At 34.3% G+C, this 57671-nt stretch carries 48 protein-coding genes (1 of these 48 running past the window's edge); 24 read left to right on the top strand and 24 right to left on the bottom strand.

Annotated features, from left to right (window positions below; all coding sequences use genetic code 11):
• The 5 genes in view from RM520_RS00240 to surE are tightly spaced (at most 32 nt apart) and all read right to left on the bottom strand, a layout consistent with a single transcriptional unit that may run on beyond the window.
• Positions 1 to 377, bottom strand: the 5' end (the start) of a protein-coding gene (locus RM520_RS00240; RefSeq protein ID WP_311386571.1) for a ComEC/Rec2 family competence protein. It extends 1645 nt beyond the left edge of the window; the window shows 377 of its 2022 coding nt (coding positions 1-377); its start codon is at positions 375 to 377; its stop codon lies off the left edge, out of view.
• Complete coding sequence (locus RM520_RS00235; RefSeq protein ID WP_311386570.1) at positions 377 to 907, bottom strand: C40 family peptidase; 531 nt, start codon at positions 905 to 907, stop codon at positions 377 to 379. The genes RM520_RS00240 and RM520_RS00235 overlap by 1 nt, the downstream gene beginning before the upstream one ends.
• A 32-nt stretch (positions 908 to 939) precedes the next feature.
• Positions 940 to 2049 carry a lipid-A-disaccharide synthase gene (gene lpxB / locus RM520_RS00230; protein WP_311386569.1) on the bottom strand — a complete coding sequence of 370 codons (1110 nt, stop codon included), beginning with the start codon at positions 2047 to 2049 and terminating at the stop codon, positions 940 to 942.
• A gap of 1 nt (position 2050) precedes the next feature.
• Positions 2051 to 2338, bottom strand: coding sequence for a hypothetical protein (locus RM520_RS00225; protein ID WP_311383686.1), 288 nt, complete (start codon positions 2336 to 2338; stop codon positions 2051 to 2053).
• Complete coding sequence (gene surE, locus RM520_RS00220; RefSeq protein ID WP_311386568.1) at positions 2331 to 3110, bottom strand: 5'/3'-nucleotidase SurE; 780 nt, start codon at positions 3108 to 3110, stop codon at positions 2331 to 2333. Before surE ends, RM520_RS00225 begins: the two co-directional genes overlap by 8 nt.
• A gap of 200 nt (positions 3111 to 3310) precedes the next feature.
• Here surE and RM520_RS00215 point away from each other — a divergent pair, with 200 nt between their 5' ends.
• Positions 3311 to 5506, top strand: a complete 2196-nt coding sequence (locus tag RM520_RS00215; protein ID WP_311386567.1) for a carboxy terminal-processing peptidase — start codon at positions 3311 to 3313, stop codon at positions 5504 to 5506.
• Between the two features lie 52 nt (positions 5507 to 5558).
• Here the strand turns inward: RM520_RS00215 and RM520_RS00210 are convergent, their stop codons facing one another.
• Positions 5559 to 6527 (bottom strand): L-threonylcarbamoyladenylate synthase, encoded by a 969-nt coding sequence (locus RM520_RS00210; protein WP_311383683.1) that lies wholly within the window; start codon positions 6525 to 6527, stop codon positions 5559 to 5561.
• 114 nt (positions 6528 to 6641) lie between these two features.
• Between RM520_RS00210 and RM520_RS00205 the strand changes: the two genes are divergently transcribed.
• Positions 6642 to 7445 (top strand): DNA/RNA non-specific endonuclease, encoded by an 804-nt coding sequence (locus RM520_RS00205; protein ID WP_311383682.1) that lies wholly within the window; start codon positions 6642 to 6644, stop codon positions 7443 to 7445.
• Here RM520_RS00205 and rodA read toward each other — a convergent pair.
• The 8 genes from rodA to RM520_RS00165 all read right to left on the bottom strand — a co-directional run bounded on the left by rodA (position 7442) and on the right by RM520_RS00165 (position 17690).
• Positions 7442 to 8722, bottom strand: coding sequence for a rod shape-determining protein RodA (gene rodA, locus RM520_RS00200; RefSeq protein ID WP_311383681.1), 1281 nt, complete (start codon positions 8720 to 8722; stop codon positions 7442 to 7444). The two genes, RM520_RS00205 and rodA, sit on opposite strands and share 4 nt — an antisense overlap.
• A complete protein-coding gene (locus RM520_RS00195; protein WP_311383680.1) occupies positions 8712 to 10580 on the bottom strand; it encodes a peptidoglycan D,D-transpeptidase FtsI family protein in 1869 nt (622 codons plus the stop codon). The genes rodA and RM520_RS00195 overlap by 11 nt, the downstream gene beginning before the upstream one ends.
• A gap of 29 nt (positions 10581 to 10609) precedes the next feature.
• The gene (locus RM520_RS00190; protein ID WP_311386566.1) at positions 10610 to 11119 is read right to left on the bottom strand and encodes a rod shape-determining protein MreD; all 510 of its coding nucleotides are present in this window, start codon (positions 11117 to 11119) and stop codon (positions 10610 to 10612) included.
• Positions 11109 to 11921 carry a rod shape-determining protein MreC gene (mreC, locus tag RM520_RS00185; RefSeq protein ID WP_311386565.1) on the bottom strand — a complete coding sequence of 271 codons (813 nt, stop codon included), beginning with the start codon at positions 11919 to 11921 and terminating at the stop codon, positions 11109 to 11111. Before mreC ends, RM520_RS00190 begins: the two co-directional genes overlap by 11 nt.
• Before the next feature lie 49 nt (positions 11922 to 11970).
• Positions 11971 to 12999 carry a rod shape-determining protein gene (locus tag RM520_RS00180; RefSeq protein WP_311383678.1) on the bottom strand — a complete coding sequence of 343 codons (1029 nt, stop codon included), beginning with the start codon at positions 12997 to 12999 and terminating at the stop codon, positions 11971 to 11973.
• Positions 13000 to 13138: 139 nt separating this feature from the next.
• Entirely contained in the window at positions 13139 to 14671 is a 1533-nt protein-coding gene (gene purH / locus RM520_RS00175; RefSeq protein ID WP_311386564.1) for a bifunctional phosphoribosylaminoimidazolecarboxamide formyltransferase/IMP cyclohydrolase, read from the bottom strand.
• A 91-nt stretch (positions 14672 to 14762) separates the two neighbouring features.
• Positions 14763 to 15215, bottom strand: a complete 453-nt coding sequence (locus RM520_RS00170) for a GAF domain-containing protein (protein ID WP_311386563.1) — start codon at positions 15213 to 15215, stop codon at positions 14763 to 14765.
• A 60-nt stretch (positions 15216 to 15275) separates the two neighbouring features.
• Complete coding sequence (locus tag RM520_RS00165; RefSeq protein ID WP_311386562.1) at positions 15276 to 17690, bottom strand: hypothetical protein; 2415 nt, start codon at positions 17688 to 17690, stop codon at positions 15276 to 15278.
• A 26-nt stretch (positions 17691 to 17716) separates the two neighbouring features.
• Here RM520_RS00165 and RM520_RS00160 point away from each other — a divergent pair, with 26 nt between their 5' ends.
• From RM520_RS00160 to RM520_RS00130, 7 genes are all read left to right on the top strand, one after another.
• Positions 17717 to 18127: an HYC_CC_PP family protein gene (locus RM520_RS00160; protein WP_311386561.1), complete on the top strand. Its 411-nt coding sequence runs from the start codon at positions 17717 to 17719 to the stop codon at positions 18125 to 18127.
• Between the two features lie 98 nt (positions 18128 to 18225).
• A complete protein-coding gene (locus tag RM520_RS00155; RefSeq protein WP_311386560.1) occupies positions 18226 to 18996 on the top strand; it encodes a hypothetical protein in 771 nt (256 codons plus the stop codon).
• Positions 18997 to 19014: 18 nt separating this feature from the next.
• Positions 19015 to 19641, top strand: a complete 627-nt coding sequence (locus RM520_RS00150) for a heavy-metal-associated domain-containing protein (RefSeq protein WP_311386559.1) — start codon at positions 19015 to 19017, stop codon at positions 19639 to 19641.
• A 4-nt stretch (positions 19642 to 19645) separates the two neighbouring features.
• The gene (locus RM520_RS00145) at positions 19646 to 20479 is read left to right on the top strand and encodes an NHL repeat-containing protein (protein WP_311386558.1); all 834 of its coding nucleotides are present in this window, start codon (positions 19646 to 19648) and stop codon (positions 20477 to 20479) included.
• Complete coding sequence (locus RM520_RS00140) at positions 20476 to 21234, top strand: heavy-metal-associated domain-containing protein (protein WP_311386557.1); 759 nt, start codon at positions 20476 to 20478, stop codon at positions 21232 to 21234. Before RM520_RS00145 ends, RM520_RS00140 begins: the two co-directional genes overlap by 4 nt.
• Before the next feature lie 9 nt (positions 21235 to 21243).
• Positions 21244 to 21972, top strand: coding sequence for a PepSY domain-containing protein (locus tag RM520_RS00135; RefSeq protein ID WP_311386556.1), 729 nt, complete (start codon positions 21244 to 21246; stop codon positions 21970 to 21972).
• Between the two features lie 129 nt (positions 21973 to 22101).
• Positions 22102 to 24825, top strand: coding sequence for a M16 family metallopeptidase (locus RM520_RS00130; RefSeq protein ID WP_311386555.1), 2724 nt, complete (start codon positions 22102 to 22104; stop codon positions 24823 to 24825).
• A gap of 93 nt (positions 24826 to 24918) precedes the next feature.
• On the opposite strand, the gene groL is transcribed toward RM520_RS00130, so the two are convergent.
• From groL to miaB, 7 genes are all read right to left on the bottom strand, one after another.
• Positions 24919 to 26553 carry a chaperonin GroEL gene (gene groL, locus RM520_RS00125; protein ID WP_311383667.1) on the bottom strand — a complete coding sequence of 545 codons (1635 nt, stop codon included), beginning with the start codon at positions 26551 to 26553 and terminating at the stop codon, positions 24919 to 24921.
• 21 nt (positions 26554 to 26574) lie between these two features.
• A complete protein-coding gene (locus tag RM520_RS00120; RefSeq protein WP_311383666.1) occupies positions 26575 to 26853 on the bottom strand; it encodes a co-chaperone GroES in 279 nt (92 codons plus the stop codon).
• Between the two features lie 143 nt (positions 26854 to 26996).
• Positions 26997 to 27368 carry a preprotein translocase subunit SecG gene (secG, locus tag RM520_RS00115; protein ID WP_311383665.1) on the bottom strand — a complete coding sequence of 124 codons (372 nt, stop codon included), beginning with the start codon at positions 27366 to 27368 and terminating at the stop codon, positions 26997 to 26999.
• 4 nt (positions 27369 to 27372) lie between these two features.
• The gene (locus RM520_RS00110; protein WP_311383664.1) at positions 27373 to 28233 is read right to left on the bottom strand and encodes a DUF8458 domain-containing protein; all 861 of its coding nucleotides are present in this window, start codon (positions 28231 to 28233) and stop codon (positions 27373 to 27375) included.
• A gap of 1 nt (position 28234) precedes the next feature.
• Positions 28235 to 28753 (bottom strand): LptE family protein, encoded by a 519-nt coding sequence (locus RM520_RS00105; protein WP_311383663.1) that lies wholly within the window; start codon positions 28751 to 28753, stop codon positions 28235 to 28237.
• Between the two features lie 14 nt (positions 28754 to 28767).
• On the bottom strand, positions 28768 to 30045 hold the full coding sequence (locus RM520_RS00100; protein WP_311386554.1) for a sigma-54 interaction domain-containing protein: 1278 nt from the start codon (positions 30043 to 30045) through the stop codon (positions 28768 to 28770).
• A gap of 1 nt (position 30046) precedes the next feature.
• Positions 30047 to 31510, bottom strand: coding sequence for a tRNA (N6-isopentenyl adenosine(37)-C2)-methylthiotransferase MiaB (gene miaB, locus RM520_RS00095; RefSeq protein ID WP_311386553.1), 1464 nt, complete (start codon positions 31508 to 31510; stop codon positions 30047 to 30049).
• Positions 31511 to 31752: 242 nt separating this feature from the next.
• Between miaB and RM520_RS00090 the strand changes: the two genes are divergently transcribed.
• Both RM520_RS00090 and RM520_RS00085 read left to right on the top strand, forming a co-directional pair.
• Positions 31753 to 32994, top strand: a complete 1242-nt coding sequence (locus tag RM520_RS00090) for an LVIVD repeat-containing protein (protein ID WP_311386552.1) — start codon at positions 31753 to 31755, stop codon at positions 32992 to 32994.
• Positions 32995 to 33372, top strand: coding sequence for a hypothetical protein (locus RM520_RS00085; protein ID WP_311386551.1), 378 nt, complete (start codon positions 32995 to 32997; stop codon positions 33370 to 33372). It abuts the gene before it with no gap.
• A 50-nt stretch (positions 33373 to 33422) separates the two neighbouring features.
• Here the strand turns inward: RM520_RS00085 and RM520_RS00080 are convergent, their stop codons facing one another.
• The gene (locus tag RM520_RS00080; RefSeq protein WP_311386550.1) at positions 33423 to 36563 is read right to left on the bottom strand and encodes a WD40/YVTN/BNR-like repeat-containing protein; all 3141 of its coding nucleotides are present in this window, start codon (positions 36561 to 36563) and stop codon (positions 33423 to 33425) included.
• Positions 36564 to 36777: 214 nt separating this feature from the next.
• On the opposite strand from RM520_RS00080, the gene topA reads away from it, so the two are divergent.
• The 7 genes from topA to RM520_RS00045 all read left to right on the top strand — a co-directional run bounded on the left by topA (position 36778) and on the right by RM520_RS00045 (position 46419).
• Complete coding sequence (topA, locus tag RM520_RS00075; protein ID WP_311386549.1) at positions 36778 to 39264, top strand: type I DNA topoisomerase; 2487 nt, start codon at positions 36778 to 36780, stop codon at positions 39262 to 39264.
• Positions 39265 to 39291: 27 nt separating this feature from the next.
• Positions 39292 to 40449, top strand: a complete 1158-nt coding sequence (locus RM520_RS00070) for a formimidoylglutamase (protein WP_311386548.1) — start codon at positions 39292 to 39294, stop codon at positions 40447 to 40449.
• 121 nt (positions 40450 to 40570) lie between these two features.
• Positions 40571 to 41935, top strand: a complete 1365-nt coding sequence (gene porK, locus RM520_RS00065; RefSeq protein ID WP_311383655.1) for a T9SS ring complex lipoprotein PorK/GldK — start codon at positions 40571 to 40573, stop codon at positions 41933 to 41935.
• Between the two features lie 98 nt (positions 41936 to 42033).
• Positions 42034 to 42696: a type IX secretion system motor protein PorL/GldL gene (gene porL, locus RM520_RS00060; RefSeq protein ID WP_311383654.1), complete on the top strand. Its 663-nt coding sequence runs from the start codon at positions 42034 to 42036 to the stop codon at positions 42694 to 42696.
• A gap of 44 nt (positions 42697 to 42740) precedes the next feature.
• A complete protein-coding gene (gene porM / locus RM520_RS00055; RefSeq protein ID WP_311386547.1) occupies positions 42741 to 44318 on the top strand; it encodes a type IX secretion system motor protein PorM/GldM in 1578 nt (525 codons plus the stop codon).
• Positions 44319 to 44334: 16 nt separating this feature from the next.
• Positions 44335 to 45237 carry a type IX secretion system ring subunit PorN/GldN gene (gene porN / locus RM520_RS00050; RefSeq protein ID WP_311383652.1) on the top strand — a complete coding sequence of 301 codons (903 nt, stop codon included), beginning with the start codon at positions 44335 to 44337 and terminating at the stop codon, positions 45235 to 45237.
• Positions 45238 to 45363: 126 nt separating this feature from the next.
• The gene (locus RM520_RS00045) at positions 45364 to 46419 is read left to right on the top strand and encodes an NAD(P)/FAD-dependent oxidoreductase (RefSeq protein ID WP_311386546.1); all 1056 of its coding nucleotides are present in this window, start codon (positions 45364 to 45366) and stop codon (positions 46417 to 46419) included.
• On the opposite strand, the gene RM520_RS00040 is transcribed toward RM520_RS00045, so the two are convergent.
• Entirely contained in the window at positions 46407 to 46796 is a 390-nt protein-coding gene (locus RM520_RS00040; protein WP_311386545.1) for a DUF983 domain-containing protein, read from the bottom strand. The genes RM520_RS00045 and RM520_RS00040 overlap by 13 nt on opposite strands.
• Positions 46797 to 46861: 65 nt before the next feature.
• Between RM520_RS00040 and RM520_RS00035 the strand changes: the two genes are divergently transcribed.
• The 6 genes from RM520_RS00035 (at position 46862) to RM520_RS00010 (ending at position 55912) form a co-directional block, all read left to right on the top strand.
• The gene (locus RM520_RS00035) at positions 46862 to 48769 is read left to right on the top strand and encodes an ABC-F family ATP-binding cassette domain-containing protein (RefSeq protein ID WP_311386544.1); all 1908 of its coding nucleotides are present in this window, start codon (positions 46862 to 46864) and stop codon (positions 48767 to 48769) included.
• Between the two features lie 144 nt (positions 48770 to 48913).
• Positions 48914 to 49807: a leucine-rich repeat domain-containing protein gene (locus RM520_RS00030; RefSeq protein WP_311386543.1), complete on the top strand. Its 894-nt coding sequence runs from the start codon at positions 48914 to 48916 to the stop codon at positions 49805 to 49807.
• A 155-nt stretch (positions 49808 to 49962) separates the two neighbouring features.
• The gene (locus RM520_RS00025) at positions 49963 to 51099 is read left to right on the top strand and encodes an efflux RND transporter periplasmic adaptor subunit (protein ID WP_311386542.1); all 1137 of its coding nucleotides are present in this window, start codon (positions 49963 to 49965) and stop codon (positions 51097 to 51099) included.
• Positions 51096 to 54374, top strand: a complete 3279-nt coding sequence (locus tag RM520_RS00020) for an efflux RND transporter permease subunit (protein ID WP_311386541.1) — start codon at positions 51096 to 51098, stop codon at positions 54372 to 54374. The genes RM520_RS00025 and RM520_RS00020 overlap by 4 nt, the downstream gene beginning before the upstream one ends.
• A complete protein-coding gene (locus RM520_RS00015; RefSeq protein WP_311386540.1) occupies positions 54374 to 55726 on the top strand; it encodes a TolC family protein in 1353 nt (450 codons plus the stop codon). Before RM520_RS00020 ends, RM520_RS00015 begins: the two co-directional genes overlap by 1 nt.
• A gap of 3 nt (positions 55727 to 55729) precedes the next feature.
• Positions 55730 to 55912, top strand: a complete 183-nt coding sequence (locus RM520_RS00010) for a CPXCG motif-containing cysteine-rich protein (RefSeq protein ID WP_311386539.1) — start codon at positions 55730 to 55732, stop codon at positions 55910 to 55912.
• A gap of 135 nt (positions 55913 to 56047) precedes the next feature.
• On the opposite strand, the gene RM520_RS00005 is transcribed toward RM520_RS00010, so the two are convergent.
• Positions 56048 to 57671: SdrD B-like domain-containing protein (locus RM520_RS00005; RefSeq protein ID WP_311386538.1), on the bottom strand; the 1624-nt coding region annotated here is incomplete at its 5' end.

Here is a 57671-nt window from a genome sequence, read left to right as displayed (position 1 = left end):
ATTGGTTCTTCTTCTAAAGCCTCAGCTTCTACAATATAATTATCTGAAAAGCTATTAGGTTTTAATACTTCACGAATCTTAACTTTCCAAACAGCATCTGTACTTATGTTTTGGTAAGAATAATGAGAACTTAGACTTTTTGGATTGGCTAGGGTAGTTATAAATAAACCTAAGCCTATAATGGATAAGTAGCTAACAATATCGAAATAAGGGAATGTATTTCTTTTGTTTTTTAAATATATCAAGTATAAAATCAGGATTAGTGTTATTACGATGAACCCTAAGATTTTGAGCGGAATTAAAAAGTAAAACCCTAATAAAATGCCAGTTATAAGGCATAGGGTTAATTTCACAGAAACAAAATTGAATAGCTTCATTATAAAATTCGCTGCGCTTTTACAAAAGCTGAATTCCAATAGCCTTCTCTTAAAGAAGAAACGATAACACCACGAGAAGTAGTAGAATGAATAAATTTAACTTCATTACCAACATCAACAACGAGGCCAACGTGATTAATGTTTTTGCCGCGCTTACTGGTTTTAAAAAATAGTAAATCTCCTTTTTGTACTTCTTTTATTTTAATGCGTTTGCCTTGATTGGCCATTTGATATGATACTCGCGGAAAGGCAATATCGTTCTCAGATAAGGCAACGAAAATGAGGCCAGAACAATCCATTCCTTTTTTTGTTTGGCCTCCAAATTTGTACCGAACACCGGTAAATGTCATTGCAGTTTCAATCACTTGATTGGCCTTACTATTTTTTGAGAGCTCTTTTTTGGTAATTCTTTCTGTTGGCTTTTCCTTAGAAGATTTTACAGTAATTGTTTTACTATATGTAGTTTTCTTTTTTGCAAAGCAACCTGTGAGCAAAACGGTTAAAAATAAAATGTAGAATTTTTTGAACATCCAAGAATAGAATAGCTTCTTGGTAGCTAAAATTAAGCATTTTCAATGATCAATGCTGCGGCTTTTTCGCTAGCGCCAGCACCACCCAATTTTTCTTCTAAAGAATTGTAATCGGAAAGTATTTGATCTCGTTGTTTTCCTCTTACAGTTTTGCTAAGTTCTAATGTTAAGTTTTTGGTATTCAAGTCATCTTGAATTAACTCTTTTACCACCTCTTTATTCATGATAAGATTGACTAACGAAATGAAGTCTAAAGTAATGATACTTTTAGCAATTTGATAAGATATCCAGTTTCCTTTATAACATACTACTTGTGGAACTTTAAATAGTGCTGTCTCCAAAGTAGCAGTGCCACTAGTTACAAGCGCAGCATGGGAATATTTTAATAAGGAATAAGTCTGATTTGATACAAAACCCACGGTGTTTTGCTTTAGAAAAGAACTATAAAACTCATTTTCTAAACTAGGCGCCCCAGCAATTACAAATTGATAAGATGGAAAGTCTTGAGTAACAGAGAGCATCAATGCTAACATTTTTTCAACTTCTTGTTTTCTACTTCCTGGTAACAAAGCAATTATAGGTTTGCTGGGATGCAGATTGTAATCTGCACGCAAAGTCTGTTCTTCAATAAAAGTGGTATTTGAAATTGCATCTAAAAGCGGATGTCCAACAAATTCAACATGATAATCGTACTTTTGATAGAACTCCTTTTCAAAAGGTAAGATGACATACATTTGGTCAATATCCCGTTTTATTTTTTTGATTCGACCTGCTCTTGAAGCCCACAATTGGGGAGAAATATAATAGTTGGTCTTAAAGTTTTGAGATTTTGCCCACTTGGCAATACGCAAATTAAAACCAGAGAAATCAATAAAAATGATGACATCAGGCTTGAATCTAGTAATGTCTTCTTTGCAAAAACGAATGTTCTTAAAAATTGAAGTTATGTTTTTCAACACTTCAAAAAACCCCATAAAAGCCATGCTCTTATAGTGTTTTGCTATTTCACCACCTGCTACTTGCATTAAATCACCTCCCCAGCAACGAACCTGTGCATGAGCATCTTTTTTTAAAAGTGCTTTGATAAGATTCGAGCCATGAAGATCTCCTGAAGCTTCACCTGCAATGATATAATACTTCATATTAGAAGAGCTTAAAATAAAGAATAATCAGTGCTGTTAAAATAGTAGCAATCATAACCCCTCTTGCTCGATAATCACGTTTAATACGCAGAAATCCAAAAAATGCAACTAGATTTAAAATGGCGCCTAAGGCCAAAATACTTCCAATATGACCTTGTTCTACAGCAATTTTAAGAGTTTCAGATATGCTGAATTCTGAGAAAAGTAAAATATAAGCTAAGGTTCCAAAAGTATTTGCTATAAGCCCTACTAAGAATCCGATAATAACTTCTTTTTTTGTGTTATTCATTTAAATTCCAATTGTTGATTGTTTGAATTGTGTGATGTGCTGTTAAATCGAATTGAGTGGGTACTACTGAAACATAACCTTGACTCAGTGCGAACTGGTCAGTGTCTTCACCTTTATCTAATAATTCAAATTTGCCAGTCAACCAATAATATTCTTTGCCGGTTGGGCTAATCCTTTTATCAAATTTTTCTTTCCAATTCGCCTTTGCTTGCCTACATACTTTAATACCTTTTGGTATTTGCTGGGCAGCCTTAGGTATATTCACATTAAGCACTGTACCCTTTGGTATTCCATAATTTAGGGCCTGAATAACAATTTTTTGAACAAATTCTTTGCATTTGCTAAAATCCGCGTCCCAACCATAGTCGCATAATGAGAAACCAATGGCCGGTATACCTTCAATGCCTGCTTCAATAGCGGCGCTCATGGTACCGGAATAAATAACATTTATTGAGGCATTTGATCCATGATTAATTCCACTAACAACAATATCTGGTCTTCTATCTAAAATTTCTTGAAGCCCTAATTTCACACAGTCGGCTGGTGTTCCACTGCAACTATATTCTATGGGTGCACCTTTTTCTTTGTCGATTATAACTCTTTTGGAGTATAACGTATTATCAATAGTTATGGCATGTCCCATACCCGATTGCGGACTGTCAGGTGCGACCACAACGACTTCGCCAATTTCTTTCATAAATGCAATGAGAGAACGCAGTCCTGGCGCCGTAATTCCATCATCATTCGTTAAAAGAATTAGCGGTTTTTTCATTTGATATAATTATTATGGTAAAAATACGTTTTTCATAAGGATATGAAGTCTGAAGCGTTTAACAAAAAATTAAATGTGCGCCTCTAAAAGTGGCATGATTTTTTCAGTATCTTAGGGAATTCGTATGAATTGTAGGTGTAAATTGAAGACTGATTTGCACTAATTGAAATAACGATGAACCCAGTCCCAAAAACTATATTATGAAGAAGAATTTTGTGCTAGGCTTTTTAATAATACTGATTGCAGTTGCCTCTTGCAGTTTTACAAACAAATCTTTTGAGACCAATGATAAAGACAAGTTATTACTTGACTTAATTACATATGTCTTAGAGCGTGGTCACTACGAACCTAAAGATATTAATGATAAATTTTCAGCTAACGTTTATGAAGATTTTATTGATATTCTAGACCCAACAAAAAGATATTTTATTGCAAGTGATATTCGTGAATTTGAGCAATACAAGTATCAAATAGATGATCAGATAAAAAATACTGAAATTTCTTTTTTCAATTTGGTTTATCAGCGTTTAATGAAACGAATGGACGAAGCAAAAGATATTTACACTGAGGTATTAGAAAAACCTTTTGACTTTAATATTGACGAAGAAATAGTTGTTGATTATAAAGAAGAGCCCTACGCTGCTAATAAAAAACAGCTGAAAGAGCGATGGAGAAAACAATTGAAGTATAATGCTCTTGGTGTTTATGATGGAAAAATTAAGATTAAGAATACCTCCAGTAGTAAAGGAGGCGTAGAAGGAGGCGACTTGGCTAGTGTAGATGTTGCTACTGCAGAAGAAAAAGCTGATGAAGAGCTAAAAAATATGACTCTAGCTGAAGTCGAAGCAGTATCTAGAGAAACAACAAAAAATACTTTAGATGATTTCTTTGAGTTTGTTTCCGGTTTAGAAAGAAAAGATTGGTTTGAGCAATATGTCAATACAATTGTAGATGAGTTTGATCCTCATACCTATTACTTTGGCCCTGAAGAGAAGGATAAATTTGACATTAGTATGTCTGGTAAATTTGAAGGCATAGGTGCTAGATTACAAAAGAAACCGGAAGGTGCAAAAATCGTTGAAATTATATCTGGTGGCCCGGTATGGCGAGCAAAAAGCCTTGAAGTAGGTGATGAAATTTTAAAAGTTGGACAAGACGGTGAAGAGTCAATTGATATTGTTGGCATGCGCTTAGATGATGCGATTAAACTAATTAAAGGACCAAAAGGCACTATAGTTGATTTAACGGTAAGAAAGGTTGATGGTACTGTAGATATAGTGTCGATAACCAGAGATGTTGTTGAATTAGAAGAATCGTATGCAAAATCTGCAACAGTTATAAAAGATGAGCGCAAATTCGGCTTAATTAACTTACCAAAATTTTATGTAGATTTTGATGACTATTCTGAACGCAATGCTGCTACTGATGTAGCCAAAGAAGTGGAGCGATTAAAGCAGGCCGGAGCAGAAGGTTTAATACTTGATTTAAGAGATAATGGTGGAGGTTCACTAAAAACCGTTGTTGAAATGGCAGGTCTTTTTATTAAAGATGGTCCAATTGTTCAAGTGAAATCTTCAGGACAGCGAAAAGAAATTCATGAAGACAAGGATGAGCGCGTTCAATGGGATGGTCCATTAGTTATTATGGTTAATGAATTGTCTGCATCGGCATCTGAGATTCTTGCTGCCGCTATGCAAGATTATAAAAGAGCAGTTGTTATTGGCAGTAAGCAAACTTTCGGAAAAGGAACTGTTCAAAATGTTATTCCTTTAGATAATATCGTTCGAAGTAATGAACACGGTGATCTTGGAGCAATTAAATTAACTACTCAAAAGTTTTATAGAATTAATGGTGGTTCTACCCAGTTGGAAGGTGTAAAGAGTAATATAGTTGTCCCAGATAGATATAGCTATATTGATTTAGGAGAACGTGATCAAGAAAACCCTTTGGCTTGGGACAAGATTACACCGGCTGATTATCAAGTTTGGGATGGTAATATTGACTACGAAACCACTGTGGCGAATAGTAAAGCTAGAATGGCAAATAATGTTCAAATTGAACTTATTGAAGAAAATGCTAAATGGGTGCGTGATCAGCAAAATGAAACCATAGTTTCTTTGAATTATGAAAAGTATAAGACAACGCAAGAGGCGAACAAAAAAAGATCTAATTATTTTAAGAAACTGAGAGATTATGATTCTAAATTGACTTTTGAATCTTTAAAATATGAAGAAGAGTTGTTTACAAAAGATCCTATTTTGAGAGAGAAAAGAAATCGTTGGCATACTGATTTAGCTAAAGATGTTTATATCGAAGAGGCTATTAATGTATTACAAGATTTGAAATTGAATTCTCTGAAAAATCACAATACAAAATTAGCAAGTGTTAAGGGTTAAAATTTCAAAGAAATAAATATAAAAAAAGCTCTGATAAAATATCAGAGCTTTTTTATTTGACTGCAGAACGTTTTAATCGATCATTAATGGCAAGTCCAATATCTTCATCTATTACTTTTTCTATGATTATTAAATCTAAATCCAATGCATCAAGTTCGTGCATTGAAGCGTAAAGTTTTTGTGCAATCTCTTCTAGTAAGTTGTTTGATGATAGAACTATCTGCTTTGAAACTATAATTGGTCCTTTATAAGGTTGAAAAGCTTTGATAAGGCCTAATTTTAAACCACTATTTTCCCTGATAGTACTCTCAATACTGTCGCTTATAATTGTTTTTGTTTTTGGAGCATAATGAGAAGAAAGCATTCCGGGTGCTTCCAATCGACCAGAATTCGGAGTATGAATGACAACTTCTTTTTTTAAGACTTCTTCAATATCCTTGGCAGTGATAACACCTTGCCTATAAAGAGTGGGCTTATTATTGTCATTCCAACCTAAAATTGTGGACTCTAATCCTTTTTTACAATTACCTCCATCTAAAATGAATTCAATCTTGTCTCCTAATTGTTTCTCAACGTGCGAGGCCTTAGTTGGGCTAATATAACCTGAGGGGTTTGCGCTAGGTGCTGCTAAAGGATAATTTAACTCATTTAATAGCTTTATGGTTAATGGGTGGCTAGGCACTCTAACAGCTACTCTAGGTAATCCAGCAGTGATAATTTCTGGTACTAAATCTGTTTTAGGTAATAATAAAGTTAAAGGTCCGGGCCAGAATGATTTGGCTAGCAGTTTTACGTCGTCTGAAATTGAAGCAACATAAGGTGAGATAGCATCAAAGTTTGAAAAATGTAAGATCAGTGGATTGTTGCTAGGTCTACCTTTTGTTTTAAAAATACTTTTTACTGCATCAATACTTGTAGCATTGGCAGCCAACCCATAGACTGTTTCAGTTGGTATGGCAACTAAATCTCCATTGTTTAAGGCCGCTTTAGCTTTTTCAATATTTTTGGTTAAATATGCCATCGGTGCAAAATTAAGCTTAACCTTTAGGGTGACAAAATGATAAGCGATATGTCTTGTTTTCGAAGTAATTAACAAAGCAGATATATCTTACTATTTTTAATGATAAATTTTAAAATGAAAAAGGATAAAGTCGTTTATACTGTTTTGTTGTTAACTTGTATTCTTGGGTTTTGGTTATTTGAAAATTTTTACACTCCAGATACGTATTCAAACCCTAATAGTAGTGCTATTTCAGCTCCTTTTAAGAAAGAGTATTTACCAAGCTCAAGTTTTAATCAAATAGTATTACATGATTATTTTATGCTTTCCTATAGTGAATTTCATGAGCAAGCAGAATGGGTTGCCTATGAATTAAAAAAGGAACATTTAACCTATGATAATCGCAAACGGCCCTATTTTATTGAAGACCCTAAAGTAGCATCTAAATCGGCGGATTGGAGAAATTATAAAGGTTCTGGTTTTGATAGAGGACATTTATGCCCGGCAGGAGATAGACGGTTTTCAGAATATGCTTACAATGAAACTTTTTACACTAGTAATATTTCTCCTCAAGACAGGGCTTTTAATGCGGGAATTTGGAATCGTTTAGAAATGCAAGTTAGAGATTGGTGTAAGCGTTATGATGATTTATATATCATTACTGGTGGGGTTTTAAAAAATAACCTTGAAGAAATTGGCAGTGAAGATGTTGATGTGCCTGAGGCTTTTTATAAGGTGATTTTTAGAAATGATAATAATCAGCTTCACGTAATGGCATTTTTGTTTCCAAATAAGGAAAGTAGAAAACCTTTAAAACAATTTTTAGTTACAATTGATGAGTTAGAACTAGCAACAGGAATTGATTTTTTTTATAAAAAATCTGACAAATGGCAAAAGCGCATTGAAAATAAAATGAGTATTAAGAATTGGAAATTTTAAAGTTCTTTGAGTCTTGAGCTATCAAACTTTAAAAACACAAATAACATTGCTGTAAAGAACAACAATCCAGAACCACCATAGCTAAAGAAAGGTAGGGGAATTCCAATAGTTGGTAACAAGCCAATCACCATCCCAATATTAACAAAGTAATGAATCAATAATATGGAAATAATACCATACCCATACATTCGACTAAATTCTCTTTTTTGTCGTTCGGCTAAATGAATGAGCCTTAAAAAAAGAGCTGTGAAGACAATTATGATTAAAGTAGTACCTAAAAACCCCCATTCTTCGCCCACCGAACTAAAAATATAATCGGTGTGTTGTTCTGGTACAAAATCCCCTTTGGTTCGCGTTCCTTCAAGAAAGCCTTTGCCTAAAAAGCCACCTGACTCTATTGCCTTTTCAGACTGGTATGTATTATAACCAATGGTTTTTTTGATTTGTTCCAATTTAATTGGGTCCTTTTCAAGTCCAAGCCATAGACTAAAACGATCACGATGTCGCTGCTCAAAGATTTCGTTAAAAACAAAATTCACGGAAAGCGAAATAACAACACACGAAACGATGAATATGATTAAAGGAATTTTGGGTATTTTAAAATCTGCTCTTTTAAAAAAGAAGAATAGGGAAATAAGAATTCCTAAACCAATGCACATCCAAACAACTCCGAATTTTAAAGTGGTAATAAAAAGTAATACAAATAGTAAGGCAAAGCCAAGATATTTTATAGGTAAGCCTTCTCTAAATAGCACAAAAAATAGTGAAAAGTAGATTAATGCACTCCCTGGATCTGGTTGCGGTGCAATTAAAACAACAGGTATCAAAATTATTAAGACAGCATACAATTGATGCTTACCTTTTCTAATATCTGTTTGAATATCACTTAAATATTTTGCCATTGCTAAGGCAGTAGCAAGCTTAGCGAATTCTGAAGGTTGTAAATTAAAGAAGCCTAAATCATACCAAGAAGTTGCACCTGCTATAGTTTTCCCGAATAAGAAAAGACCGATAAGCATGACAATAGCAGCCACATAAAAAACACTTGAAAATCTTTCAAAAAATGATGCTTCTAAAGAGAGAATAATAATAATGAGTAAAAACGATAAGCCAATAAAAAATAATTGTTTGCCATAAGAAGTACTAAAATCTAAAATTGAAGTCTCATCTCCAGTAAATGTTGTACTGTAAATATTAACCCATCCGAACAAGACCAAAATAACATACAGTAGAACCGTAAGCCAATCTAAGCGCCTAAGTACACTTCTACCAGACATACTCGTTTATCTTGAAAGGCTCTCCGCTTAGAGGTTTTGCATACTCGTGTTCTAAGGTTTTTTCTAACATTTTTTTCTCCAGATCTGTTCTGGTTATCTCACCTTTCAGATACTTTTCTACTAACAGCGAAGCAATGTGGCCGGCATATCTACCTCCGTAATAACCATGTTCAATATAAACAGCTAGTGCAATTTTAGGATTTTTAATGGGAGCAAAGGCAACGAAAATAGAGTGATCAGTGAGCTGTACACGTTCGCCATTAATACGAGTAAAATTCTCTACAGTTCCTGTTTTACCAGCAATTTCAATTCCGGGTACTTTTAACCATTTTGCAGTGCCATATCTATAAACGTTAGCCATCGCTTCAACTACTGGTTCAAAATGTTCTTTATCAATTGTAGTGTAACGTCTTTCTGTAAATTTAGATGGAATACCATTCTGACCACCAATTTGTTTAATTATATGGGGTGTATAAAAGAACCCTCTATTAGCTATTGCTGCCGTCATATTCGCCAATTGAATAGGTGTAGCAGCAACTTCTCCCTGGCCTATAGCATTTGAAATGATAAAGGAAGAAGCCCATCTGTTGTCTCCGTAAGCTCTATCATAATATTCCTTATTAGGTATTCTGCCCGGCGCTCCCGTTGGAAGGTCCGTGCCTAAGTAATTTCCTAAACCAAAACTTTTCATATGTTTCTCCCAAACATCCATTCCTTCGTCCGTGGTTTTGTATTTACCATAGATTTTTCTGAACGTCCCTGCGAAATAGGCGTTACAAGAATTAAAAATTCCAGAATTTAAATCTCTGACACCTCCGCCGCAATGGCATCCTTGTTTCTTTTTTCCGACATAAAATCCGTTATAACATCGGAATTTGGTATCTGTATCAATCACCCCTTCTTGTAAAGCAGCAAGGGCATTTAAGGTTTTAAATGGCGAACCTGGTGAAGGTTGCGCTAATATGGCGCGATCCCAGGTAGGTTTTGAAATACTATCATAATGTAATTTGGAGTAATTTTTAGAGCGGTCTCGACCAACCAATAGGGATGGGTCATAGGTTGGACCAGATATCATAGTTAAAATTTCACCTGATGACGGGTCTAAGGCTACAATTCCTCCTCTTTTACCATTCATTAGCTTTTCACCGTATTCTTGCAGTTCCTTATCAATAGTAACATAAAGCTCTTTTCCAACTTGAGGTAAGGTGTCTAGTTTACCATTTTTATAGGGCCCAATATCTCGATTAAAACGATCTTTTTGTAAATATTTTACCCCTTTTCTTCCACGTAATAATTCTTCATATTGTTTTTCAATACCTGTTCGACCTTTTAATTCACCAGCTCTGTAGTAAGGATTATTTCTTAAATCGGCTGCATTAACTTCACTAATATAGCCTAAGACATTAGCAGCACTTGGAGTCATATAATCACGTAAAGACCTCTTCTGTATGTAGAATCCGGAATACTTTCGCATTTTTTCTTGAAGCCTTGCATAATCTTCTTTTGCAAGTTGGGGTACTAAAACTGAGGGCAAACGTGTGGAATATTTTGTCGCTTTTTTTACCTGATTAATAAAATCTTCTCGGCTAATTTTCAAAAGATTACAAAACTCTGTTGTGTCCAGAGTTTTTGTTTCTCTAGGTATAATCATTACATCATAAGCCGGTTGATTGCCTACAATAAGTTTTCCGTTTCTATCATATACATAGCCCCGTTCCGGATAATCATAAACGGCTTTAATTGCAGGATCTTCAAAAAGTTGATTTGGAGAAAAACTGAACAATTGTAAATACGATAAACGCCCGATAAAGGTGATACCGATAATTACAATAATAGAGGATAAAAGTACTTTTTTCATCTTTAATCAGAAATTACTTTGAAGTTAAGCTATTCATTGTCAGTGGCAAAAAGTGAACTCAAAAGAATACATAAAATAAACGTGGCCAAACTTGTAAATAGTATTTTCTGTAAAATTAATAAGATGTGCGAAAAGCTTAAAATCTCAAATGAAAAGTAAATAACATGTTGGATAATAATTAAAATAAAAAGGAAGGTAATTCGCTGAACACGTGTTGAGTTTTTAAATGTGAAACCTTGAAAATCAAAATTGGCGCCAAAACAAAATCTCATGATTAGTGGTCTAGCATAAGCTAAGGTGATTGCAACCATAGTATGTAGGGCCAAAGTGTCTGAAAATAAATCTATTAAAAGACCTAAAAGGAAACTAACCAATATGAAAATTGCTCGATTTTCACGAATTGGATACCAGTAAAAAAATAAGACATAAATTAATGGATTGATATACCCAAAAAAGTTCAATTGATTAAATATCAATACTTGAATTAGCACCAATAATACAAACCGGATAATATTTATAACTATTGGATTACTGAGCATTTAAAGTCCTCTTTTCTAGGTTTAAAATCTCATCTCTGTTTTTATTTTTAATAATATAAATATTACTCAAGTTAGCCATATCATTGAACAACCTAATATCAATGTTATAAAAGCTCTGAGCTTCATTTAAATTAAAGTTTAAGATAATTCCAATAGGAATATTCTCTGGAAAAATACTGGACATGGCGCCCGTGACAATTGTATCACCAACCTTTACCGGAACTAATCTCGGAATATCTACCAGTTGAACTCTGTTATATTCTTTCGCATCCCAAATTAAAGATCCAAAATAATTGGTGTTCTTGATTTTCGCATTAATATTTGATTTGGTGTTTAAAATGCTCTGTACTGTAGCAAATTTAGTTGAAGTGTTTTCTACAATACCTAAGATTCCTTTAGTTGAAATGACACCCATGTCTTGGGTTACGCCATGTTTTTCACCCTTATTAATCGTTAGGTAATTACGAGGTGAAGCATAACTATTTTTAGTGATTTTTGCTCGAATTACTTCAAATTTGTATTTCAAACTATCTTTTTCCAACGCTTCTTCAGAATTGAACAATTGAAATCTAAGTCTTTCATTCTCTCTAACAAGACGTTCGTTATCTTCTTTTAAATTAAAATAAGAAGTGATATTACTTGATGTTTCATAAATAGAACCTGAAACCCATTTAGAGGAATTAAAAAATTTTGATTGATGAAAAGAATGTGATTGGATTGTAATTATAAGGGAAATTGAAAATAGAAATACATATAAAAATGTGTTTCTGTTATCAAGAATAAAATTGATAATCCTTTGCATTCAATTTTATTAATAGAGTTTAAAAATTAACTCCGGGTTAAGCCTTATTCTATTTAATAAGTATGTTCTTATATCGTTCTAAATTTTTTAAGGCAATACCCGTTCCTCGAACAACCGCTCTAAGAGGGTCTTCCGCTATATAAACAGGTAAGTCTGTTTTTTGCGACAAACGTCGATCCAAACCTCTTAACATAGAACCACCACCAGCCAAATAAATACCTGTATTGTAAATATCGGCAGCTAGTTCTGGAGGTGTTTGTGACAAGGTCTCCATTACAGCATCTTCAACACGCAGGATACTTTTATCTAAGGCCTTTGCAATTTCTCTATAAGAAACTTGAACCTGTTTAGGCTTTCCGGTCAACAAATCACGACCTTGAATAGACTTGTCGTCTGGGGGTGATTGAAGATCTTCTGTTGCAGAACCAATTTCAATTTTAATTGCTTCGGCTGTGCTCTCACCAACATAAAGATTGTGTTGAGTTCGCATATAGTAAATTATGTCGTTCGTGAAAACGTCACCTGCAATTTTCACTGATTTATCACAAACAATACCTCCAAGAGCGATAACAGCAATTTCTGTTGTACCACCACCTATATCAACAATCATGTTACCTTTCGGTTGCATAATGTCAAGCCCAATACCAATTGCAGCGGCCATGGGTTCATGTATTAAATATACTTCTTTACCATTAACACGTTCAGCGGATTCACGCACTGCTCGCATTTCAACTTCAGTAATACCTGATGGTATACAAATTACCATTCGTAACGCAGGAGGAAACCATTTTTTCTTTAAAGCAGGTATGTTCTTAATGAACATATTAATCATCTTTTCAGAAGCATCAAAGTCTGCAATAACACCATCTTTTAAGGGTCTAATGGTCTTAATATTCTCATGAGTTTTGCCTTGCATCATGTTGGCTTCTTTACCAACAGCAATAATTTTTCCAGTTATTCGATCACGGGCCACTATTGAAGGACTATCGACTACTACTTTATCCAAATGAATAATTAGCGTATTTGCCGTACCTAAGTCAATGGCAATCTCTTCAGTCATGAAATCAAAAAAGCCCATAAAAATGTTTGTTTATCGGATTAACGGTAAAATTTATCGGCAAAAGTAGTGAAATGAAGAATAAAAATTGTTTATCACAACCTAAATGTTTCATTCCGAAAGAGAACAGTAATTAAAACTTCAAAACAAATCTGAAGAATTAATGTTTAAAATGTCGAGTACCTGTCATCACCATCGCCATGTCGTGTTCATTACAATAGTCAATACTCAATTGATCTTTAATTGAACCACCGGGTTGAATAACACTAGTAATACCAGCGTTATCTGCAATTTCAACACAATCGGGGAAAGGAAAAAAGGCATCACTGGCCATAACAGCTCCATTTAAATCAAATTTAAATGAACCGGCTTTATGAATTGCTTGATTTAAAGCATCAACTCTTGAGGTCTGTCCGGTTCCACTTGCACATAATTGTTTGTTCTTTGCTAAAACAATGGTGTTTGATTTGGAATGCTTACAGAGTTTAGATGCAAACAATAGGTCTTCTAATTCTTTTTCAGAAGGCTTATTTTTTGTAGCATACTCTAAATCAGTAATAGTATCTGTTTTAAAATCTTTGTCTTGAACTAAAACTCCATTCAAACAAGTACGTACAATAGTCTCAGGTAATGTAACATCATTTTGAATTAATATGATTCTATTCTTTTTACCTTTTAAAATTTCTAGCGCATCCTCAGAATAACTAGGCGCGATTACTACTTCGCAAAATAATTTATGTATTTCTTCAGCCGTCTCGGCATCAATTTCAGTATTAGCGATGAGAATACCACCAAAAGCGGAAACCGGATCTCCTGCTAAAGCATCAACATAAGCTTGGCTTATAGTTTCTCGTTGCGCTAATCCGCAGGCATTATTGTGCTTTAGTATAGCAAATGTTGGAGCTTCACCTTTAAACTCGTTCATTAGTAATACTGCAGCGTCAACATCTAACAGATTATTATAAGAAAGAGCTTTGCCGTGTAATTTGTCAAACATGGCTTCAAAATCTCCGAAGAAAAACCCTTTTTGATGAGGGTTTTCGCCATATCTCAGTACTTGACCTTTTTGTTCACTAATTTTTAAAACGGCTTCTTCATGATTTTGATTGAAATAATTAAAAATTGCGGTATCATAATGTGATGAAACATTAAAGGCCTTAGAGGCAAAACCTTTTCTATCTACAATTGTAGTTTGTCCATTTCCAGTGGCAATAACATTTAGAAAATCTTCATAATCCTCCATGGAAGAAACGCATAGGACATCCTTATAATTTTTTGCCGCGGCTCTAATTAATGAGATTCCTCCAATATCAATCTTTTCAATAATATCTTGTTCTGATGCACCACTTGCAACTGTTTTTTCAAAAGGGTATAAGTCAACTATTACAATATCCAATTGAGGAATTTCAAATTCTTCCATTTGTGCCACATCTCCTTCATGGTCTTGACGATTTAAAATACCTCCAAATACTTTAGGATGCAATGTTTTTACACGTCCACCTAAAATGGAAGGATAGCTTGTAACATCTTCAACAGGAACAACATTAACTCCGAGTTCTCTGATGAATTTTTCTGTACCTCCTGTAGAATAAATGGTAATTCCTAGTTCGTCAAATTTTCTAATTATTGGTTCTAATCCGTCTTTATGAAATACTGATATTAAGGCTGATGTTGCTTTCTTTGTGGTGTCCATAGTTGTTTTACTGCAGAAAAAAATTAAGCCTCAAAAATACTTTTTTTAAAAGCATCAATGAGATTGGGTTATCAACAAAAACCTATAAGTTTTAAAGAATTTCGGCTACTTTTTGATTCACGAACTCTAAAAAGCGTTCGTCTTCTTCACTAAAAGGATCTGGTGTGTCAGAATCTATATCAATTTGACCTATATTTTGGCCATTCTTAAAAAGCGGTACTACAATTTCTGATTTTACATTGATGCTACAAGCAATGTAGTTGTCTTGAGCTTGAACATCAGGAACTACAAAGTTTTCGTTACTCTCGGCAACTTGACCACAGATTCCTTTGCCAAACGGAATAATGGTATGGTCGGTGGGTTCTCCGGCAAATGTGCCTAATTTTAATTCACGTTTCTCACCATTTTTAAAATAGAAGCCTACCCAATTATAATAATTAACTTCTTTTTGTAGTAGGTTACAGATTTCTTGCATTTTTTTAGTTGTGGAGAACTCAACTTTATTAACGATACCTTCAATTAAAGGCTCTAAGTTTTTAAACATTTAATAATTTTTTTGGAACTTAATGTTGTTTTTAATAATAAAAACTTTCTTTAGGAAAAGCTAATTTAGTGATACCAAATGATTCTCTGAGAGTATTTTTCCAGTGTCAGAATACCCTTCTATAATAACCATGATTTTTTTCTCATTCTCTATTGGTACTTTTAATTTGAGTGATTGGTTGTTATCACGAGTTATGGCAGATTCCCAACCCAAGATTCCAAAATGTTTAAAGCTAACATTGCTAGTTTCAAAATACTCATCACGGGTAAAGGGTTTAGGGGTATCAAAACCTTTGTCAATTGTAATTTCTTTGCTGGTGATTTTATGTGATGGTAAAGGTCGATTTTTATAAGCATCATTAGTAAATACTACTAATTTAATGGAACACCCATTTGGTCTATCCCAATATATTTCATCTATATATTCTCTACCAATATTTTCATAAGAATCAAAATATTGGTCATAAACACCGTCAAGCACAATTGATGGAAATACTAAGCCACATCTTTGGTTTCTTTTAGCTATTTGAAGTGTTCCAGCTCTTCTGCCTTTGGCTCTTGGGCTTATTAGTATTGATGAGAATCCTTGTTTTCGAACAAAATCACCTAAATTCAAAAACCCAGAACTACTATCTACTTTCATACTTTGGTAGGTTGGAAAAAATCGCTGGTATTTAAGTTTTTTAGCAGTTACGATTACCTCATCAAGCTGCTGTGTGTTTTCAGTAATACTCATGACTTGGGATAACTCGTTCATAAAATTCTCTGATTGATGCACATGGTTGGTGCTAAACCTATGTCTATAGTTTGAAATAATTGGTTTTATGGTGTAACTAAAATTAGCTTTATAGGGTTTACCATCTTCGCCAATTAATGAAAGATTTAGCTTGCTTCCTTTTTCTAAAACTAATTCGTTAAAAATGAATTTATTATTACTTACTTCAGCATTCATCAAAAGTTCGTTAGTCTTGGAATATAAAACCACCATTTGAGGCTTCACATTTTTATTTCTAGGCTCAATTACACCTTCAATAGCACCTGTGTAAAAATTTGAATCAGGTATGGATAAGTTTTTGTTTAAAATATTTTTCCATTGGTATTTTGGTTTTGCTAGGATGCTTAATTGATCCATAAAAGCTAAATCTTCAAATGATTTTATTTCCTTAGTCCATAAGTCACGCCAGTCAGGTCCATTAAAGTAAGGTTCAAGTTGCAATGCAAAAAATGCTTTTTTTCTAAATCTTTGTGCCCTTGTTTCACCTGGTAATATTGATATACTCAAATTATTCCAATCATCTTCAAAATTCTTATAATGTTTAACCGCTAACTCGATAGTGTCACTTTTTTTATTTTCATTATTAATCGCAAATTGCTTTGGTTGTAAATCAGAGCGGTGATAAAATATTCTACTCGTTTGTATTTTGCCTTTTCCGTCTAATATTGAGAATGTATTTACCCCTTCAAAAAGAACATCATAATTAATTTTGAATTCATATTTGCCATTCGCTAAATACTTTTCAATTTCAAAATCAATTATGTTCTGATCTTTATGTATCAGAAAAAAAAGGTCATGAAATCTTTCCTTTTCATCAATCCTAGTGTCAAATACTTGTATAACAATTTCATTTTTATGGGGGTTTCTAGCCACTGCTAGTGTTACACCAGATTTTTCAACCGGTGGCAATTCTTTTTTTAGAATAGTACCATTTTGGTAAAGTTTTAGGCTATATCGTTCACCATAGTTTGGCACTAATGAAAATGAGCCAAAGCCATGCTTATTAAAATTGAGTTTTGAAATTCGTTTATTCTCATTATTAACCAAAAATGCTGAATCTGGAACTATCACTCTTCCCATTTCATCTGAAGCTTTTGTAACACATTTGATTAACACATTAGATAATAATTTTCCCCCTTCGGGAGCAATAATTATCTCTGGTTTTTCCGTTTTTTTATAATACTCATAGTTGACAAAATTGTTAGTAGAAGAATTATTTACAAGTACTGGATATTTAGTCGAGTCGTCCTCTTCAAAATTCTGCATAGAGGCTGTATAAACTTGCAAAAAGTATAAGCCTGAACTAAGTGAATTAGTTAAAAATAATTCTCCGTTTCCTATACCATTACTGAATAAAATGGTTTTTTGTGCTAATACCTCACCTTGGTTATTAATGAGGTCAACATATACAAACTCTTTATCAGTGCTCGGAAGGTTCTTTGTTTGGTTAAAAATATAGGCGCTGAACCAAATATGTTCTCCAGTTAAAAAAACGGTCTTATTAAGATGTAAATGAACACTCTTTCTATCGCTTTTAAAATAATTATAATATGCTTCTAGAAAGGAAGAATTGATTTGATTTGACTGACCAAACGAATAAAATGATAACATTAAAAAAATATAGCTAATTGAAAATGTGCGTTTTGCATTCATTTGCCCCGTTTTCATTAAAGTTAAGAAAAAATCAAAAAATAGGCCCATATGTAGGTTTTTCTTAACTTTGTACTGTGTTAAAAGTATTTCGAAAGTTCTCTTCTGTAATAATGGCGCTAATGCTGTTACTTTCAACAGTCTCTTGGACAGTTGATAAGCATTTGTGTATGGGAAGGGTTATGGATATAGCTCTCTTTACCAAAGCGAATGATTGCGGAATGGAAGCTGCTATGACACTTCTTGAAAATGAAGGTTATGAGAATCACTGCTGTGATGACGAAACCTTTGTTATGGAAGGTCTAGATGATTTAAAATTGAATTTCAATGATTTTGATTTTGATCAGCAAATTTTCTTAGTAGTTTTTACAACTTCATTTTTCTACATAGAGAACAATATAGAAAGAGAAAAACTTTCTTACGAATATTACCCACCTCCCATACTCGTCAAAGACATCCAGTTACTTGACGAAGTTTTTCTAATTTGATTTATTCTATAAAAGTGGATTTTTTAAATCTATAGAAATTGATGATTGTCCTTTTCGGATAATTATCATATTAAAGAATTAAATCAAATAAGAAAATCATGAAAAATACATATGTAATAATAGTTGCAATACTATTATTCTCATTTATCGCACAAGCGCAAGGACCGCCAATAACAGCTGATAAACCAATAATGCTAGGTGGCGGGAGTTTTACAACAAAAACCCTTACTGAAATTCGTAAAACAGAACGAGGAACTTTTGTTTATGTTCCCCTAATGTTGCATTATCTGCCTTCTTCCAATTCTTTGGTGGCAGTTCATTTGCCTTATATAAATTATGATATTGAAAATGGGTCTTCAGGAAGCTCAATAGCCGATATTAAAATATTGGGGAAGTATCAGTTTTTTAGAAAAGATGCCACGGGGAAAACTTTTCGTGTCGTCGCTAAAACATTACAAAATTTACCAACAGGGGAAACATTAGATGTTATGGAATTAAGTACGGGTAAGTATTCCGGATATTATGGAATTATAGCTGGTTATGAAACCCTAAAATATGGTATTTCAAATGAGATTGGTTATAACTGGATGCCGGGTGGTACTTTGGACGAATTCAGGTATAAATTAGGTTTTGGCCTTCCACTTTTAAAGCCACAATATCCCAATAATCAGATAAACTTATATTTTGAATATACCAACTCCTGGTTGGTAGAGCGGGATTGGTATCAGTTGTTATATGCCCAGGGAATTCAATACGCTAGAAAAAATATAACCTTTGATTTAGCAGTTCAAGTTCCTTTGGTCAATGATGTCGATGCAGGTCGAAAGTTAAGTCATAGTATCTTTTTAGGCACTCGATTTACATTTTAATAATATAAAAAAACAATAATGAAAAAAACAATAATAGTAACATTGGTCGTTGGAATGATGACAATGTTTAGTGCAAATGCACAAAAGGCGATGGATAAATTTATGGTTCAGGTAGACGGTTTAGGTTGCCCTTTCTGTGCATACGGGCTTGAGAAAAAATTCAAGGAATTTAATGGAATTAAGAATGTTAAGATTGACATTGAAACTGGAGATTTTAGTTTTAAATATCCGGCAGAAAAGGCTTTAACCATGGAGGCCGTAGAAAAACAAGTTGAAAAAGCTGGGTATACACCTGTAACTTCTAAAATAGAACGAGCGAATGGTGAGGTTGAAGAATCTAAAGGAGCAATGCTATCAGATAGTAGTGAAAGAACTATTACTAAAAAAATGATGGTTGCAGGCAATTGTGGTATGTGTGAAGCACGTATATCAAAAGCTGCAAAAAGCGTGAACGGCGTTTCAGAGATTTCTTGGAACAAAGATACCAAGATGATGGAAGTGTCTTTTGACACGGGAGCTACAAGCTTATCTCAAATTGAAATGGCAATTGCTAAGGCGGGTCACGATACTAAAAATCATAAGGCAAAAAAAGGAACTTATAATGAGTTACCGGCTTGTTGTCATTACGAACGCATTACAAAATAATATCATGAAAGACTTATATATACTGGTTACTGTAGTAGTTCTTTTTAGCTCTTGTAAGCAAGAAGAAGTACCTAAAGAATGGAAATTAGCTACTGTTATTCAATTGGAGGGTATAAACCCGATTGGAATTACTGAATTGGATGGGAAATTATGGCTTTCAGATGGAGACCATAATCGCTTGGTGCAAATAGATGAAAATGGTGTTATTGAAAAGACAATTGATTCTTTGGATAGGCCAATGCATATAGATGCGGATAAAGTGTCAATTTTTATTCCACAATATGGTAAGGACAATGTTGCCGTTTTTAAAAACGGAACTCTGGAGGACCTTTTTTTAAATGATAGTTTAGATGCTCCTGCAGGAGTTGCTGTTTACAAATCGGAAAGAGCTATTGCAGACTTTTATAACAATCGTATTCTTTTTAACAATGGTAAGGATTGGATTTCATTTGGAGAAGAAGGCAAGAAACAAGGAGAATTCTATTACCCTACAGATGTACAAATAACAGATAGCTTAATATGGGTTGCTGACGCTTATAATAATCGTATACAGGTTTTTGATAAACAGGGAAATTTTGTGCAAATGATGGGTCAAAACCAAAAAATGAATGCAGCTACAGGCATTTATGTTTCGGATAATGAAGTATTCATAACTGATTTTGAAAACGACCGTGTTTTAATTTTTGATAAGGATGGAAATTTAAGGCAGACATTAAGGGATGAAATTGAAAAGCCAACAGATATGATTATCATCCAAGAAACCTTGTATATTATCAATTATAGGAATGGAAAATTGTCGTCTTATATATTGAATCCGATTGATAATAGTATGTCATGAAAAATTCTTTTAGTATTGAAGGAATGACTTGTAAAAACTGCGTTGCATCGGTTACTGAAAAACTTTTAGGTGTAGATGGAGTATATACGGTCGATGTTGATTTGCGAAAAGGAGAAGCCGAAATAGAAATGAAAGAACATATTTCTATTTCGGCACTCAAAAATGTATTGCCTAAAAAATATTTTATTGAACAAAAAGTCAAAGGTAAAGCGGATGACAACCTGCCTTTTGACAGGCTTAGGAAGACTCAGAAAAATGAAAAAGTGATTGGAGAGAAAACTAAGCTACAACAGCTAAAACCTCTATTGCTAATTTTTGCGTATTTGTTCGCCTCATCTTTCTTATTGAATTATGATAATTGGAGTATTGGAGAAGCAATGTTAGATTTTATGGGGCTCTTTTATATTGTCTTTAGTTTCTTTAAGTTTTTAGATTTAAAAGGTTTTCCGGAGAGTTTTGGAATGTACGATCCAATAGCCAAGCTTTTTCCTTTTTATGGCTGGATTTATCCATTTTTAGAGTTGTGTTTAGGTGTCATGTTTTTGATGAGATTTCAAATTTCAACAGCCTTATTAATTACCATACTTATTTTAGGAGTCACCACAATCGGTGTAACCAGAACCTTATTGAATAAAAAACAAATACGTTGTGCCTGTTTGGGCACGGCCTTGCAATTACCAATGACCGAGGCTACCTTTATTGAAAACAGTATAATGTTAGTCATGGCAATCATTATGTTAGTTCAAATATTTTAATCAATTTTTATGGCAAGTAGAAAACTTGCGCTTTCCATTAGAAAGACGCATCGATATCTAGGTTTATTTTTAGGGCTACAGTTTTTATTATGGACTATTAGTGGACTTTATTTTAGTTGGACCAATATTGATGAAATTCATGGCGACCATTTTAAACAAGTACCTCTCTCTGAACCTTCTTTTTCAGATTTATTAGGAACTTCGAAAATTGAAGCGGTTAACCCTATAACTTCCTTAGAGCTTATCGCTATTGCGGATAAACCTTATTATTGGATAAATAAGAAAGATTTAATTAATGCAAAAACTGGATTAAGAAAGTTAGAAATTACCCCTGAGGAAGCGTTGGAGGTGGCTTCAAGGTACATGAGGACGGACTTAAAAGTTAACAGTATACATCAAATAGATAGCGTTGGACCACATCATGAATATCGGGGTAAACCTTTACCTGCATATGAGATTTCTTATGAATCTGCTGAAAATATTAAAGCTTATGTCGCTTTAGCAAATGGTGCTTTTCAAACTGTACGTCATAGAGAATGGCGTTGGTTTGATTTTCTTTGGATGACCCATACAATGGATTATCAGAGTAGAGATAATTTCAATACCATAGTATTACGAGCTTTTAGCTTATTGGGTCTTATAACCGTTGTAAGCGGATTTACTCTTTGGTTTGTAAGCTCGCCATCTTTAAGAAAAGTTAAAGGAAGCAAGTCTAACCGGTCACGAAATTCTGTATAAAAACCATTGTTTTATTGGTGTTTTTACCTAAAAAAGGTTAATTGCTTGTAATTAGCAATTTCAATTTTGTCAATTGATCTTCTTTTATTTAGATTTAAGAACAGAACAATTTTTTAAATAAAAACTAAAATGAAACTTAGAAAAATTAAACTCTTACTTCTGTTTTTGGTTTTTGGTTTAACCTTTCAAGCCGAAGCCCAGTTGAAGAAGGTAGCAACGGTTGAAGGTATTACGGAATACAATTTAGAAAATGGATTAAAGGTCTTATTGTTTCCAGATAATTCATCGCAAACAATAACTGTTAATATAACTTATTTGGTAGGGTCTCGTCATGAAGGTTATGGTGAAAAAGGGATGGCACATTTATTGGAACATATGGTTTTTAAAGGGACTCCTAATCATCCAGATATTCCTAAAGAACTTTCAGCAAGAGGAGCTAGACCAAATGGGACTACCTTTTATGACAGAACCAATTATTTTGAAACTTTTAATGCTACAGATGAAAATTTAGTTTGGGCTTTAGATTTGGAGGCAGATCGAATGGTCAACTCTTATATTGCAAAAGAAGACTTAGATTCAGAGTTTTCCGTTGTCAGAAATGAGTTTGAAAGTGGTGAGAATAGTCCTTTTAGAGTTTTATGGCAGTCAGTTAGTAATGCGGCATATCAATGGCATAATTATGGTAAGACTACAATTGGTAACAGATCAGATATTGAACGTGTTCCCATTGAAAATCTTCAGGCTTTTTACAAAAAATTCTATCGTCCAGACAATGCTGTTCTTATGATTACTGGCAAGTTTGAAGAGGCTAGAGTTCTAGAACTTGTTGAAACTAAGTTTGGTGTTTTAAAATCACCTGAAATGCCTTTACGAGACTCATATACCGAAGAACCAGCACAAGATGGTGAAAGAAAAGTAAGCGTTAGTCGTGTAGGTGATTTACAAATTGTATCGGCTTTGTATCATACTCCTGCTGGTTCACATGAAGAATATGCTGGTATCGCTTTGATTGAAAATATTTTAGCTGATACACCTTCTGGTAGGTTATATAAAAAGTTGGTAGATGGTAAAAAGGCCTCATCACTTTTTACTTTAACCCCTTTTACCAAGGAACCAGGTTATATGTATACACATATTGAAGTACCTTCTGATAAGAATGCAGATGAGGTGGAAACTATCTTTAAAGCCACCATGGATAATTTTGAGCCGATAACCCAAGAAGAACTTGATAGAGCCAAAGCTAACATAGCAAAAGAGATTGATCAAATCAGCAGAGATTCTAACTATTTAGGAACCTATATGAGTGAATTTATAGGAGCGGGGGATTGGCGTTTAGCATTTATTTTTAGAGATAGAGTTGAGGGCATGACGGTTGAACAAGTCAACGCAATCGCATCTAAATATTTTATTCCATCAAACAGAACAATAGGTCGTTTTATACCTACAAAAGATCCAATATCGGTATCAATTCCTCATACTGAAAACTTACAAGCTGTTGTTTCTACCTACAAAGGGAAAGAGGACAAAGGAACAGGAGAAGCATTTGATGTGAGTTATGATAATATTCAAAACCGTTTAGATTCTGGTGTTTTGTTTGATAAAGTGGAGTATGGCTTTATTGAAAAGGAAAATAGAGGTGAAACCGTTATTTTAAGTTTTAATATGCGCAATGGTGATGTAAATTCACTGATGAATCAAGGTATGGTTCCGTCGTTGACAGCAAGTCTTTTGAATAAAGGAACAACCTCTAAATCTAGACAAGAAATTGAAGACGAACTCAGTCAATTAAAATCATCAATACGATTTAGTGCTCGAAATGGTAATATTTATGTGAGTATTGAATCTACAGAAGAGAATTTACTTGGGACCTTAAATTTAATGTCTGAAATCATTAAAAACCCCTCTTTTGATGAAGCTGAACTCGATAAAATAAAGACACAGCGGCTAGCAAGTCTTGAGGAGAATAGAACACAGCCAAATTTTTTAGCCTCAAATCGATTGGGTGAAATTAATAACACTTATCCAAAAGGTCATCCATTGGCTTCAATGACAATTGAAGAACAAATAGAAGCAATTAACGAGGTTTCTAGAACGAGTGTTCAAGAATTCTACAATACATATTATGGTTTAGGAAGAACTACTTTAATAGCCATTGGTAATTTTGATAAAGCGGCGGTTAAAAGCTTTATAGAAAAAGAATTCAAGGGTTTTGAAAGTAAAGTTTCTTATGCAGAACTAAAGAATCCTTTTAAAGTAAATAAAGCTGTTAATGAAAACCTACTTACACCAGATAAAAAGAATGCAATTACCCTGGGCTCTTTAGCTGTAAACATGAGTGAATATGATGATGAATATGCCGCTTTAAACGTTGCCGGTGAAATATTAGGCGGCGGCTTTTTGAACTCTAGAATTGCAGATCGTCTTAGACAAAAAGATGGTGTTAGTTATGGGGCAGGAGGCTCTTTGAATATCGATGGTGATAAGGTTGATAAAAATTCTTCTTTCATTGTTTATGCAATTTATAATCCGGATAACCTAGATAAGGTTCAGCTTGGTTTTAAAGAAGAAATTGCACGTTTCATTAAGGATGGTATCACCGAAGAAGAGCTTACAAATGCTGTTAATGGATGGGTTCAAGGCAAAAATGTTTCTAGAGCCAAGGATAATGAACTTTCTAGTTTGGTAAATAATAATATTTACTACAATAGAGATATGAGTTTTCACAAAGCCTTAGAGGCTAAAGTTAAGGCGCTTTCGGTTTCGGATGTAAATGCAGCGATTACTAAGTACATGAAACAATTTTCAGAATGGACTGTTGTTAATGCAGGTGATTTTGAAAGAGAGAAGGAATAATTAAATTCACTTCTTAAAATTAAAAAGCCCTGTTGATTAACAGGGCTTTTATTTTATAGAATAAACTATTAAGTCGTTTATTTCATCTTTAGATTACATCATGCCTGGCATTCCACCACCACCCATTGGTGGCATAGCGGCTGGAGCATCTTCTTTGATATCAGTTAATGCACATTCTGTAGTAAGGATCATGCCTGAAACAGAAGCAGCATTTTCAAGTGCAACTCTAGTTACTTTCTTAGGATCAATGATACCTGCTTTCATCATCTCAACATATTTGTCAGATTTAGCATCATAACCATAATCTCCTTTGCCGTCTAAAATCTTAGCTACCACAACAGAACCTTCGCCACCCGCATTTTCAACAATTGTTCTTAATGGAGCTTCAATAGCACGTGCTACAATTTGTAATCCTGTAGCTTCGTCCTCATTTTCAGTTTCAACTTTAGTCAGTAAAGATTTTGATCTTACTAGTGCAACACCTCCACCAGCAACAATACCTTCTTCAACAGCAGCTCTAGTAGCATGCAAAGCATCGTCTACACGATCTTTTTTCTCTTTCATTTCAACTTCAGAAGCAGCACCTACATAAAGTACAGCTACTCCACCAGCTAATTTTGCTAAACGCTCTTGAAGTTTTTCCTTATCATAATCTGAAGTCGTAGTTTCGATTTGAGATTTTATTTGGTTTACACGAGTTTTAATAGTTTTTGCATCGCCAGCACCGTTTACAATGGTAGTGTTGTCTTTATCTATTGTTACTCTTTCAGTAGTACCTAACATGTCAATAGTGGCAGTTTCAAGAGAAAAACCTCTTTCTTCAGAGATAACGGTACCATTTGTCAAGATAGCAATGTCCTCTAGCATTGCTTTTCTTCTATCTCCGAATCCAGGAGCTTTAACAGCGGCAATTTTTAAAGAACCTCTCAATTTATTTACCACTAGGGTAGCTAAAGCCTCTCCATCAACATCTTCAGCTATAATTAGAAGTGGCTTTCCTGATTGAGCAACAGGCTCTAATACTGGAAGTAAATCTTTCATTGAAGAGATTTTCTTATCAAAAAGAAGTATGTACGGATTTTCTAAATCTGCAACCATCTTTTCAGAATCCGTTACGAAATAGGGAGAAAGATATCCTCTGTCGAATTGCATACCTTCAACTACGTCAACGTAAGTATCAGTTCCTTTAGCTTCTTCAACAGTAATTACGCCTTCTTTTCCAACTTTTCCGAATGCTTGGGCAATTAAATCCCCAATAGTTTCGTCATTGTTTGCTGATATAGAGGCAACTTGTTTAATCTTGTCAGAAGAATCACCTACTTTTTTAGATTGTTTCGATAAGTTTTCTACAATAGCTTCTACTGCTTTATCGATACCTCTTTTCAAATCCATCGGGTTTGCCCCAGCAGCAACATTTTTTAGACCTTCTTTTACTATTGCTTGTGCAAGAACTGTCGCAGTTGTTGTACCATCACCTGCTAAATCATTAGTTTTTGACGCAACTTCTTTTACCATTTGAGCACCCATGTTTTCGAGGGCATTCTCTAGTTCAATTTCTTTCGCTACAGTAACTCCATCTTTGGTTACTTGAGGTGCACCGAATGATTTGCTAATAATAACATTTCTTCCTTTTGGTCCTAAGGTTACTTTAACTGCATTTGCCAATGCATCAACACCTTTTTTAAGGCCATCACGTGCATCTATATCAAACTTAATATCTTTTGCCATTTTCTTAGTTGTTTTATTAAATTATACTATTGCTAAAATGTCACTTTCGCGCATCATTAAATAATCGGTACCTTCTAATTTTAGTTCAGTACCAGCGTACTTACCGTATAAAACTGAATCACCAACCTTTACGGTCATGTTCTCATCTTTGGTTCCAGGTCCTACTGCAACTACTTTTCCTTTCTGTGGTTTTTCTTTAGCGGTGTCAGGGATTATAAGACCAGATGCCGTTTTAGTTTCAGCTGCCATAGGCTCGATTAGAACTCTATCTGCCAATGGTTTAATGTTAACTTTAGCCATTTTTATAAATTTTAGGTATTTGTTTAATATTCTCTTTAAGATTTGGCAGAAATTATGCCATTACATAAAAACTGACATTATTTTAAAGCAAAAATGCCAGCTTGTCATCTAAGCTGGCATTTTTGTTTTTATGTATTTTGATTCTACTGAATAGTATCCAATGGATTGGTTCCTTCAGAAGCAGGAACTTCTTCTGGAATTTCATCTGGTACAGTTTCAGGTATCGTATTTTCTATATCATCACCACCTTGCAGTAATTTAGATTCTGCTTGACCATAGTTACCTTTTAAAGCAACATTTGATAAAAGAATTAAGACTATTAAAAGCCCGGACAATGTCCAAGTACTCTTGTCAAGAAAATCGCCTGTTTTTTTAACACCACCAACAACTTGGTTTCCACCTCCACCAAAAGAAGAAGATAAACCTCCGCCTTTAGGATTTTGAACCATAATGACCAAAATCAACAATAGGCAAACAACGATTATTAAAATTAAAAATATAGTAAACGTACTCATTATTTCACTCGTTTTCTTTCTGCAAATTCTTCACTCTCCGAATTTGGTCTGCAAAGAAACCACTTTTTTCCGGATATTTCAAACTCAATATTTTAAAAGCCTGAATCGCTTTTTTGTACTTTTTTTGCTCCAAATAAACCTTGGCCAAGGTTTCTGTCATCAACTCATCTTGGTCAATTTTTACAGAAGCCTTAATATTGATTTTTGTAGTAGAATCTTCTTTTGGTATTATTCTGGGTTTATTTTCAATAAATTTATCAAGCAAATCAAACTTTTTCTGCTTTTCTAGTTTCTTTTCTTCAGCACTTCTATGAATAGGTTTTTTTGAAGTTAGTTGCAACCACTCATTAAATGAGTGCTTTTCACTAACTGTAAACGGTAATGGTTTGCCTATTTCAAGTTTCGCAGTATCATTTTCAGTAAATTCAACTTCTTTTGTTTCAAATAGTTCAGGATTTAAAATGTCTTCCGCATCCTTTATATTTTGGGGTAAAGCACTCTTCTCTTCAGTTTCACCAAGAATAATTTCCGTATCTGGATTTGGTTCTATTTCTTCTGAAATAGCTTCTTTTTCTTCTAGTTTAGTGGTTCTGCCAAGAATACTATTGGCAATTTCATTTTGGGTAAATTCAGGAGTAGTAATAAAATCAAAAAGTACCTCTCTATCGGCGGAATGAGCCGCCGTAATTTTTAAGGCATTGTTGTATTTATAACTGTCTAAATTTTTAAGCCCTTTTAAATGTAAAGCACGTGCCGCTTGAAAATACGGATATTCTTCAATCATTTCTTCTAATTCTCTAGTTTGAGAAGGAGATAGAATGGTATCTGATTTTTGAAGAATATGTATAAAGTCGGCTACGTTCATTTTACCAATCAGCTAATGATTCATTAAAAATATCTTGTGTAATACGTTCAAAAAGCTCTTCGTGTGCCTGACTTTTAATCGATTCTAACAATTGAGTTGCAGGAAAATCAAAGAAAAAAGAAAATCTCTTTTCAAAATCCGAATCCTCTTTCGTCGTATTAAAAAATCTTACGTTAACGCTCATAGTTAACCTGTTTTGAGCAGCAGTTTGATTTGCTGTTGCAGACATAGGCGAAACTCGATATTCAACAATTTCTCCTTCATAAACTAAATCACCATTATTACCGGTTAAGTTCAAACTAGTCAAATTGGTAATAACATCTTGTAAAGCGTTCGTGAAATCACGATCTAATTGAGGTTCAATAGTGGAACCTGGTGATTGATCTGCGTAGTTCTGAAAGAAATTTACTTGAAAACTCTCTGCAGTACCCGTACTTGCTCCAGAAAAGTTATATACACCGCACCCATTTAAAACTATAGTTGAAGTGATAATTATTAATAGCAAGATTTTTTTTGTCATTTTTCTAAAATTCATCACAAATCGTATTGTTTTATTTTTCTGTAAAGAGTACGTTCAGATATTCCCAGTTCAGAAGCCGCCGCTTTTCGTTTACCTCGATTTCGTTCTAGAGATTTTTTTATCAACTCAATCTCCTTTTCTTGTAATGAAAGGGTTTCTTCTTCCTGAATCTCTTCAGCAAAATGATAACGGTCTTCCTGAGTGATAATCGGATTTGAATTTTCAATGACCGGTTCAGGTAGTTGTAATACTTCCGCTGCAATTTCAGTATTTTCAACCGGAATTTCAGGTTCGTCTTTACTTCCGTATATTTTTTGAATCAATGTTTCATTTTCTTCTTGAACCTTGTCAGAATCATTATTCTTTAGCAGCTCCAGAGTTAATTTTTTTAAATCATTAAGGTCCCCTTTCATATCAAAAAGAACCTTATATAAAATTTCTCTTTCATTGCTAAAGTCACCACCTCTTTTTTCAGAATCTCCAACTACTGCCGGTAGATTTGTACTATTTGAATTTGGTAAGTAACCATTAAGGGTAGTGGCGGTAACTATTCTTTTTTCTTCTAATACCGAAACTTGTTCCGCAATATTGCGTAATTGTCGGATATTACCAGGCCATCTGTATTTCAATAATAGGTTGACAGCATCATCCGATAGTCTAATAGTTGGCATCTTATATTTTTGACCAAAGTCTGAGGCGAATTTTCTAAATAATAAGTGAATGTCATCTTGTCGTTCTCTTAATGGTGGAATGCCAATTTCTACAGTGCTTAGGCGATAATATAAATCTTCTCTAAATTTTTCCTTTTTAATAGCTTCAAACATATTTACGTTTGTAGCAGCTACAATTCTAACATCAGTTTTTTGAACTTGAGAAGATCCAACTTTCAAAAATTCACCATTCTCAAGAACTCTGAGCAACCTAACTTGCGTAGTGAGAGGTAATTCACCAACCTCATCTAAAAATATAGTTCCGCCATCGGCAACTTCAAAATAACCTCTTCTCGTCTGCGTGGCTCCTGTAAAAGCTCCTTTTTCATGCCCAAATAACTCACTATCTATGGTCCCTTCAGGAATTGCACCGCAATTCACAGCGATATACTTAGCATGTTTGCGGTGAGATAAAGAATGAATGATTTTTGGAATTGATTCCTTACCGACACCACTTTCACCAGTAACCAAAACAGAAATATCGGTAGGTGCTACCTGAATCGATTTTTCGATGGCACGATTGAGTTTTGGGTCATTACCAATAAGCTCAAAACGCTGTTTTATAGCCTGTACACTTTCCATCTTAGTTGTTCTTAGAATAAGCAACAGCTTCACCAATTAAGGTTGCTGAGGTACAATCATTTATCTTAACCATTACAAAATCACCTTTTTTGTAATGTTCTTTTGGAAAAACGGCTACAGTGTTTTGAGAATTTCTACCCATCCAATGTGCGTCAGATTTTTTCGAAGTTCCTTCAATTAAAATCTCCTGCGTTTTTCCAACATGTTGCTGAGTTCTATAATGGCCATGTTTTCTTTGTAATGCTATGACCTCTGCTAGTCTTCTTTTTTTGACATCTTCGGGTACATCATCGTCTAACTTTCTTGCCGCCATTGTTCCAGGGCGTTCAGAGTAAGCGAACATAAATCCGTAATCATATTTTACATATTCCATTAACGAGAGAGTATCTTGATGGTCTTCTTCCGTTTCTGTTGGAAAACCAGATATCATATCTTGACTAATAGAACAATCAGGAATCAGTTTTCTAATATTATCTATAAGCTCGAAGTATTCTTCCCTCGTATGCAAGCGATTCATCGCTTTAAGTATGCGATTACTTCCGCTTTGAACTGGCAAATGAATATAGTTGCAAATATTTTCATACTGAGCCATCGTCTCAATAACATCAAGTGTCATGTCTTGAGGGTTTGATGTAGAAAATCGGATTCGCATTTTAGGTTGCGCTAAAGCACATAGTTCTAAAAGTTTTGAGAAGTTTACAGAGGTTGCTTTTTGAATTTCAGAAGCTTTTTCAAAGTCTTTTTTTAAACCTCCACCATACCATAAATAACTGTCCACATTTTGACCCAATAAGGTAATTTCTCTAAAACCTTTATCCCACAAATCATTTATTTCTTCTATGATAGATTGTGGATTTCGACTACGTTCACGTCCGCGAGTAAAAGGCACAACGCAGAATGTGCACATATTATCGCAACCTCTTGTTATTGAAACAAAGGCGTTGACTCCATTGGTATTCAATCTTACAGGTGCAACATCGCCATAAGTTTCATCCTTTGAAAGAATAACATTTACTGCATTCCTTCCTTCGTCAATTTCTTGAATTAAATGTGGTAAGTCTTTGTATGCATCAGGGCCAACGACCATGTCAACAATTTTTTCCTCATCTAAAAATTTATCCTTTAAACGCTCGGCCATACATCCCAAAACCCCAACTTTCATTTTTGGATTAATCTTTTTGACGGCATTGAATTTTTCTAAACGTTTACGAACAGTCAATTCAGCTTTTTCTCTAATTGAGCAGGTATTAACGAGTACTAAATCTGCTTCGGCCAATTCTTGGGTTGTGTTAAAGCCCTCTTTTTCTAAAATTGAAGCTACAATTTCACTATCAGAGAAATTCATTGCACAGCCATAACTTTCAATATATAGCTTACGCGTATTCTTTGAGTTTTCAGAGAGGGTCAAGGTGGTACCTTGAACAGTCTCATCTAATACTTTTTCTGTACCTAAAGTAGGTTTCATTATGGCTTTATTTAGCATCTGCAAAGATAGTACTTAAACTTATTTATATGACAATATGACAGTGTGTTTTAGGCTTATTTTATGTTTTTGACGTAATATATCATTGTTATTTTAACAAGTAATGGACTTTGACTTGTATTTGACCTTGCATTAGATTTAACATTGTAATAAAAGTTTTATACGCAACTTTGTTTAAGAAATTTCATCAATACAACATAACCCTTTACAAAAAATTAAACAAAATGAAAAAAATAGCCCTTCTTATGCTCTTAACAATATTGGTGTTTTTGTCTTGTAATGATGATAATGACAATGGCGAATTTGCTGATTATTTAGTGGCGAGACCTTTAGTTATGAGTCGGGTAGAATTTGCAAATAGTGTCGACATTGTAGCGCCATTACCTATCGATGAATCTGGTAAAATTTATGCTTATCAAGATTACATTTTCATTAATGATAAATATAAAGGTGTTCATGTTATTGATAATTCAAACCCGGATACACCTCAAAAAATTTCTTTCATCAAGATTGCTGGTAATGTTGATATTTCTATTAAAGATGATTTTTTATATGCTGATAGTTTAACAGATCTAGTGGTTCTTGATATATCAGATATGAATAATATTAGTATTGTGAATAGATTGGAAAACGTATTACGTGATAATGTGATTTTTCCATTTGAGGCTCAAATATTTGAATGGCAAGATATAGACTATGAAAATGAACTTATAGTTGGTTGGGAAACAGTTACAGAGCGACGGCGAATTGCAGATGTGGAACAACCCGAATTGTTTATTGATGAAGCAGTTACTGCAAATGACGCAGGCGGAGATACGGGTCAAGGTGGTTCTTTAGCACGATTTAAAATTGTAGATGATTATTTGTATGCAGTTGATAGTCATCAAATCAATGTTTTTGAAATTTCTGATTTAGAAAATCCTAAAGACTTAGAAGATGTTTTTGCAGGGTTTGATATCGAAACAATTTTCAACCGCGGTGAACATTTGTTTTTAGGTAGTATGAGAGGAATGTATATATATAATATCTCATCTCCAGCTACACCAACCTTTGTTTCTGAATTTCAGCATGGTACTGCTTGTGATCCTGTTGTTGTGGACGAAAATTACGCCTATGTAACTTTGCGTGGTGGTAATTTTTGTGGAGCTACGGAAAGTGGGCTTTACATTATTGATATCACAACCATAGAATCGCCAGAACTTCAAGTGATATATCCCATGGATGAACCATATGGTATAGGTGTAAAAGATGACAAGCTATTCGTTTGTGATGGGGCTTCAGGCCTAAAAGTTTATGACAAATCAGATATTCCTGATTTAGAGCAATTAAATCACTTTGAAGATATTATAACTTTTGATGTTATCCCATTAGAGAATCAGTTGCTAATGATTGGTGATGAAATTTTATATCAATATGAATATTTGAATGATGATATTCGATTGATAAGCTCTTTAAATCTGAATTAAATGATAAGGTATTTGATTTTTGTTGTATTACTTATTACGTTTTCATCTTGTAGTAATGATGATGAATCATCTCGAGATAGCTTGAACGAGCAATTGAACGAGATTTTGGCAATGGCAGAAAGTGTACCCTGTGAGGATAGTGCCGAATGGCGAATTGTAGGTTTAGGTGCTAAACCATGTGGCGGTCCTAGCAGTTTTATTGCCTATTCGGTAGCGATAAATACCGAAACATTTCTTGAACTAGTTGAACAATATAATTCGGATTCTAAAGCATTTAATGAGAGGGAGGGATTGATTTCTGATTGTGCCATTGTATTGCAGCCAAATGGCATAATATGTGAAAATGGCCGTGCAATTTTAGTGTATGAACCTTTTTAATTAAAAGTATAGCAGGTACTAAAAATTCTTTTAGTACCTACACCATAAATCTAATCTTGAGATATCATTTTAAGATTACTTTCAGATACTTGAGTGTTTATTTTTGAAATATAACTACTCATTAATTCCTTTAAAGCTTGTAGTTCAACTTCTAGTTCCTTTTTTACTTCAATAAAAAATGCCTTAGATTGGTCAGTAGGTGGATAGTCGCCGCGTTGTGAATCAGCCATTAAAAAAGCTAGTCTATTGTTAATCCTAATTCCATAGTTTAAAGGATCTTGTCTACTTTGGTTTTTGGTCATGTGAATGTTGTTTTCAATCACTTCTAGTTTAGTTGTGAATTCAGTAATCATATCCTCAAGTTCACTTTTACCTACTGATTTTGAACTAACATATTCCAAGTCTTTCTTTACTTTTCGAATATCGGTAATAGCTTGATTTGCCTTACTTACTTCATTTCGTACCGAAATAAGAAAATCAAATTGATTTTTAAAATCTACATCACTATTAGGAAGTCTAGGATCTTTAATTATAGTAAATTCTTCTTCTTGAGAATTACCATTATATGTAAGTCTCACCTTATAAGTTCCGGGTACGGCTTTTGGTCCTCTATTAGGTGATGAATATAAAACCATACCATCGAATGTTGTAAAACCTGGGTATCTCATATTCCAAACAAATCTATTTCCTCCAGTTTTTACATTTAATTTTTTTGGAGCGCTTGGGTCATTCTTGCTCTTTTTGGCATTAGTAGAAAAACTTTGAATTAGTTTTCCATCTGATTCTAATATATCTAATTGGATAATGTCACTGGCATTATGGTTAGCAACATAATAGTTGAAAATTGCTCCATTAGGATGATTAGTACCTTCTAATTTCATGTTGGCCCTTCCCCAACCAGATTGTTGCATACGGTAAGCATTGTCCGGTTTGTATAGGTGTGCATCTTTATTTTCTAAATCTGCCGATAACTGATGAAGTGGCGTCAAATCATCAATAATCCAAAAACTACGACCATGAGTAGCGGCAATTAAATCATTATCTCTAACTTCTAAATCTCTTATTGCAGTAATTGGTAGGTTTAACTGCAAAGATTGCCAGTTAGCGCCATCATCAAATGACATATACATTCCCCATTCAGTTCCTGCATATAAAAGACCTTCTCGAACTTTATCTGTTCTGATAACCCGAGTATAATGATTATTTTTTATGCCTTTAGTAATTAAAGTCCATGATTTACCATAGTCATTTGTTTTGTATAGATATGGAGTGTAGTCACCAAATTTATATGAAGTTGCGGCCACATAAGCAGTGCCCTTTTTGAAAGGACTAGGATCAATACTATTAATCATATTTAGTTTGGGTGACATGCCATTAGGTGGTGTAATGTTTTCCCAATTTGCACCATTGTCCCGACTAATTTGAATAAGACCATCATCGGTACCAATCCAAATAACACCCTCTTCTAGAGGTGATTCATTAATAACGAAAATGTTAGAATAGAATTCTGCTCCAGTATTATCTTGTGTAATCGGACCACCGGAAGATTCTATTGTTTCAGGAAGCCCACGTGTTAAATCAGGAGAAATAGTTTGCCAACTTTGCCCTTCGTTAGTTGTAACATGAAGGTAATTAGAACCAGCATAAAGTTTATTAGAATCATGGATGCTAAATTTAACTGGGAAATTCCAGTTAAAACGATACTTCATTACTTCCGCTCCGGAACCAGCAGGATTATCAGGCCAAACATTTACGGAACGTGTTTGATCGATTGAATGGTCAGTTCGCATCATGTAGCCTTTATAAGTTCCTCCGTAAACAATATTATTATCATTAGGATCTGGAGCTAGGTGAGCACTTTCACCTCCTGAAGTGGGTTCCCAATCACTTTCCGTAATTGAATTACCCGCAGTTCTATGATAAATTCTGACTGTACTATTATCTTGCTGTGCTCCATAAATACGATAGGGAAATTGATTGTCAGTAGCTACTCTATAAAACTGGGAAGTTGGTTGGTTATAATAGGTTGTCCAATTATTACCTCCATCATTTGAAACTTGTGCTCCACCGTCATCGGCAATTACCATTCTGTTATTGTTATTCGGGTCAATCCATAAATCATGGTGATCTCCATGGGGAGCATTTTTTAAAGTAAATGTTTTACCACCATCAGTTGATACTCCGTAACTAACATTCATTACATATACCTTATCAACATTTTGAGTGTCTGCAGTAATACGACTATAATACCAGGCTCTTTGACGTAATGCTCTGTTCTGATTGATTTTCGCCCAAGTTTTTCCACCGTCATCCGATCGGTAAACACCACCTTCATCAGCTTCTATAATAGTCCAAATTCTATTAGAATCTACTGGAGAAATGGCAATACCAACAATACCCCACGGTCCTTTAGGTAAACCCGGTAGTTTAGATATATCTGACCAAGAATTTCCACCATCTGTACTTTTAAAGAGTTTACTGTCTGGACCACCGCTATCCATTCGATAACCATTTCTTTTCATTTGCCAGGTTGCAGCGTAAATTACTCTTGGGTTATTTGGATCTAAAATTAAATCTCCGGCTCCAGCCTTTTCACTCACATATAATATTTTCTCCCAACTAGCTCCTCCGTCAGAAGAACGGTAAACTCCCCTTGTTTCATTAGGCTTCCATAGGTTACCAATTGCGGCAACATATACTAAATCTGGGTTTTTTGGGTGTATTCTAATTCTGGAAATATGTTCAGATCCTTTTAAACCGATAAAATCCCAAGTTTTACCTGCGTCTAAACTCTTCCAAATACCGTTACCTGAAGAAACATTTCCACGCAATGTTTGTTCACCTTCACCAACATAAATCACGTTGGGGTCTGATTCTGATACAGCAACTGCTCCAATAGAACCTCCAAAATAGCCATCTGAAATACACTCCCAAGTGCTGCCTGCATCTGTTGTTTGCCAAACGCCACCGCCAGCCGTACCCATGTAATAGAGGTTTGGGTTATGAGATACCCCAGCTACGGTGCCAGCGCGACCACCACGAAAAGGACCTATAGAACGCCATTCCATTCCATTATAAAGGGACTCACTAATTGATACCTCAGTGACTTTTTTGTTCTTGCGTTGTGCTAGACTTGATTCAAAAGGAAAAAGAAATAATAAAAAAAGAGGAATTAGATAGTAAGTTCTCATCAGTATTTATTTTGGTTGGATTTTTAAAAAGCTATGAGTGCACTCAAAAGCTAGTCTTAAAAGTAATTAAAAAAGTAATGTAAAAGCTAATGCAATGTTCATGTGTTGTGGTTACTATGTACTTGAATTATTTTGGTAATTAGCTCTACTATGTTTTACGGATTTGAAGAAAATCAAAAAATTCATATACTTTTGTTTTCGCAAAACCTATTGAATGCCAAAGAATTTAGTAATTGTAGAGTCCCCAGCCAAAGCAAAAACCATCGAACGTTTTCTTGGAAAAGATTTTCAAGTAGAATCTAGTTTTGGACATATCGCTGATCTTCCATCAAAAGAATTAGGCGTTGATGTCGATAATAATTTTCAACCAAAATATATAGTCGATAAAGAGAAGAAAGCTTTAGTAACCAAGCTTAAAGGTTTGGCTAAAAAAGCAGAAATGATATGGCTGGCAAGTGATGAAGATAGAGAGGGAGAAGCTATTTCTTGGCATTTAGCCGAAGAACTAGGTTTAGAAAAAAGCAAGACCAAAAGAATCGTTTTTAACTCTATTACAAAGTCAGCAATTCAACGTGCCATTGAAAATCCAAGAGAAATTAATTATAACTTGGTTAATGCTCAGCAAGCGCGTAGGGTTCTAGATAGGTTAGTTGGTTATCAACTTTCACCAGTGCTTTGGAAAAAAATAAAACCAGGTCTGTCGGCAGGTCGTGTACAATCAGTCGCTGTTCGTTTAATTGTTGAAAGAGCCCGTGAAATTGAAGCTTTTACTCCTGAGGCATCTTATCGCATAAAAGCTGAGTTTAAAACTGAAAAAGGAAAAGTTTTTGAAGCAAAATTGTCAAAAACCTTTGCTTCAAAAACAGATGCTGAATCGTTTTTAAAAAATAATATTGGTGCAGATTTCTCCGTAGCTAAGTTGGATAAAAAACCGGCAAAAAAATCACCTGCTGCACCATTTACAACATCAACATTACAGCAAGAAGCATCACGCAAACTATATTTCTCTGTTGGTCGTACAATGCAAGTTGCCCAAAGACTATATGAAGCCGGTTTAATTACATACATGAGAACCGATAGTGTTAACCTTTCAAAAGAAGCATTGACAGCGGCAAAAGATGCTATTGTTGATAGTTTTGGCGAAAAATATAGTACTGTTAGAAGTTACACTGGGAAGTCTAAAGGAGCTCAAGAAGCGCATGAGGCAATTCGTCCGACCGATATGAAATTACAATCACCTTCATTAGAACGTGATCAGCAAAAGTTATATGAGCTAATTTGGAAAAGAACTCTAGCTTCTCAAATGAGTGACGCTCAGTTAGAAAGAACTAATGTTCGAATAAAAGCTAGTGCTCATAATGATGAGTTTACTGCTAATGGTGAAGTTATTAAGTTTGATGGTTTTTTAAAGGTGTATTTAGAAAGTACTGATGAAGAAGATACAAATGAAGAACAGGACGGTATGCTGCCTGCAATGATTGTCGGAGAAAATTTAATTAATAAATATATCTCGGCAACTGAGCGTTTTACAAGACCACCCTATCGTTACACAGAAGCATCTTTAGTTAAAAAACTAGAAGAGCTTGGTATTGGAAGACCTTCTACATACGCACCAACCATTTCAACTATTTTAAATAGAGGATATGTTGAAAAAGGAACTATTGAAGGGACTGAAAGAAAATATGCCCAATTAATTTTAGAAGCAGGAGTAGTAAAAGAAAAAGGGCTTACGGAAACTGTTGGTTCAGATAAAGGTAAAATGGTACCTACTGATATAGGCATGATTGTGAACGACTTTTTGGTAAGTCATTTTACAAATATTCTAGATTATAATTTCACTGCGAAGGTTGAAGAAGACTTTGATGAAATTGCTGCCGGTGAAGAAGATTGGCAAAAAGTAATGCAATCTTTTTATAAAGATTTTCATCCGACAGTACTAGATGTAGAAGAGAATGCCGATAGAGCAAGTGGAGAACGTATTTTAGGCGAGGATCCTAAAACTGGTAAACCAGTATTGGTCCGTTTAGGAAGGTTTGGACCAATGGCACAAATTGGCAGTGCAGAAGATGAAGAAAAACGATTTGCAAGTTTATTACCTGATCAATCAATAACCACTATTACTTTTGAAGAGGCGATGACCCTTTTTGAATTGCCGCGTAAACTTGGTGTTTATGAAGGTGAAGAAGTAGAAGCCAGCGTGGGTCGCTTCGGACCATACGTGAAGTTTGGTAAAAAGTTTATTTCTCTTGATAAAGGTGAGAGTGCTTTTGAAGTTGATATGGATAGGGCAATTGAGTTAATTATTGCAAAGCAAAAAGCTGATGCACCAATTGCTCATTATGAAGATAAAGAGGTGACTAAAGGTGTTGGTCGTTTTGGTCCTTTCATCAAATGGAATAGCATGTTTATCAATGTGAACAAGAAATACGACTTTGATAATTTAACTAAAGATGATATTGTTGAACTCATTGAGGTTAAAAAGCAAAAAGAGATTGATAAACTTATTCAAGAATGGCCTGATGAAGGTATTCGAATTGAAAAAGCTAGATGGGGAAGACACAACATTATAAAAGGAAAAGTAAAAGTAGAACTGTCTAAAGATATAGATGCTACAAAAGTTTCTTTAGAAGACGCTCAGGCACTAATAGAAAAGAAGTCACCGAAAAAGAAAACAAAAGCTAAGGCTAAAGCAAAAAAATAATTTAACGACACCCCCAAAGATTTTAGAATGGCATTTGATTTTTTGGTTCCTGTTAGTGATAAAGTACTTGCATTTTCTGAATTTTTACCACCGCAATCGCTAGGCAAAAACATCTTCAAACATACCGAGAAAAAAGGTTTACCTGTTTTTGCTAATGCAACAGTTGCAATTTTTGGGGTTTTAGAATCTAGAAATGCTTTTGAAAAAAAACCAGAGGAATTAGATACGAGTGGTGTTCGTATTCAGTTGTACCGTTTAATGATGGGGAACTGGAATTCTAATATTATTGATATTGGTGATGTAGAACCTGGCGATAAAGTTGAAGACACCTATTTTGTAGTCAAAGAAATTGTAGCTGGATTATTAGAAGAAAAAATTATACCTATAGTAATAGGCGCGACACAAGACATTACTTTTCCCACATATAGAGCATTTGACAAAATCAAAGACATGATTAATATGGTGTCTATTGATAGCCGTTTTGATTTTGGCGAAGACGATGAATTAATTTCTTCTCATTCTTATATGAGCAGAATAATAACTGACAAGCCAAATAACTTGCACAATTTTTCAAACATTGGATACCAAAGTTATTTCAATGCCCAAGAAGAAATAGATTTAATGGATCGGTTGTTATTTGATGCTTATCGCTTAGGAGAGATTGTATCTGATATTTCATTAGCTGAACCTATTTTGCGCAATGCTCATTTAGTTAGTCTTGATATGAGAGCAATACGCGCAAGTGAAATGGGAGCTTCAGGTAATTTTTCACCCAACGGTTTTGGTGGGCGCGAAATATGTGCCATCTCTAGATATGCGGGTATGAGTGATAAAGTAACAGTATTTGGTATCTACGAAATTGAAAATACTTCTTTATCTCATCAACTTACAGCACAAATTATTTGGTACTTCATTGAGGGAATTAGTTTTAGAATTACCGAAGTGCCAACTTCCAACGACGAAGACTTTACTAGATTTACAGTACCAACAGACTCTGAAGAGCTTATCTTCTTTAAAAGCCACATTACAGAACGTTGGTGGGTAGAAGTCCCTTCCATTTTACCCGAGCATACTAAAACAAATTCGATTGCGTTATTACCATGCACTCAACAGGATTATTTAGATGCATGTAATCAGAATATTCCTGAAAGGTGGTTAAAGGCCTACAAGAAGGGCTTAAACTAAACAGAAATTTTTTGATCTATAAATTGTAATACGTACAATAAATTATTCAAAACCCTGTTTTATGAGTAATGAAATTGTGTTTTACATTTTGTAATCTTAAATCGAAAATTTAACCTAAAGTATGAGAAAGCTATTGTTATCATCTATAGCGCTTGTTTTTTTACTCACAAGTTGTGGTTCTAAATCCAAATCCAAAGGGGAGTTGGTTGGCGTACAAGGAAAGAAATGGTACCCTGAAAAACCATATGGAATGGAATTAATACCCAGAGGTTCATTCATCATGGGTAAAGCTGAGGAAGATCAAGCACAAGTGTTGAATGCTCCAACCAGAACGGTTACGGTGCGTTCTTTTTACATGGACGATACTGAAATCACTAATAGTGAGTATCGCCAATTTGTAGAATGGGTAAAAGACTCCGTAGTTAGAACCCAATTGGCAATTTTGTCAGATCAGCTAGGAATGACTCCTGAAGATGAAGGTATTGGTGAATATGCATTTAAAGATGCAGATACTACCAAACTTACCGAATATGATAAATACATGTTAGATAACTATTCTGGATTAGGTGAAACTGGTTATGAAGGCCGTGCACTTAATAGGGATGTTGATTTAGTATGGGATGTTGAGGATTATCCAGATGAATTCTACACTGAAATCATGGTGGATTCTATTTACTTGCCAGATGAAGAAACATATAATGGTCAAAGAACTGTTGATGTTAAAAAATTGAAATACAAGTATAATTGGATGGATATTGAAGCTGCAGCACGAGCAAAATCGGGTAGTAGAAAAGATTTCATTCGTACTGAAGAATTTGAAATATACCCTGATACCACGGTTTGGATTCGTGATTTTGAATATTCTTATAACGAACCAATGCATAATGATTACTTCTGGCACGATGCTTACAGTGAATACCCAGTTGTTGGTATTAGCTGGCAACAAGCCAAAGCGTTTTGTCATTGGAGAACTAAGTTTAAAAATGATGATCAGAAAGAGCGTGGTAAGCAGTTTGTAAATCAGTTTAGATTACCTACTGAAGCAGAGTGGGAATATGCCGCACGTGGTGGTATTGAAGGTGGAACTTACCCTTGGGGAGGTCCATATGTAATTAGTGATACGGGTTGCTTTATGGCAAACTTTAAACCACAAAGAGGCGATTATGCTGCGGATCAGGCATTATATACTGTTGAAGCTAAGTCTTATGAGCCAAATGAGTACAACTTATACAATATGGCTGGTAATGTTTCAGAGTGGACAAACTCTAGTTACGACCCAGGAGCATATGAGTATGTATCAACTATGAACCCAAATGCTGGTTCAGGACAGAACAAAAGAAAAGTAATTCGAGGTGGGTCTTGGAAAGACGTTGCTTATTTCTTGCAAGTAAGTACTCGTGATTATGAATACCAAGATTCAGCAAGAAGCTATATCGGTTTTAGAACCGTTCAAGATTATATGGGTGAAGAAGATTCAACCCAATAGAGAAAAAGAATAGAATTGTAAATACTTAGTATTGAAAACGTTATTTAAACCTTGTAACCAAATTCTTATTATTATATAACTTAATTAAAATTAAAATTATGGCACAGTCAAAATCAACAAAAAAATTAATGAATATGACCTACGGACTAGGTGCGTCCGTTGTAATTATTGGAGCTTTATTTAAAATCCTTCACTGGGAAGTGGATTTAGGATTTATGACAATCGGTGGTTCACTTTTATTAGCCGTCGGACTTTTAACAGAAGCATTAATATTTGCTATTAGTGCATTTGAACCAGTAGATGACGAATATGATTGGTCATTGGTATACCCAGAATTGGCTAATGGTCAAGCGAGTGGAGGTAAAAATGACGTTCAACAAGCTCAAGAAGCTGAAGGTGTTTTAGGTAGAAAATTAGATGAGATGCTTAAAGAAGCTAACATTGATACTGAATTATTCAATAGTTTAGGTGATAGTATCAGAAGTTTTGAAGGAGCTGCTAAAAATATTTCTCCTACTACTGATGCAATTCAGCACACTCAAAAGTACTCTGAAGAGTTATCACATGCCGCAGCTCAAATGGAGTCTTTAAATAGTCTTTATAAAGTACAATTAGATAGCGCAAGCAGACAAGCTTCTATCAACGAAGAAGTTGTTCAAAATGCTGGTGCATTAAAAGAGCAAATGGAGTCTTTGGCAACTAACCTTTCATCATTAAATGGTGTTTACGGTGGTATGTTGTCAGCTATGAGTAAAAACTAATTAGACCCCCAAATCAAATATTAATTAAAACTAATTAGAAAACCATGGCAGGAGGAAAACAAACACCACGTCAAAAGATGATCAACCTTATGTATTTGATCTTCATTGCGATGTTGGCCTTAAATATGAGTAAGGAAGTATTAGCTGCATTCGGATTAATGAATGAAAAGCTTCAGACTTCAAACGAAAAAATGACCGCTAGTAACGAGGGCTTCTTTGAAGGCTTGGCTACAAAAGCTTCTGAAAACTCAGAAGAATATGGTGCACTTTACAAGAATGCACAAGAGGTCAATAAACTTTCTACTGAATACTATGCGTATTTAGAAGAATTGAAAACTGAAATGACTGCAGATTTAGAAGATCCTAAAGATTATGTAGTTATGGATAAGTCAGATTTCTTAGACGGTAAATTCTTTCAAGGTGATATTTTAACTGAAGAAGGACAAAAATTCTTAGACTTCATTAATAATTATCGTGAAGGTGTTGTAAACGCTTTACCTAAAGATAAGTTTAAAGGAATTAAGGATGCTGTTCAAAGTAGATTCGCTACTAGTGATGAGAAGAACGACGGTAAAGTTGAAAAAAGAGATGGTTCAAGACAAGATTGGATGAACTATCACTTCGAAGGCTTTCCAATGGTAGCTTCTTTAACCAAGTTGACACAGTTACAAGCTGATATTAAAACTACGGAGCAAGAAGTGCTTAAGAGTTTATTAGAAGGTAACTTAACAGAAGCAGTTTCATTGAAAAACTTTACAACTTCCTTAGAGGCATCTAAATCTGCCTTTTATAGTGGAGATAAATATGACGGTAAAATTATTGTTAGCAAAACCGATAAATCTTCTACACCTGTTAAAGCTGATATCACATTAGATGGTAGAAAACTTACAGAAGGTAGAGACTATAAGTTGGAAGCTGGTGGTGTTAAGATGTTAATTGGTGCTGGTTCTGCTGGTGACCATGAAATAGCTGGAACATTGACTTTCATGCAAGACGGTAAAGAAGTACCAGTTGAGGTTAAGAATTCTTTTGCAACAATCAACAAGCCAAATGCTGCTGTAATTGCTGCTGATAAGATGAACGTAGTATACCGTGGTGTAGCAAATCCAATGACAATTTCTATTCCTGGTATTCCTGATAACAAGGTTACTGCTTCTGCTCCTGGTCTTAGATCAATAAAAGGTAGTAGATATGTAATGAACCCTGGTAAAGGTAGAGAGGTAACTATTAGTGCATCAGGTGTTTTACCTGACGGACAAAGAATTAGTACTCCTGCTACTTTCCGCATTAAAGATATTCCAAGACCATCTGGTGCCGTTCGTGGTGAACCAGGTAGTATTAAAATGCCAAGAAGAAACCTAGAGGTTGCTACTGTTAGTGCAATGTTGGAAGATTTTGATTTTGAGTTGAATATCGGCGTAAGCGGTTTCAAATTCAAAGTACCTGGTCAGCCTTCAGTTGTTGTAAAAGGCAACAAGTTGAACGGAGCTGCTAAATCTGCTTTGAAAAGAGCAAGAAGAGGTGATGCTGTTCAGATTTTTGATATTCAAGCTTACATTTCAAATAACAAGAGCTACAAGTTAAAGAAAGTATCTCCTGTAGTTGTTGAGCTTACAAACTAATAAAGTATAGTTAATTATGAATTGGAAAAATGTTTTGGTAATTGTTGCGGTAGGTTTTTTACCTATATCGATGATGGCACAAGCAAATATTTTAAATGCTAAAAAGCCAGAGGAGATTGGAATAAAAACTGAAGAGCAGGTAGCTCAAGATAACGATGCTCCTTTAGCATACGGTTATGTTGACGATAGAGATATTCTCTGGTCTAAAACAGTATGGGAAACCATTGACTTGGATGAGCGTGTCAACTTCCCGTTGTATTACCCAACTGATACTATAGGTATCGGGGCGGACAGAAGGTCTTTATATCATGTTTTGATGAAAAACATCAAAGAAGGAAAACTGACTGACGTGTACACGGACTCTTATTTCACTGAAAAGAGAAAGTTTGGAGATTTGACTGCAACGCTACAAAAAGTAGATACTACTGATTTAGGATACGAGCAATATAACGCTGGTGAAGAAATCTCTGAAGAGTTTATCAATAAGAGAGATCTTGATGCAGCTGATATTGAAGAGTATCGTATAAAAGGTATCTGGTTTTTTGACAAACGTCAAGGTGAGCTTAAATACAGATTGTTAGGTATTGCTCCCGTTGCACCAGATGTTAACTTTATAGACGACGAATCTGTTGATCCAAATGCCAATAAAGTAGAACTGTTTTGGGTATGGTACCCAAGTGCCAGACAAATACTACATGAGGCAAAGGTTTTTAATAACCGAAACTCTGCGCAACCAATAACATATGATATGTTGTTGAATGCAAGAAGGTTTAACGGAGTTATCTACAAAGAAGATAACGTTCATGGTGACCGTAAAATTGATGATTACATTTTTGATAATGCCTTATTCCAATTACTTGAAGCAAATAGAATTAAAGAAACTATTCGTGATAGGGAGCAAGACATGTGGGCTTATTAAGCCAAATTAAATTAGAATTTCCAATTCATTATAGAATAACGCCTCAGCAAAAGCTGAGGCGTTTTTTTGTTCCTTTAAATAAGGTTCTCTTTTTCAGAAGAATTAAACAATAGTTATTTTTGTTACATGCTAGATTACTTGGTAGTAGGTTTAGGTCTTGCCGGAATATCTTTTTGTGAACAGTTAGAAAAACATGGGAAATCGTTTCAAGTAATAAATGATAATTCACAACGGGCTTCCATTGTTGCTGGAGGATTATATAATCCAGTTATTTTAAAAAGGTTTACAATGGCATGGAATGCCCGTTCACAAATGGATTTAGCCATACCTTTTTATCAAGAATTAGAAAAAAAATTACAGACCCAATTAGATTATAAACTCCCAGTTTTAAGACGTTTTGCATCCATTGAAGAACAAAATCTTTGGTTTGAAGCTACAGATAAACCTGATTTAGATTATTTTTTAAATACAAAAATTAAAGAAAATCAAAACCCTCATATCGAGGCTTCGTTGGGCTATGGAGAAGTGCAGTATACTGGTAGAGTAGATACTAAAGTACTTATAAAGAAATACCAAGAATATTTATTAGATAAAAGTTCTTTACTGAACGAGTCAATTGATTATGCTCATTTAGAACTAAAAGACGAATGTATCAACTATAAAGATATTCAAGCCAAAAAGATTGTGTTTGCTGAAGGTTATGGCTTAAAGCAAAATCCTTACTTCTCATACCTTCCTCTAAACGGAACAAAAGGAGAATTATTAACAATAAAAGCACCAGAACTTAAAGAAGAAGCTGTAATAAAGTCTTCAGTTTTCATAATTCCTTTAGGAGAAGATTTATATCGAGTAGGTTCAACTTATAAATGGAAAGATAAAACCAACGTACCTACCGACGCTGCAAAGAATGAATTACTTGATAAGTTAAATACATTTTTAAAATGTGACTATGAGATAGTTTCTCATGTTGCCGGTGTTAGACCTACTGTTGCAGATAGAAGACCTCTGATAGGCGAACATCCTAAATACAAAAGTTTATACCTTTTAAATGGTTTTGGTTCTAGAGGTGTTCTTATTGCGCCTAGTGCATCCCAAAATTTATACGCTTACATTGAAAATGACGAAGAACTAGATGCTGAGATGAATATTTCAAGATTCACTAAAAAATATTATACCCCTTGATTTTTGAGTTTAGGGTCATATTTCATAAAAATATTAATCCAAATATTTCGTGAAAGTCTAATGATTACAGGCATGAATAAAATCATTGTCATTACAATGGCGATAAAGGTATTAACCAAGGTGGTTCCTATAAGTAAGAATGAGATAACAAAAGCAGCTACGGCGAATGCAATTCCGACCCCATAACTAACATACATTGACCCATAAAAGAACGAAGGTTCTATTTTATATTTAGTGCCACATTTTGAGCAACGCTCATGCATTTGAAACAACTGTGATAAATGATACGGATTTTTACTTTTATACATACTCTCGTTTTGACACTTAGGACAAGTTCCTGTTAAAATACTGTAGAGTTTGCTTCCTTTTTTTAACATTTGCAGCGGTTTTAAACAAAATTACGAATTCACCTTATTTTAATCTGTAACATTCATCACAAAGCATGTTGAACATTCATAATCTTTCGGTCGCCTTTGGAGGAGAATATCTATTTGAAGAGATTGCCTTTCGTTTAAATTCAGGAGACCGTGTTGGTTTAATTGGAAAAAATGGAGCTGGAAAATCTACCTTACTTAAATTGTTAAGTAAAGAGATGGAAGCTGATTCAGGTACAATTGCATCAGATAAAGAAGTAAAGATTGGATTTTTAAAACAAGATATTGACTTTGAACAGGGCAGAACGGTGCTTGATGAAGCCTATCAAGCTTTTGAAGAAATAAAAGAACTTGAGGCAAAACTTGAGCACATTAATACCCAACTGGCTGAACGTACTGACTATGAAAGTGAAAGTTACAATCAATTAATGATTGATTTGAATGACGTATCCCAACATTATGAAATTTTAGGAGGATATAATTACCAGGGTGATACGGAAAAAGTACTTCAGGGTTTAGGTTTTAAAAGGGATGATTTTACTAAAGTCACTGAAACCTTTTCAGGTGGATGGCGTATGCGTATTGAACTTGCTAAACTTTTACTTCAAAACAATGATGTTTTACTTTTAGATGAGCCTACCAATCATTTAGATATTGAATCAATTATTTGGTTGGAACAATTTTTAAGGAACTACTCGGGCGCCGTCGTGATTGTTTCTCACGATAAAATGTTTCTAGATAATGTAACAAATCGTACGATTGAAATATCATTGGGGAGAATCTATGATTATAATAAACCTTATTCTAAATATTTAGTTCAAAGAGCTGAAATCAAAGAACAACAACTTAATGCTCTAAAAAACCAGGAAAAGCAAATTCAACAAACTGAAAAGCTGATTGAAAAGTTTAGAGCAAAGGCCTCAAAAGCTTCAATGGCTCAGTCTTTAATTAAAAAATTAGATAAAATAGATAGAATTGAAGTAGATGAAGATGACAATAGTGTAATGAAATTGCGCTTTCCTATCTCTATTACTCCGGGTAAGGTAGTTTCTGAAGTTATCAATTTATCCAAACATTATGGGGAAAAGGAAGTTCTAAATAATATCAACCTTTTAGTCGAACGTGGAAGTAAAACCGCATTTGTTGGTCAAAATGGACAAGGCAAAACTACGTTGGCGAAAATCATGGTAGGCGAACTTGATTATGGTGGGCATTTAAAAATAGGACATAATGTTGAGATTGGTTATTTTGCTCAGAATCAAGCCGAGTATTTAGATGGTAATAAAACCGTACTAGATACTATGATTGATGCTGCAAATGAAAAGAATAGAAGTAAAGTAAGGGATATATTAGGATCCTTTTTATTTAGAGGTGATGAGGCTGAAAAATACGTGAAAGTATTGTCGGGTGGTGAACGAAATCGTTTGGCATTAGCAAAAATGCTTTTACAACCATTGAACGTTTTAATAATGGATGAGCCAACAAATCATTTGGACATAAAATCAAAAAACGTTTTAAAACAAGCACTACAGAATTTCGGAGGGACTTTAATCTTAGTTTCACATGATCGTGATTTTCTTCAAGGCTTAACAGACAAGGTTTATGAGTTTAAAGATGGAAATATAAAAGAGTATTTGGGTGATATCGATTATTACTTGGAACAACGAAATGCAGAAAATTTCAGAAAGATTGAATTAAAGGAGAAGGTTAAAAACGAGTCCAAAAGCGGAAAGCCACAAAATGACTATGAGCTTCAAAAGCGTAAAAAGGCTTTACAGAATAAGTTGAGTAACGTTGAAAAAAAGATAACGACTCTTGAAAAAGAAATCGCAGAATTTGATCATAAACTACTAATGGACTATGAGAATACGGTTTCAGATTCCAGTTTCTTTGATAAATACCATGGAGCTAAGAGACAATTAGAAGAACTGATGGAGAAATGGGAAGTTGTTTCTAACGAAATAGAAGCCGCCTAAATCATTAAAAAGTAAGAATAAACCTACTAAACCACAGGTTTTTTCATTTTCACAACAAATTTATTGAATTACACCGAAAATAATTGGCTTACTCGTAGTCTTCTTGTTAATTTGTAGGTAAATTCTTATAAATCTAGTTTTTGTATGAAATCAATCTTCACATTACTATTTTCAATTTTAGTGCTTTTTACTGCTAAAGCTGAAGACTCTGAGACTATTTTATCTCAAGAGAAGAAAGCCTTGATTGACTTATTTGAGAGTACTAATGGTGTAAATTGGAGCAATACATGGGATTTTACCTCTCCAATAGAACAGTGGAATGGTGTCGAAGTGGTTGATAAACATGTAGTTAGTATTAACCTATTTAATAATAATTTGAATGGAACAATACCAGAGAGTATTGGTGATTTAAAATATTTAACTCATTTGAATTTAGCTTTCAATAGCATCACCGGTGTTCTTCCAAAAGACATAGTAGAACTTAAGAATCTTAAAGTTTTAAAACTGGAAATGAATCGGATTAAAGGAGCAATTCCATCAGGTATTGGTAGTTTAAATGACTTGGAAGAGTTATCACTGTTTAATAATTTTTTATCAGGTCCTATACCAGAGGGTTTAGGTAATATAAAAGGATTAAAAATATTGAACTTATCAAGTAATAATCTCAAAGGAACAATACCTATATCAATTGGTAATCTTAGTAAATTAGAAATCTTAGGTTTATTTGAAAATTCACTTGAAGGAGCTATTCCTCAAGAAATGGGTAAGCTTACAAAATTAAAAGAACTTGTTTTAGCTAATAATCAACTCGGTGGTGATATACCAACTGAATTTGGGCAATTGGCTAGTCTCAAAATATTACAGATTCAAAATAATAGATTCAAATCTTTTAAAGGGCTTCAAAGTATTGACACCAGACAGTTTTTGGTTTTTGATACTGATGATAAATCATTACAGCCTTATAAAGAATTTGATTTAGAACGTGTTCGCACTCGTATGGCGGACACTAAATTTGAAGATGATGACAATAATGAGTAGTTAGTTATACTTTAGTTTGTTTGGTTCGGGGACGCAGAGGTGTGTCCCCTTTTTTTGTTTTAAACTTTGCTAAAAGTGTTTAAACATTTATGAAATATTTAACCAATAACTCTAGTAGTTGGCGATAGTTTTGCAAAAACTAATCAACTTTATTGATGCGAAAAATTATTCTTTCAATCCTATTAGGATTGGCAATTATAGCTGGCTCTATTTATGGATCTAAACTAATTGCTGATAGTAAGGTCAATCGCCGACCAGTTCCAAAAAAAGTAATAAAAACGGTTTTCATTGACACGGTTCAAAATGGCGCGGTAGCTATAAAAGTTCCGGCAAATGGAACTCTAATGGCTAAAGAACGTGTAGAAATATATGCTGAAGTTCAAGGCGTTTTAAAAAAAGGAAGACAGCTCTTTAAAACAGGTCAACAGTATCGTGCAGGCCAAGCTTTAGTTAGAATTGATGCCTCAGAATATTATGCTAGTGTTCAATCGGCAAAAAGTAATTTGTATAATTTAGTTACTTCGATAATGCCAGATTTGCAATTGGATTATCCAGAAGATTTCTCAAAATGGCAAGACTACGTAATCAATTTTGACTTAGAAAAGACTACTCCTAAATTACCTGAAATAGAATCTGAAAAAGAAAAGTATTTTATAACTGGACGAGGAATTTTCAGTAGTTATTACAATGTAAAAAATTTAGAACAAAGACTTTCTAAATATATTATTTCAGCGCCATTTAGTGGTGTGTTAACAGAGGCCCTTGTGACAGAAGGTACTTTGGTTAGAACAGGTCAAAAATTGGGTGAATTTATAAAGGTCGGCACCTATGAATTAGAGGTTGCTATTAGTAAGTCTTATGCAGATTTTTTAAAATTAGGAGAAGAGGTTTCATTATCTAATCTTGAAAAAACAAGAACATACACGGGCCGTGTTTCACGAATCAATGGAAGAGTAGATCAAGCAACGCAAACAATAACTGCTTTCATAGAAGTTAAAGGTGAGGACTTAAAAGAAGGTCAATATTTAGAAGCTAATCTAAATGCAAAGAATGAGAATGATGCTATCGAAGTAGATAGGGCCTTGCTTACTGATAATAATCAAATTTTTGTGCTTCGAGATTCCATTTTAGATGTCATTAATGTTTCACCAGTTTATTTTTCAGATAAAACAGTGGTTTTGAAAGATGTCCCTGAAGGAGAATTAATTGTTTCAAAACCAGTTGCTGGAGCTTATGCAGGTATGTTAGTTAAGGTGTATGGTGTTAATACTTCTGATAAAACCAAAAAATGAGAAAGGTAATAGAGTATTTTATCAAGTATCACGTTGCGGTTAATGTGATAATTCTCGCATTTTTAGTCTTTGGTGTTGTTGGTGCCTATACATTAAAATCTTCGTTTTTTCCTTTAACAGAATCTAAGAATGTTCTAATAACAATAACCTATCCTGGTGCTTCTCCTCAAGAAATCGAAGAAGGTATTGTATTGAAAATTGAGGACAATCTTAAAGGACTTCAAGGGGTAGACAGGGTAACATCAACTTCCAGAGAAAATTCGGGTTCTATCAATGTTGAAATTGAAAAAGGTCAAGACATTGATTTCATGCTCTTAGAAGTTAAAAATGCCGTAGATAGGGTGCCTACTTTTCCAACAGGAATGGAGCCTCTGGTAGTTTCAAAATTAGACGCGGTTCGCCAAACAATTAGTTTTGGTGTAAGTGGAGAAAATATTTCTTTAGCTACTTTAAAACAAATCGGCAGACAAGTCGAAAATGATTTAAGGGCAATTGATGGAATTTCTCAAATAAGTATTTCTGGATATCCAGAAGAAGAAATTGAAATTGCAGTTAATGAAAACAGCTTACTTGCTTACAATATTTCTTTTACCGAGGTTTCGCAAGCTGTTGCCAATGCTAATATTCTCGTAACTGGAGGTAATATTAAAACCAACACAGAAGAATATTTAATTCGAGCTAACAACAGGTCTTATTACGGTAATGAGCTTTCAAATATAATTGTGCGAAGTGATGCATCTGGCAGAACAGTTCGTTTAAAAGATGTTGCTACGATAAGAGATCGTTTTAGCGAAACACCGAATGCAACATATTTTAATGGAGATTTAGCTGTAAATGTTACTATAACAAGCACTAATACCGAAGATTTAATAGGTTCTGCAGAAAAAGTAAAAGAGTATATAGAAGACTTTAATCAAAAGTATAACAATGTTCGCCTAAGTGTTGTGAGCGATTTGTCAATTACACTCACTCAAAGAACTGCTTTGTTGACGGAGAATGCTATCATGGGAATGATTTTAGTGCTACTTTTCCTGTCTTTATTTTTGAACACAAGGTTGGCTTTTTGGGTTGCTTTTGGTTTACCTATAGCATTTTTAGGAATGTTTGTGTTTGCTCCTTTTTTTAATGTCACTATTAATGTTTTATCCCTTTTTGGGATGATTATTGTGATTGGTATTTTAGTAGATGACGGTATTGTAATTGCCGAGAATATTTATCAGCATTATGAAAAAGGTAAAAGCCCAATTCAAGCAGCTGTAGATGGCACAATGGAAGTGATTCCGCCAATAGTATCTGCAATTATTACTACAATTTTGGCCTTTTCAATTTTCTTGTTTTTAGATGGTAGAATTGGAGATTTCTTCGGAGAGGTTTCCGTCATAGTGATTTTAACACTTGTTGTTTCTTTAGTTGAAGCACTTATCATACTACCTGCTCACTTGGCCCATTCAAAAGCGTTACAAAAACAGAATGATAAACCAAAAAAAGGAATTGGAAAATTGTTTTCTAAATTACGGGTTATCAATCAATCGGGTGATCAAGCCATGGCTTGGATGCGTGATAAATTATACAGTCCAATGCTCGATTTCGCATTGAAATATAAGCTATTGACTTTTGCTTTGTTTGTAATGGCATTGTTTTTAACCTTTGGCTCAGTTGGCGGTGGTATTATAAGAACAGCTTTTTTTCCAAGAATCGCAAGTGATCGTATTGCTGTTGAGCTTTTAATGCCTAATGGTACTAATGAAAATGTTACAGATTCTATAATTAGTATGATTGAGGAAAAGGCTATCATAGTTAATGAAGAACTAACCGATAAATATTTGAAAGGAGCCGATAAGATGCTCTTTGAAAATATGATTAAAAATTTAGGTCCAGGTTCATCATCTGCTTCATTAATCATTAATTTATTACCAGGTGAAGAAAGACCTGATGCTGTTCGTTCAGATTTGGTTACCAATCGTTTGAGAGAACTAGTTGGCCCGATTATAGGGGTAGAAAGTTTAATTTATGGCTCAGGTGGTAATTTTGGCGGAGATCCGGTTTCTGTTTCACTATTAGGTAATAATATTCAAGAATTGAAAGCTGCTAAAACAGAATTAAAAGCGGCTATGGTGAGTAATGATTTGTTAAAGGATGTGGCTGATAATGACCCCGCAGGTATAAAAGAAATACAATTAGAACTAAAAGAAAACGCCTATTTATTAGGCTTAGATTTACGTACCATTATGAACCAAGTAAGAGCTGGTTTTTTTGGAACGCAAGCGCAACGTTTTCAACGTGGTCAAGATGAAATTAGAGTTTGGGTTCGCTATGATCGTGAAAATAGGTCTTCTATTACAGATTTAGATGAAATGCGAATAGCAACACCTAACGGAGCGAGAGTGCCCTTAAAAGAGATTGCGGATTATAGTATCTCACGAGGAGATGTAGCAATTAATCATTTAGAAGGGCAACGTGAGATAAGAATAACTTCGGATTTAAAGGATGCTGAGACCACTAGTGCTCCAGATATTTTAACTTGGATAAAAGAAGAGGTTATGCCTGATATTCAATCAAGATATCCTTCAGTTACTGCATCTTATGAAGGTCAAAATAGAGAGCGTAATAAATTAATGGATTCTTTGAATTTTGTCGGGTTGGCGGTGTTCTTCTTGATTTATGTTACGATCGCTTTCACTTTTAGAAGTTTCAGTCAACCAATGCTATTACTTCTATTGGTACCGTTTAGTTTAACTGCGGTAGCATGGGGACATTGGATTCATAATTTTCCAATTAATATACTTTCAATGCTTGGAATTATTGCATTAATAGGAATAATGGTAAATGATGGATTGGTGCTTATCGGAAAATTTAATGGAAACCTACGTGAAGGAATGAAATTTGACGAAGCTCTTTATCAAGCAGGGCGTTCTAGATTTCGTGCAATTTTCTTAACAAGTATAACTACCATTGCAGGGCTAGCACCACTATTACTTGAAAAAAGTCGGCAAGCTCAGTTTCTAAAACCTATGGCTATTTCTATTGCTTATGGTATCGGTTTTGCAACTATTCTGACTTTAATAATGCTTCCTATATTTCTTTCTTTTAGTAATAATGTTAAGGTTGGAGTTAAATGGCTAGGTACCGGTAACAAAATTACTAAGGAAGAAGTTGAAAGAGCTATAAAAGAACAAGCTGATGAAGCTCACATGTCTACTAGTGATAGTCAAGTAACAAAGGATTTGAGTGCCTCAAGAAATAATAATTCAACAGAACTAGAAGAAATTTTATAATGCAAATAAAAACCTTCTCACTAATAGCAGCTCTATTTACATTAACCTATACGCTTGTAGCGCAAACCCCTTTATTAACAAAAGAACAAGCGGTTCAGTTAGCTTTAAATAACAATTTTGGAGTTATAATTGCTAATAATAATGTAAAAATCGCAGAGAATAATAGTAATATTTTAAACTCAGGATTTTTACCAGCTTTATCCGCCACAGCAGGCGCAAATTATGGTCGTGATGATAGTACAATTGAATTTCCTGGTCAGTTATTAGAAGACGGAACACCTAGACCCGATGTGGAAATTGAAAAGGCGGAAAATCAGCGTTATAATGGTGGATTGAATTTAAATTATACACTTTTTGATGGCTTGGGTAGATGGTATAACTACAAACGATTAAACGAAGAGTATAACTTATCTGAACTTCAGGCTCGCGAAACCATTGAAAATACAATGCTACAATTATTTACGGTATATTTTGAAATGGCAAGACTTTCAGAGAATGTTTCTGTACTTAGTCAAACGTTTAAAAATACGAAAAACAGGCTTCGCAGGGCGGAATATAGTTTTGATTATGGTCAAACGAATAAATTAGATGTTCTAAATGCACAAGTTGATTTGGTAAATGATAGTATTAATTTAATGAATGAAAGGCAGACCTTAAAAAATACCCGGCGTGATTTGAATTTACTAATCAATAGAGATTTAACCGAAAATTTTACGGTAGATACCACTATCACTTTTATCAATGAATTAAAATTGCAAGAATATTTACTAGAGGCTGAGAGTAATAATATTAGACTTTTACAAGCTGAGAAAAATATGATAATAAATGATTATACTTTGAAAGCAAGTAAATCAGTCTTTTTACCTACCATTGGATTGACAGGTTCTTACGGATGGAATTTAAATCAAAGTGCCGCTTCTGCATTCTTTCCAGGTACAAATAACTCGACTCTTTCACTTGGAGTTGGTGCAAATCTTACTTGGAATTTATTTGATGGGGGAAGTGGAATTACTCAAGTAAAAAACGCAAAGATTTTACTAGATACCCAAGATACTTTGCAAGAGCAGATAGAACAAGAGGTCAAACGAGATATTGCCAACGCTAAAGGTGATTTCGAAAATCGTTTAGAGATATTTCATTTACAGGAACAGAATGTGAATACAGCCACAAATAACTATAACCGTTCAAACGAACAATATAAGTTAGGACAGATAACTTCCGTTGAACTTAGACAAGCCCAATTAAATTTGCTCAACGCAAATACTAGTAAAAATTTAGCAAAGTATAATGCTAAGCTAGCCGAGTTACAACTTCTGCAATTAGCAGGTCAGCTTTTAAATACCAAATTGTAAAGAATGTTTGAACATTTTTTTCAATGCCCTTATTGCTGGGAAGAAATATCAATGTTACTTGATAGTTCCATTTCAAATCAGACTTATGTGGAGGATTGCGAAGTATGTTGCAATCCTATAGAAGTAAACCCTCGATTTATAGAAAATCAATTAGAGAGTTTTGAAGCTGTAGATATTGAACAATGAGTAATCCGCAATATTTTAGTTGAATCAAGCTTTTTTAAGCTTTTAGAAATAAAAGTATATCAATAGTTTCTTGCAATAAAAAAGCCCCGCCAATAATTGACAGGGCTTCTGAATTATATACTTGTAATCAACTTTCTATTTAATGATTACTTGTTTGCTATCTGACCAATCCTTGCCATCTACCCTAAGGATATATGTTCCACTTGAAAGATATTCTAATGGATATTCAACAACATCACTTCCTTTAGTAATATCGTAAGTCCTAACCGGATTTACCATTCTACCATTTTTGTCAAATAAAGAAATTCCAATATTTTCTTTATTAGCAGGAAGCATCGCACTTAGATTAACACTATTAAGATCAGAGTTAGTATTAATTCTACCATTCTCGGTATTAATAACAATTGTCAAAGTACTACCTGAAGTTGCAGGAACAGGGAAAATTGATGCAATAGGATTGATTGGAGCAAAATCTGATGGTCTAGTTCCATCTTCAAGACACTCATCACCTAGAGTTAATTCAAACTCCATTATACCTGCACAGCCATCAGGGCCAGAATAAGTAATGGTATAGATACCAAAATCTTCTTCATCAAGACCTAACACTTCAAATCTATAACTACTTTGAGATGAATCTGAGTATGTAGTTATATCACCAGTTGGTGTTGTATATGTAAACGTGTAGCCTACAAAATCCTCACCATTGTAAGTAGAAGAGTTACCAAAGTTACTTGGGTCTTTTGCAGCCCATAGCAAGAAACTATCACCTATACAAGCAGTATCACTATTTTGTTCAATCCAAGTATTTGCAGGATATTTTGGTAAAATTTTGTTACCAATAGTTATTCTACAACTTGGGTTAACAATACCAGCATCTCTAGTTGTATCATCCATGTCACCAATTTCAAAACAGTCAGTAACACCTCCAGAATTAGCATCAGAGTCAAGTGCATCGTCACCAACATTAGCACCGGTAAACTCATAGTCTTTAGGTATATCACTAAAGGTTAAGTAGTACGGTCCACTATTAGGACAAACTTCAAAAGAATAATACCCAGGTTCTCCAGTAATTGGATTGTTTGTAGTGACTATGCTGTCAATAAACATACCATTAGTATTTCCTTGATCGGAACAAGAATAAAGCATAACTGTTATACCATTTACTCCAGTATCCATTTCATCTTGCATACCATTAAAATTGGCATCTTCAAATACATAATCACCGACAGTAACTTTTTCATCTACAAATACTTCTACTGTGTCTTCTGCTGCACATCCTTCTTCAGATGTAGCCGTAACAGTATAGGTGGTATCAATAGATGGAGATACAATTATAGAAGGTCCAGTGTCACCAGTAGACCATTCAAATGTTCCATCTCCGCTAGCCGTCAACATGATTTCGTCACCTATACAAATTGTAACGTCATCACCTGCGCTAACCATAGTTGCGTCAAATTCATTTACAATAAGAGTGATTAGGTAAGTACAACCGTTATCATCAGTTTGAGGGAACTCATAAGATCCAGCATTGTACTCATTACCTTCATAGGTAAATACTTCACCTTCACAAACGGTTTCTTCTATAGTCTCATCCGGAGTAACAGGATACTCATTGATGGTCAAAGTAGCCGTATAAGGGCAACCATTGTCATCAGTAAGATCTAACACTACAGGGCTATCAGCAGCAGTATAGGTTTCATTATTGAAATCCCAAGTGTACTCAGCACCTTCACAAACTGTAGTTTCAGTAACTACATCC

Source organism: Croceitalea vernalis, from assembly GCF_031846405.1.
GTDB lineage: Bacteria > Bacteroidota > Bacteroidia > Flavobacteriales > Flavobacteriaceae > Croceitalea > Croceitalea vernalis.
The sequence above is the reverse complement of the archived record's forward strand: the minus strand, read 5'-3'. Positions and strand labels throughout refer to the sequence as shown.

Excerpts from the sequence above, each read along its gene's own strand:
- RM520_RS00235 (WP_311386570.1), bottom strand. The coding sequence starts at position 907 with ATGTTCAAAAAATTCTACATTTTATTTTTAACCGTTTTGCTCACAGGT.
- lpxB (WP_311386569.1), bottom strand. The coding sequence starts at position 2,049 with ATGAAGTATTATATCATTGCAGGTGAAGCTTCAGGAGATCTTCATGGC.
- RM520_RS00225 (WP_311383686.1), bottom strand. The coding sequence starts at position 2,338 with ATGAATAACACAAAAAAAGAAGTTATTATCGGATTCTTAGTAGGGCTT.
- surE (WP_311386568.1), bottom strand. The coding sequence starts at position 3,110 with ATGAAAAAACCGCTAATTCTTTTAACGAATGATGATGGAATTACGGCG.
- RM520_RS00215 (WP_311386567.1), top strand. The coding sequence starts at position 3,311 with ATGAAGAAGAATTTTGTGCTAGGCTTTTTAATAATACTGATTGCAGTT.
- RM520_RS00210 (WP_311383683.1), bottom strand. The coding sequence starts at position 6,527 with ATGGCATATTTAACCAAAAATATTGAAAAAGCTAAAGCGGCCTTAAAC.
- RM520_RS00205 (WP_311383682.1), top strand. The coding sequence starts at position 6,642 with ATGAAAAAGGATAAAGTCGTTTATACTGTTTTGTTGTTAACTTGTATT.
- rodA (WP_311383681.1), bottom strand. The coding sequence starts at position 8,722 with ATGTCTGGTAGAAGTGTACTTAGGCGCTTAGATTGGCTTACGGTTCTA.
- RM520_RS00195 (WP_311383680.1), bottom strand. The coding sequence starts at position 10,580 with ATGAAAAAAGTACTTTTATCCTCTATTATTGTAATTATCGGTATCACC.
- RM520_RS00190 (WP_311386566.1), bottom strand. The coding sequence starts at position 11,119 with ATGCTCAGTAATCCAATAGTTATAAATATTATCCGGTTTGTATTATTG.
- mreC (WP_311386565.1), bottom strand. The coding sequence starts at position 11,921 with ATGCAAAGGATTATCAATTTTATTCTTGATAACAGAAACACATTTTTA.
- RM520_RS00180 (WP_311383678.1), bottom strand. The coding sequence starts at position 12,999 with ATGGGCTTTTTTGATTTCATGACTGAAGAGATTGCCATTGACTTAGGT.
- purH (WP_311386564.1), bottom strand. The coding sequence starts at position 14,671 with ATGGACACCACAAAGAAAGCAACATCAGCCTTAATATCAGTATTTCAT.
- RM520_RS00170 (WP_311386563.1), bottom strand. The coding sequence starts at position 15,215 with ATGTTTAAAAACTTAGAGCCTTTAATTGAAGGTATCGTTAATAAAGTT.
- RM520_RS00165 (WP_311386562.1), bottom strand. The coding sequence starts at position 17,690 with ATGGGCCTATTTTTTGATTTTTTCTTAACTTTAATGAAAACGGGGCAA.
- RM520_RS00155 (WP_311386560.1), top strand. The coding sequence starts at position 18,226 with ATGAAAAATACATATGTAATAATAGTTGCAATACTATTATTCTCATTT.
- RM520_RS00150 (WP_311386559.1), top strand. The coding sequence starts at position 19,015 with ATGAAAAAAACAATAATAGTAACATTGGTCGTTGGAATGATGACAATG.
- RM520_RS00145 (WP_311386558.1), top strand. The coding sequence starts at position 19,646 with ATGAAAGACTTATATATACTGGTTACTGTAGTAGTTCTTTTTAGCTCT.
- RM520_RS00140 (WP_311386557.1), top strand. The coding sequence starts at position 20,476 with ATGAAAAATTCTTTTAGTATTGAAGGAATGACTTGTAAAAACTGCGTT.
- RM520_RS00135 (WP_311386556.1), top strand. The coding sequence starts at position 21,244 with ATGGCAAGTAGAAAACTTGCGCTTTCCATTAGAAAGACGCATCGATAT.
- RM520_RS00130 (WP_311386555.1), top strand. The coding sequence starts at position 22,102 with ATGAAACTTAGAAAAATTAAACTCTTACTTCTGTTTTTGGTTTTTGGT.
- groL (WP_311383667.1), bottom strand. The coding sequence starts at position 26,553 with ATGGCAAAAGATATTAAGTTTGATATAGATGCACGTGATGGCCTTAAA.
- RM520_RS00120 (WP_311383666.1), bottom strand. The coding sequence starts at position 26,853 with ATGGCTAAAGTTAACATTAAACCATTGGCAGATAGAGTTCTAATCGAG.
- secG (WP_311383665.1), bottom strand. The coding sequence starts at position 27,368 with ATGAGTACGTTTACTATATTTTTAATTTTAATAATCGTTGTTTGCCTA.
- RM520_RS00110 (WP_311383664.1), bottom strand. The coding sequence starts at position 28,233 with ATGAACGTAGCCGACTTTATACATATTCTTCAAAAATCAGATACCATT.
- RM520_RS00105 (WP_311383663.1), bottom strand. The coding sequence starts at position 28,753 with ATGACAAAAAAAATCTTGCTATTAATAATTATCACTTCAACTATAGTT.
- RM520_RS00100 (WP_311386554.1), bottom strand. The coding sequence starts at position 30,045 with ATGGAAAGTGTACAGGCTATAAAACAGCGTTTTGAGCTTATTGGTAAT.
- miaB (WP_311386553.1), bottom strand. The coding sequence starts at position 31,510 with ATGAAACCTACTTTAGGTACAGAAAAAGTATTAGATGAGACTGTTCAA.
- RM520_RS00090 (WP_311386552.1), top strand. The coding sequence starts at position 31,753 with ATGAAAAAAATAGCCCTTCTTATGCTCTTAACAATATTGGTGTTTTTG.
- RM520_RS00085 (WP_311386551.1), top strand. The coding sequence starts at position 32,995 with ATGATAAGGTATTTGATTTTTGTTGTATTACTTATTACGTTTTCATCT.
- RM520_RS00080 (WP_311386550.1), bottom strand. The coding sequence starts at position 36,563 with ATGAGAACTTACTATCTAATTCCTCTTTTTTTATTATTTCTTTTTCCT.
- topA (WP_311386549.1), top strand. The coding sequence starts at position 36,778 with ATGCCAAAGAATTTAGTAATTGTAGAGTCCCCAGCCAAAGCAAAAACC.
- RM520_RS00070 (WP_311386548.1), top strand. The coding sequence starts at position 39,292 with ATGGCATTTGATTTTTTGGTTCCTGTTAGTGATAAAGTACTTGCATTT.
- porK (WP_311383655.1), top strand. The coding sequence starts at position 40,571 with ATGAGAAAGCTATTGTTATCATCTATAGCGCTTGTTTTTTTACTCACA.
- porL (WP_311383654.1), top strand. The coding sequence starts at position 42,034 with ATGGCACAGTCAAAATCAACAAAAAAATTAATGAATATGACCTACGGA.
- porM (WP_311386547.1), top strand. The coding sequence starts at position 42,741 with ATGGCAGGAGGAAAACAAACACCACGTCAAAAGATGATCAACCTTATG.
- porN (WP_311383652.1), top strand. The coding sequence starts at position 44,335 with ATGAATTGGAAAAATGTTTTGGTAATTGTTGCGGTAGGTTTTTTACCT.
- RM520_RS00045 (WP_311386546.1), top strand. The coding sequence starts at position 45,364 with ATGCTAGATTACTTGGTAGTAGGTTTAGGTCTTGCCGGAATATCTTTT.
- RM520_RS00040 (WP_311386545.1), bottom strand. The coding sequence starts at position 46,796 with ATGTTAAAAAAAGGAAGCAAACTCTACAGTATTTTAACAGGAACTTGT.
- RM520_RS00035 (WP_311386544.1), top strand. The coding sequence starts at position 46,862 with ATGTTGAACATTCATAATCTTTCGGTCGCCTTTGGAGGAGAATATCTA.
- RM520_RS00030 (WP_311386543.1), top strand. The coding sequence starts at position 48,914 with ATGAAATCAATCTTCACATTACTATTTTCAATTTTAGTGCTTTTTACT.
- RM520_RS00025 (WP_311386542.1), top strand. The coding sequence starts at position 49,963 with ATGCGAAAAATTATTCTTTCAATCCTATTAGGATTGGCAATTATAGCT.
- RM520_RS00020 (WP_311386541.1), top strand. The coding sequence starts at position 51,096 with ATGAGAAAGGTAATAGAGTATTTTATCAAGTATCACGTTGCGGTTAAT.
- RM520_RS00015 (WP_311386540.1), top strand. The coding sequence starts at position 54,374 with ATGCAAATAAAAACCTTCTCACTAATAGCAGCTCTATTTACATTAACC.
- RM520_RS00010 (WP_311386539.1), top strand. The coding sequence starts at position 55,730 with ATGTTTGAACATTTTTTTCAATGCCCTTATTGCTGGGAAGAAATATCA.